This is a genomic window from Pseudomonas sp. Sample_16, from assembly GCF_004307665.1.
In the GTDB taxonomy this organism is placed as follows: domain Bacteria; phylum Pseudomonadota; class Gammaproteobacteria; order Pseudomonadales; family Pseudomonadaceae; genus Aquipseudomonas.
In genome coordinates, this window is the sequence record NZ_RCOB01000015.1 from 1 (window position 1) to 44148 (window position 44148).

At 59.6% G+C, this 44148-nt stretch carries 38 protein-coding genes; 16 read left to right on the forward strand and 22 right to left on the reverse strand.

Features of this window, described 5'->3' with window-relative positions:
* The 4 genes from D8U69_RS01660 to D8U69_RS01675 all read right to left on the reverse strand — a co-directional run.
* On the reverse strand, positions 1 to 1309 hold a 1309-nt coding region (locus D8U69_RS01660), incomplete at its 3' end, for an MFS transporter (RefSeq protein WP_130906552.1).
* A 302-nt stretch (positions 1310 to 1611) separates the two neighbouring features.
* Positions 1612 to 2937 (reverse strand): sigma-54 dependent transcriptional regulator, encoded by a 1326-nt coding sequence (locus D8U69_RS01665; RefSeq protein ID WP_130906553.1) that lies wholly within the window; start codon positions 2935 to 2937, stop codon positions 1612 to 1614.
* Positions 2937 to 4697, reverse strand: a complete 1761-nt coding sequence (locus tag D8U69_RS01670) for an ATP-binding protein (protein WP_130906554.1) — start codon at positions 4695 to 4697, stop codon at positions 2937 to 2939. The genes D8U69_RS01665 and D8U69_RS01670 overlap by 1 nt, the downstream gene beginning before the upstream one ends.
* A 235-nt stretch (positions 4698 to 4932) precedes the next feature.
* On the reverse strand, positions 4933 to 6456 hold the full coding sequence (locus D8U69_RS01675) for a fumarate hydratase (protein ID WP_008061943.1): 1524 nt from the start codon (positions 6454 to 6456) through the stop codon (positions 4933 to 4935).
* Between the two features lie 335 nt (positions 6457 to 6791).
* On the opposite strand from D8U69_RS01675, the gene D8U69_RS01680 reads away from it, so the two are divergent.
* Together D8U69_RS01680 and D8U69_RS01685 are read left to right on the forward strand one after the other, a co-directional pair.
* Positions 6792 to 7898, forward strand: a complete 1107-nt coding sequence (locus D8U69_RS01680; protein WP_130905916.1) for a GGDEF domain-containing protein — start codon at positions 6792 to 6794, stop codon at positions 7896 to 7898.
* Positions 7891 to 8826 carry an iron-sulfur-binding ferredoxin reductase gene (locus D8U69_RS01685; RefSeq protein WP_130906555.1) on the forward strand — a complete coding sequence of 312 codons (936 nt, stop codon included), beginning with the start codon at positions 7891 to 7893 and terminating at the stop codon, positions 8824 to 8826. Before D8U69_RS01680 ends, D8U69_RS01685 begins: the two co-directional genes overlap by 8 nt.
* A gap of 153 nt (positions 8827 to 8979) precedes the next feature.
* Here D8U69_RS01685 and pyk read toward each other — a convergent pair whose 3' ends face one another.
* A complete protein-coding gene (gene pyk / locus D8U69_RS01690; protein ID WP_056852693.1) occupies positions 8980 to 10431 on the reverse strand; it encodes a pyruvate kinase in 1452 nt (483 codons plus the stop codon).
* Positions 10432 to 10603: 172 nt separating this feature from the next.
* Here pyk and D8U69_RS01695 point away from each other — a divergent pair, with 172 nt between their 5' ends.
* The gene (locus tag D8U69_RS01695; RefSeq protein ID WP_130905914.1) at positions 10604 to 10987 is read left to right on the forward strand and encodes a tetratricopeptide repeat protein; all 384 of its coding nucleotides are present in this window, start codon (positions 10604 to 10606) and stop codon (positions 10985 to 10987) included.
* Between the two features lie 244 nt (positions 10988 to 11231).
* Entirely contained in the window at positions 11232 to 11591 is a 360-nt protein-coding gene (locus tag D8U69_RS01700) for a PilZ domain-containing protein (protein ID WP_056852691.1), read from the forward strand.
* 35 nt (positions 11592 to 11626) lie between these two features.
* Here D8U69_RS01700 and D8U69_RS01705 read toward each other — a convergent pair whose 3' ends face one another.
* From D8U69_RS01705 to D8U69_RS01730, 6 genes are read right to left on the reverse strand one after another with little or no spacing between them, the layout of a single operon-like run.
* Complete coding sequence (locus tag D8U69_RS01705; RefSeq protein ID WP_130906556.1) at positions 11627 to 12958, reverse strand: DUF58 domain-containing protein; 1332 nt, start codon at positions 12956 to 12958, stop codon at positions 11627 to 11629.
* Positions 12955 to 13956, reverse strand: coding sequence for a MoxR family ATPase (locus tag D8U69_RS01710; protein WP_056852689.1), 1002 nt, complete (start codon positions 13954 to 13956; stop codon positions 12955 to 12957). The genes D8U69_RS01705 and D8U69_RS01710 overlap by 4 nt, the downstream gene beginning before the upstream one ends.
* Complete coding sequence (locus tag D8U69_RS01715) at positions 13953 to 15122, reverse strand: DUF4350 domain-containing protein (protein ID WP_130906557.1); 1170 nt, start codon at positions 15120 to 15122, stop codon at positions 13953 to 13955. The genes D8U69_RS01710 and D8U69_RS01715 overlap by 4 nt, the downstream gene beginning before the upstream one ends.
* Positions 15119 to 16663 (reverse strand): DUF4129 domain-containing protein, encoded by a 1545-nt coding sequence (locus D8U69_RS01720; protein ID WP_130906558.1) that lies wholly within the window; start codon positions 16661 to 16663, stop codon positions 15119 to 15121. Before D8U69_RS01720 ends, D8U69_RS01715 begins: the two co-directional genes overlap by 4 nt.
* Complete coding sequence (locus tag D8U69_RS01725; RefSeq protein ID WP_130906559.1) at positions 16650 to 17627, reverse strand: stage II sporulation protein M; 978 nt, start codon at positions 17625 to 17627, stop codon at positions 16650 to 16652. Before D8U69_RS01725 ends, D8U69_RS01720 begins: the two co-directional genes overlap by 14 nt.
* A complete protein-coding gene (locus D8U69_RS01730; RefSeq protein WP_056852686.1) occupies positions 17624 to 18349 on the reverse strand; it encodes an RDD family protein in 726 nt (241 codons plus the stop codon). The genes D8U69_RS01725 and D8U69_RS01730 overlap by 4 nt, the downstream gene beginning before the upstream one ends.
* 185 nt (positions 18350 to 18534) lie before the next feature.
* Between D8U69_RS01730 and sbcB the strand changes: the two genes are divergently transcribed.
* Entirely contained in the window at positions 18535 to 19965 is a 1431-nt protein-coding gene (sbcB, locus tag D8U69_RS01735; protein WP_130906560.1) for an exodeoxyribonuclease I, read from the forward strand.
* A gap of 90 nt (positions 19966 to 20055) precedes the next feature.
* On the opposite strand, the gene mvaT is transcribed toward sbcB, so the two are convergent.
* Positions 20056 to 20433, reverse strand: a complete 378-nt coding sequence (gene mvaT / locus D8U69_RS01740) for a histone-like nucleoid-structuring protein MvaT (protein WP_007933316.1) — start codon at positions 20431 to 20433, stop codon at positions 20056 to 20058.
* Between the two features lie 337 nt (positions 20434 to 20770).
* On the opposite strand from mvaT, the gene purU reads away from it, so the two are divergent.
* Positions 20771 to 21619, forward strand: a complete 849-nt coding sequence (purU, locus tag D8U69_RS01750) for a formyltetrahydrofolate deformylase (RefSeq protein WP_056852683.1) — start codon at positions 20771 to 20773, stop codon at positions 21617 to 21619.
* An 86-nt stretch (positions 21620 to 21705) separates the two neighbouring features.
* Positions 21706 to 21882, forward strand: coding sequence for a hypothetical protein (locus tag D8U69_RS29395; RefSeq protein WP_177434541.1), 177 nt, complete (start codon positions 21706 to 21708; stop codon positions 21880 to 21882).
* Here D8U69_RS29395 and D8U69_RS01755 read toward each other — a convergent pair.
* From D8U69_RS01755 to D8U69_RS01770, 4 genes are all read right to left on the reverse strand, one after another.
* A complete protein-coding gene (locus D8U69_RS01755) occupies positions 21869 to 22864 on the reverse strand; it encodes a lysylphosphatidylglycerol synthase transmembrane domain-containing protein (protein ID WP_056852682.1) in 996 nt (331 codons plus the stop codon). The genes D8U69_RS29395 and D8U69_RS01755 overlap by 14 nt on opposite strands.
* The gene (locus D8U69_RS01760; RefSeq protein ID WP_130906561.1) at positions 22861 to 23637 is read right to left on the reverse strand and encodes a polysaccharide deacetylase family protein; all 777 of its coding nucleotides are present in this window, start codon (positions 23635 to 23637) and stop codon (positions 22861 to 22863) included. Before D8U69_RS01760 ends, D8U69_RS01755 begins: the two co-directional genes overlap by 4 nt.
* The gene (locus D8U69_RS01765) at positions 23630 to 24751 is read right to left on the reverse strand and encodes a glycosyltransferase family 1 protein (protein WP_130906562.1); all 1122 of its coding nucleotides are present in this window, start codon (positions 24749 to 24751) and stop codon (positions 23630 to 23632) included. The genes D8U69_RS01760 and D8U69_RS01765 overlap by 8 nt, the downstream gene beginning before the upstream one ends.
* Before the next feature lie 219 nt (positions 24752 to 24970).
* Positions 24971 to 26860 carry a methyl-accepting chemotaxis protein gene (locus D8U69_RS01770; protein ID WP_130905903.1) on the reverse strand — a complete coding sequence of 630 codons (1890 nt, stop codon included), beginning with the start codon at positions 26858 to 26860 and terminating at the stop codon, positions 24971 to 24973.
* Positions 26861 to 27048: 188 nt separating this feature from the next.
* Here D8U69_RS01770 and D8U69_RS01775 point away from each other — a divergent pair, with 188 nt between their 5' ends.
* Entirely contained in the window at positions 27049 to 28536 is a 1488-nt protein-coding gene (locus tag D8U69_RS01775; protein ID WP_130906566.1) for a helicase HerA-like domain-containing protein, read from the forward strand.
* Positions 28537 to 28641: 105 nt separating this feature from the next.
* Here the strand turns inward: D8U69_RS01775 and D8U69_RS01785 are convergent, their stop codons facing one another.
* Positions 28642 to 29097: a DciA family protein gene (locus D8U69_RS01785; protein WP_056852678.1), complete on the reverse strand. Its 456-nt coding sequence runs from the start codon at positions 29095 to 29097 to the stop codon at positions 28642 to 28644.
* 307 nt (positions 29098 to 29404) lie between these two features.
* Here D8U69_RS01785 and secA point away from each other — a divergent pair, with 307 nt between their 5' ends.
* The 4 genes from secA (at position 29405) to D8U69_RS01805 (ending at position 35152) form a co-directional block, all read left to right on the forward strand.
* Positions 29405 to 32140, forward strand: coding sequence for a preprotein translocase subunit SecA (gene secA / locus D8U69_RS01790; protein ID WP_056852677.1), 2736 nt, complete (start codon positions 29405 to 29407; stop codon positions 32138 to 32140).
* A gap of 122 nt (positions 32141 to 32262) precedes the next feature.
* Complete coding sequence (gene argJ, locus D8U69_RS01795; RefSeq protein ID WP_130905901.1) at positions 32263 to 33480, forward strand: bifunctional glutamate N-acetyltransferase/amino-acid acetyltransferase ArgJ; 1218 nt, start codon at positions 32263 to 32265, stop codon at positions 33478 to 33480.
* A 92-nt stretch (positions 33481 to 33572) separates the two neighbouring features.
* A complete protein-coding gene (locus D8U69_RS01800) occupies positions 33573 to 34205 on the forward strand; it encodes a glutathione S-transferase family protein (protein WP_130906563.1) in 633 nt (210 codons plus the stop codon).
* Positions 34202 to 35152 (forward strand): Nudix family hydrolase, encoded by a 951-nt coding sequence (locus tag D8U69_RS01805; protein WP_130906564.1) that lies wholly within the window; start codon positions 34202 to 34204, stop codon positions 35150 to 35152. The genes D8U69_RS01800 and D8U69_RS01805 overlap by 4 nt, the downstream gene beginning before the upstream one ends.
* A 95-nt stretch (positions 35153 to 35247) precedes the next feature.
* Here the strand turns inward: D8U69_RS01805 and D8U69_RS01810 are convergent, their stop codons facing one another.
* Genes D8U69_RS01810 through D8U69_RS01820 form a run of 3 tightly spaced genes read right to left on the reverse strand, consistent with a single transcriptional unit; the run spans position 35248 to position 38831 of the window.
* A complete protein-coding gene (locus tag D8U69_RS01810) occupies positions 35248 to 35829 on the reverse strand; it encodes a cob(I)yrinic acid a,c-diamide adenosyltransferase (protein WP_130905898.1) in 582 nt (193 codons plus the stop codon).
* 2 nt (positions 35830 to 35831) lie between these two features.
* The gene (locus D8U69_RS01815) at positions 35832 to 37868 is read right to left on the reverse strand and encodes a HAMP domain-containing sensor histidine kinase (RefSeq protein ID WP_130905897.1); all 2037 of its coding nucleotides are present in this window, start codon (positions 37866 to 37868) and stop codon (positions 35832 to 35834) included.
* Between the two features lie 45 nt (positions 37869 to 37913).
* Positions 37914 to 38831 (reverse strand): putative 2-dehydropantoate 2-reductase, encoded by a 918-nt coding sequence (locus D8U69_RS01820; protein ID WP_130906565.1) that lies wholly within the window; start codon positions 38829 to 38831, stop codon positions 37914 to 37916.
* 142 nt (positions 38832 to 38973) lie between these two features.
* Here D8U69_RS01820 and D8U69_RS01825 point away from each other — a divergent pair, with 142 nt between their 5' ends.
* On the forward strand, positions 38974 to 39459 hold the full coding sequence (locus tag D8U69_RS01825) for a YajQ family cyclic di-GMP-binding protein (protein ID WP_007977344.1): 486 nt from the start codon (positions 38974 to 38976) through the stop codon (positions 39457 to 39459).
* Positions 39460 to 39594: 135 nt separating this feature from the next.
* Complete coding sequence (locus tag D8U69_RS01830; RefSeq protein ID WP_130905895.1) at positions 39595 to 40437, forward strand: mechanosensitive ion channel family protein; 843 nt, start codon at positions 39595 to 39597, stop codon at positions 40435 to 40437.
* A gap of 209 nt (positions 40438 to 40646) precedes the next feature.
* Here the strand turns inward: D8U69_RS01830 and D8U69_RS01835 are convergent, their stop codons facing one another.
* A complete protein-coding gene (locus D8U69_RS01835; protein ID WP_130905894.1) occupies positions 40647 to 41975 on the reverse strand; it encodes an OprD family porin in 1329 nt (442 codons plus the stop codon).
* Positions 41976 to 42885: 910 nt separating this feature from the next.
* Between D8U69_RS01835 and D8U69_RS01840 the strand changes: the two genes are divergently transcribed.
* Positions 42886 to 43311, forward strand: coding sequence for an HIT domain-containing protein (locus D8U69_RS01840; protein ID WP_056852668.1), 426 nt, complete (start codon positions 42886 to 42888; stop codon positions 43309 to 43311).
* Positions 43312 to 43314: 3 nt separating this feature from the next.
* Positions 43315 to 43521, forward strand: coding sequence for a SlyX family protein (locus D8U69_RS01845; protein WP_056852667.1), 207 nt, complete (start codon positions 43315 to 43317; stop codon positions 43519 to 43521).
* Positions 43522 to 43581: 60 nt separating this feature from the next.
* Here D8U69_RS01845 and D8U69_RS29920 read toward each other — a convergent pair.
* A partial coding sequence (locus D8U69_RS29920) for a cold-shock protein (RefSeq protein WP_277751134.1) occupies positions 43582 to 44148 on the reverse strand: 567 nt, incomplete at its 5' end.

Consider the following 44148-nt stretch of genomic DNA (forward strand, 5'->3'; position numbering starts at 1 on the left):
CGATCCGCGAATGCTTGCGGGTGTCTTTCATGGTGATGTACACCAGCAACGACACGGCGATGCACGCGGTGACATACCAGTAGTAACCGGTTTCCATGCCGATGCTCTTGAACCACAGTGCGATGTATTCAGCGGTACCGCCGAAGATCGATACGGTCAGTGCGTACGGCAGGCCCACGCCCAGGGCGCGGATTTCGGTAGGGAACAGTTCGGCCTTTACCACGGCGTTGATCGAGGTGTAGCCGCTGACAATGATCAGTGCCGCCATGATCAGGAAGAACGCGCCCCACCAGGTGGTGATGGTGTGCAGGGTAGTGAGGATCGGCACGGTGAACAGCGTTCCCAGAATGCCGAAGGCAATCAGGATCGGCCGACGACCGATTTTATCCGACAGCCCGCCGATGACCGGTTGCAGGCACATGAACAGGAACAGCGTGGCGGCGGAAATGGTGGTGGAGTCGGAGATGCTCATGCCGACGGTGTTCACCAGGTACTTCTGCATGTAGGTGGTGTAGGTGTAGAACGCCAGCGTACCGCCCATGGTCAGGCCGACCACGGTCATCAGTTCCTTCGGATGGCGCATCAAGGTGCGCATGGCGCTTTCCTTGGCCTTTTCTTTCTTGGTGAACGATTCGGTTTCTTCCATGCCGCGACGCAGGTAGAGCGCGACCACTGCGCACAGCGCACCGATGGCGAACGGAATGCGCCAGCCCCAGGCGTACAACTCTTCGGTGGTCAGCAGGTTCTGCAGCACGATCAACACGCCCAGTGCTATGAGCTGACCGGAAATCAGGGTCACGTACTGGAAGCTGGAGAAGAAGCCACGACGCTCCTTGGTTGCCATCTCGCTGAGGTAAGTGGCGGAGGTGCCGTATTCGCCACCCACCGACAGGCCCTGCAGCAACCGGGCGAACACCAGCAGGATCGGCGCACCGATACCGATGGTTTCATAGCCAGGGCTCAGGGCGATCAGCAGCGAGCCGAAGCACATCAGGTAGACGGAGGCCATCAGGGCCTTTTTGCGTCCGACCTTGTCGGCGTACAGGCCCATCAGCCAGCCGCCGATCGGGCGCATCAGGAAGCCCACGGCGAAGATCGCCGCGGTGTTCAGCAATTGTGCAGTGGTGTCGCCTTTGGGGAAGAAGGTCTTGGCGAAGTACAGGGAGAAAGCGGCGTAGACGTACCAGTCATACCATTCGACCATGTTGCCGACGGAGCCACTGAAGATCGATTTGATACGGCTGGAGGTGGTGCGTTGTTTTGTCGACACGGCAGCCGACCCACGGGGCAGGGAACTGGAGTTATCCATTGAAGGATCCTTCGTTTAATTATTTTATGAAGCGCGCGTAAACGCAGGCTGCCGGGGCTATAGCAGGAGCTGTGCCAACGGCGAGAGAGCCGGTTTAGAAGGGGTAGGCAGGTTTTATGAGCGGAAATCCGCTTATGGCGTGCAGGGCGAGAAGCGGATTTCCGCCGAAACAGATCGTTCCTGCGCTCCGCGTGGGAATGCAGCCCGGGACGCTCCGCGTCCCAAAAGCCGAACGCGGAGCGTCCGTTGAGGCATTCCCACGCGGAGCGTGGGAACGATCAAAAATGAGGTCCGTCCAGACGCTACAGGAACATCTCTCGGGTCAACCCGTGCCGCTGCATCTTTTCATTGAAGGTCCGGCGCGGCAGTTGCAGTTCTTCAAGCACCGATTTCACATCGCCTTTGTGCCGCATCAGCGCCGCGCGCAGGCACTGCGCTTCAAAAGCCTCCTGTTGAGCTGCCAGTGACTGCCCGGGTTCGACGGCCAACAGCTCCGGCTCATCAAGGCCCAGGACCTGGCGCTCGGCGACGTTGGCCAGTTCGCGCACGTTGCCCGGCCAGTCATGACTCAGCAGATGGCTCAGCTGCGCGCCGCTCAACGGTGGAAATTTGCGTCCCAGGCGTTCGGCAGCGTTCTGCGCGAAGGATTCGAACAGCAACGGTATGTCTTCACGGCGTTCGCGCAAGGGCGGCAGACGCAATTGAGCGACGTTCAACCGATAGGCCAGATCTTCGCGAAAACGACCGGCCCGCGCTTCATCAAGCAGGTCCGGTTTGGTCGCGGCGATGATGCGCAGGTCTACCCGGATACTCTGGTTCGAGCCCAATCGCTCCAGCTTTTGTTCCTGCAACACCCGCAGCAGTTTCACCTGCTGCGCCAGCGGCATGCTTTCGATTTCATCGAGGAACAGCGTGCCGCCGTCGGCGTATTCGAGCTTACCGATACGCTTTCCTTGTGCCCCGGTGAACGCACCGCTTTCGTGGCCGAACAGTTCGGCTTCGAACAGCTGCTCAGGGATTGCCGCGCAGTTGAGCGCGACAAAGGGTTTGTCGGCCCGTGGGCCGAAGTCGTGCAGGCAGCGGGCAACCAATTCCTTGCCGCTACCGGTTTCACCGCGGATCAACACATTGACCGGCAACGACGCCAGATCCAGTACCTGTCGACGCAAAGTCTGCAAGCCACGGGACACACCGAGCAGTGTGGCATCGAGCTTGGCGCGGTTGTCCGCCTGCTCATGCAGGGCGCGGTTTTCCAGTACCAGGCGACGCTTGTCCAGCGCCCGGCGCAGGCTGCCGAGCAAGGTTTCCGGGCTGAAAGGTTTCTCGAGAAAGTCATAGGCGCCATCGCGCATGGCGTCGACGGCCATCGGTACATCGCCGTGACCGGTCAGCAGTATCACCGGCAGGTCAGCGTCGCGGCGTTGCACTTCGGCCAGCAGTTCCAGGCCGCTCATTCCGGGCATGCGCACGTCACTGAGAATCACCCCGGCATAATGCCTGGGCAGCTGCGCCAGGCACTCTTCGGCGCGGCTGAACAATTGCACGTCAAAACCGGACAGGCTCAGCCATTGCTCGACGGCGTTGCGAATGCTGCTTTCGTCGTCGACCACCATCACAGAATTGAGCATCAGCCTTGGGCCTCCAGGTCGATCGGCAAGGTCAGGGTGAACACTGCGCCATTACCGTGATTATCCGCGGTCAATCGCCCGCCCGCTTCGTGAACGATGGCGAATGAAACGGCCAGGCCGATGCCCAGCCCGTCGCCCACGGGTTTGGTGGTGAAAAACGGATCGAACACCTTGGGCAGATTTTCTTCTGCGATACCGCTGCCATTGTCGATGACGCTCAGTCGCCACAATTGTTCATCAGCCTGGAGACGGATTTCCAGGCGTTTGCAGGGTTTATCCTGCATCGCATCGAGGGCGTTGCGCAGCAGATTGATCAACACCTGCTCCAGGCGAATCGCATCCCCGCGCACCCATGCCGGACGCGTCATATGCAGCACGGTGCTGACTTGCTCGTCGCGCAAGCGAGTGTCGAGCAATTGCAATGACTGGTCGACCACCGCCGCCAGGTCCAGGCGTTCGCGCAAGCCGCTGGGGCTTTTGCGGGCGAAGGTTTTCAAGTGCCCGGTGAGGGCGGCCATGCGGGTCAGCATGTCGTCCAGCGGTTTGAGCGCCTGGTACGCTTCATCGACGCGGCCATGATCGAGCAGCAGACGCAAAGTAGCCAGTTGCATGCGCTGGGCCGTCAGTGGCTGATTGATTTCATGGGCCAGTGCCGCCGACATCTGACCGAGGGCGGCGAGCTTGGCTGATTGCACCAGGCCTTCCTGGGCGGTGCGCAAATCGCGGGTGCGCTCCTCCACCAGTTGTTCAAGTTCTTCGCGGCTGCGTTGGCGTATCTTCGCCAGGCGCCAGCGCTGGTGGAGAAACAGCAGCAGAAACACCACCGTCAGCCACAACCCGGCAGCGGCAAGCGCGGCGTTGCGGCTGTCCTCGAAGGCCACCTGCGGACGGCGCAGCAAGTGCAACGTCCAGCCTTCGGCGGCGAGCGGCAGCGATTCCCACAGGTAATCGGCACGGCCGTCCGGGCCATTGACCCGTGTCAGCGCACTGTTGTCGTCGAAGTGGCGCAGCACTTGGTAGTCCAGCGGCATCAGCGGTTGCTTGTCGTATTGGCGGGTCGCCTTGAGCTCGGCGTGATCGCTGGCACTGAGTGGCTGTAAATGGCGATAGCGCCATCCCGGTTGATTGGCAATGAAGATGACCCCGCGGGCGTCGCTGACCAGCAATGTGTCGCTGCCCTGGCGCCACTCGCGTTCCAGTTCCGGAAACTCCAGTTTCACCACCATGGCGCCGAGAAACTGGCCGTCGTCGTTGGTGACGGCGCTCGACAGGAAGTAACCGGGAATGCCACTGGTCACGCCCACGGCATAAAAACGCCCGGTGCCTTGGGTGCGGGTCTGGCTGAAATAGGGCCGAAAACCATAGTTGTGGCCGACATAACTGCTGGGCAAACGCCAGTTGCTTGCCGCCACGGCCAGCCCCGTACGGTCGAGCAATTCCAGGGTCGAAGAGTCGGCCGCACCGTTGATTCTTTCGAGTTTACGGTTCAGCACATCCTGCTGCTCGGGGCTCACCGGGCCTTTGAGGGCGTCGCGCAATTGCGGGTCCAGCGCCAGCACCGAGGGCAGGGCGCGGTAACGTTCGATCAGCGTATGCAACGATGTGGCATACAGCGCCAATTGCTGATTGGCCCGTGCCGCGTCTTCGATCATTGATTGGCGCACGGTATGGCGCATGGCCAACGTGGCAACGAGGGCGGCGCCGGCGATGATGACGACGGTATAGACCGTCAGGCGCAAGGGGCGAGAAAACTCGAACATGCTGCATTACACACGGGGGAACGGAGGGGGCGCACCATAACATGGCCACGCGATCCCCTGTAGAAGCGAGCCTGCTCGCGATGGACGTCAACGATGACGCGGGCTGCCTGAATGAGCGCGGTGCCTTTGCGTCCATCGCGAGCAGGCTCGTTCCTGCTGGGGGGATGTGCGGGCAATAAAAAAGGCGACAGGAGCACAGCTCCGGTCGCCTTTTCCTGCGGGGCAGTCTAAGCGCTTACTGCACTTCCACCGCCAGGCTTTCACTGATCTTTTGCTGCCAGATGGCAGGACCGGTGATGTGTACCGACTCGCCCTTGCTGTCGACCGCAACGGTCACAGGCATGTCTTTTACGTCGAACTCGTAGATCGCTTCCATGCCCAGTTCGGCGAAAGCCACTACGCGGGATTTCTTGATCGCTTGCGCCACCAGGTAAGCCGCGCCGCCGACTGCCATCAGGTAAACGGCTTTGTGGTCCTTGATCGCGTCGATGGCGGTCGGGCCGCGCTCGGATTTGCCGATCATGCCCAGCAGGCCGGTTTGCTCGAGGATCTGACGGGTGAACTTGTCCATCCGCGTTGCGGTGGTCGGGCCAGCCGGGCCAACCACTTCTTCGCGCACCGGATCAACCGGGCCGACGTAATAGATGAAGCGACCTTTCAGATCGACCGGCAGGGTTTCACCTTTGTTCAGCATCTCGACCATGCGCTTGTGCGCAGCATCGCGGCCGGTGAGCATCTTGCCGTTGAGCAGGACGGTTTCGCCCGGCTTCCAGCTCTGCACTTCTTCCGGGGTCAGGGTGTCGAGATTGACGCGACGGGCCGACGGGCCTGCTTCCCAGACGATTTCCGGGTAGGCATCCAGCGGTGGCGCTTCCAGCGAGGCCGGGCCGGAACCGTCGAGCACGAAGTGCGCGTGACGGGTAGCGGCGCAGTTCGGGATCATGCACACCGGCAAGGACGCGGCGTGGGTCGGGTAATCCATGATCTTCACGTCGAGCACGGTGGTCAGGCCACCAAGGCCCTGGGCACCGATGCCCAACTGGTTGACCTTCTCGAACAGCTCCAGGCGCATTTCTTCGATGCGGTTCTGTGGACCACGGGCCTTGAGTTCGTGAATGTCGATGGACTCCATCAACACTTCCTTGGCCATGACGGCGGCTTTCTCGGCGGTGCCGCCGATGCCGATGCCGAGCATGCCTGGTGGGCACCAGCCGGCGCCCATGGTCGGAACGGTCTTGAGCACCCAGTCGACGATCGAGTCGGACGGGTTGAGCATGGCCATCTTCGACTTGTTTTCGGAACCGCCGCCCTTGGCCGCCACGTCCACTTCCACGGTGTTACCCGGAACGATGGAGTAGTGGATCACGGCCGGGGTGTTGTCCTTGGTGTTTTTACGAGCGCCCGCCGGGTCGGCGAGGATCGAGGCACGCAGGACGTTTTCCGGCAGGTTGTAGGCACGACGCACGCCTTCGTTGATCATGTCGTCCAGGCCCATGGTCGCGCCATCCCAGCGCACGTCCATGCCCACGCGGACAAACACGGTAACGATGCCGGTGTCCTGGCAGATCGGACGGTGGCCGGTGGCGCACATGCGCGAGTTGATCAGGATCTGCGCCATCGAATCACGGGCCGCTGGCGATTCTTCGCGCAGGTAGGCTTCGTGCATCGCCTGGATGAAATCCACGGGGTGGTAATAGGAAATGAACTGCAGGGCGTCGGCAACGCTCTGAATCAGGTCGTCTTGCTTGATCACGGTCATGAGTCGCGCTCCTCTAAAAGACGGGAACATTCAATAAGGTGCTTGCAGCTTGGGTGCATCGGTCGGTTGCAAGCACCTTTCAAGGCACGCCGGGCATGCTGGCGCGACGCTAAAAAGGCGCGGCAGTATAACGCGCCTCGTCCAAGGGCACACGCGCCGGTAGTCAAACGTTGGTCGCATAGGCGGCCGCGTGAATCCAGGTGATTTTTCAGCCATGGATTTGACGCCATTTATCCGACCGAAAATTGAATGGTCATTTATCGGCCGCCCCACTAAAGTGACACTCGGTCTGTAGAGTAGGACGCTCTGTCAGCCTTCATTCGGTGAGTCAACGATTGACCCATAACGCCATCCAGCGACTGTTGCTCAAACGTTTTGCCCTGGCAGCCGGCACGTATGCCCTGGCTTTGCTGTTGCTGTGGCTGGCGTTTTTTACCGGTCACTATCAGCAATCCCTGGCCAGCGTGGCCATTGGCAGCGCACTGGTGGTGATCAGCCAGGGCACGTTGTTCGCCCTGTTCTATAGCGGCTGCAACCTGCGCTTCGCCGACCCCAGCCTCACGGAAGCTCAAGTGCTGATGGGGCTGGGCTGGCAAACCTGGTTGATCGCCCATCTGGACGACGCGCGCGGGGCGTTCCTGGTCTTTTATGTGCTGATCCTGCTGTTCGGGCTGTTTCATCTGTCCCGTCGCGCGTTTTTACGCTGCGCGATGCTGGTGTTCTTCAGTTTCAGCGCCATTACGCTGTGGGAGGGCTATCACTTTCAGCTGGCCGACCCGGCGCTGGCGGCGTTGCAGGTGTGCGTGCTGTTGATCGTGCTGATCTGGCTGGTGCTGTATGCCGGTTACGTCCAGGCTTCGCGACACCGTATGCGGCAGCGGCGCTTTGCGTTGCAGGCGCATCAGGACACGCTGCGCGGGATGATGCGCCAGCTCGAAGACCTGGTCGCCACCGACGAACTGACCGGCCTGTTCAATCGGCGGCACTTCCTGCGCCTGGCCTCCCGTGAACTCAACGCCATGGACGCCGGCGTCAGGCATGGCCTGGCGCTGATCGACCTCGATCACTTCAAGCGGATCAACGATCTGCACGGTCATGCCGCGGGCGATCAAGTGCTGCAAGCCTTTGCCGGCGTGGCCACTGCATGCCTGCGTGATGGCGACGTTCTGGCCCGCTACGGTGGCGAAGAGTTTGTGGTGTTGTTGCCCGATTGCGATGCCGACAGTCTGACCGCCTGCTGTGAGCGACTGCGGGTTGCATTTACCGATGTCGAGTTGCTCGGCCTGAATGTCGGCAGCCTCAGTCTGTCGGCGGGCATGACGTTGCTGGAACTGGGCGATGACCTCGACGACGCCTTGCAGCGAGCCGATCAGGCGCTCTATCGCGCCAAGCGTGACGGTCGTAACCGTTGCGCGGCGGCGTGGGAAAACGTCGATGCCTGAATTACGTGTCGGTGATCGCCAGTGGTCGGTGGCGGCGGGCAGTAATCTGCTTGATGCACTGAATCAGAACGGCGCGGCGGTGCCCTATAGCTGTCGCGCCGGCAGTTGCCATGCGTGCCTGGTGCAGTGCGTGCAAGGCTTGCCGAGCGATAGCCGCCCCGATGCCTTGAGCGCGCAGCAACGCCAGCAAGGTTGGCGTCTGGCGTGCCAGTGCCAGGTGGTCGAGGACTTGCAGGTGCACACCTTCGACCCGCAGCAGGATGGGCGCCCGGCCGAGGTCGCGGCGCTCGACTGGTTGAGCCCCAACGTACTGCGCTTGCGCCTGATCCCGCAGCGGCCATTGCGTTATAGCGCCGGGCAGCACCTGGTTTTGTGGGCGGGTAATGTGGCGCGGCCATACTCCCTCGCCAGCCTGCCCGAGGATGACCGGTTTCTCGAATTTCACCTCGATTGCCGCCTGCCGGGTGAGTTCAGCGATGCAGCACGTCAGTTGAAAATCGGCGATCCGCTGCGCCTCGGCGAATTGCGCGGCGGGGCGCTGCATTATGACCCCGATTGGCACACGCGACCGCTGTGGCTGATGGCCGCCGGCACTGGTTTGGGACCGTTGTTTGGTGTGCTGCGCGAAGCTCTGCGTCAGGATCACCAAGGCGAAATCCGCGTCATTCATCTGGCCCATGACGCCGACGAGCATTATCTGGCCAAGCCTCTGCAGGCCATGGCGGCCAGCCGCCCGAACCTGAGCATCGAGCTCTGGACCCCGGTCGGGTTACCCGCGGCGCTGGCGCAACTGCGGCTTGTTTCGCGGCAAACCCTGGCCCTGCTCTGCGGAGCGCCGGACAGCGTCGACGCCTTTGCCCGGCGCTTGTACCTGGCGGGATTGCCGCGCAATCAACTGCTGGCCGATGTGTTCCTGCCACGTGGTTGAGCCGCAGGCGTTGACCGGATTTATCAAGCGGCACTAAACCTTCGCTGACAGTACCGGCTCCATCGCCAGCCCTGACAACTCAACCTTTGGATCAGCAAACAAAAAGCCCCGCCATTCTCATGGCGGGGCTTTTGTTTTTCAGCGCTCGGTCACTCAGACCATCGGGTCGCCAACGTGCAGGATCTTCATGCCGTTGGTGCCACCGGTGGTGTGGTAGCTGTCGCCCTTGGTCAGGATGACCCAGTCGCCTTTTTCCACGACGCCGCGTTTGACCAGCTCGTCGATCGCCTTCTGGCTGACTTCGTTCGGTGCCAGCGAAGCCGGATCGAACGGGATGGTGTACACGCCACGGAACATCGCCGCGCGGGCCTGGGCTTCGCGGTGCGGGGTGAACGCGTAGATCGGCACCGAGGAACGGATGCGCGACATGATCAGCGGGGTATAACCACTTTCGGTCAATGCGATGATCGCCTTCACGCCCGGGAAGTGGTTGGCGGTGTACATGGTCGCCAGCGCAATGCTTTCGTCGCAGCGGGTGAATTCCTTGCCGATGCGGTGGCTGGAGGTCTTGCTGGTCGGATGCTTTTCAGCGCCGACACAGATGCGCGCCATCGCTTGTACCGCTTCGAGCGGATACAGGCCGGCAGCACTTTCAGCCGACAACATTACGGCGTCGGTGTAGTCCAGCACGGCGTTGGCTACGTCGGACACTTCGGCGCGGGTCGGCATCGGGTTCTGGATCATCGACTCCATCATCTGGGTCGCGACGATCACGGCCTTGTTGTGGCGGCGTGCGTGCAGAATGATTTTCTTCTGAATGCCCACCAGCTCGGCGTCGCCGATTTCCACGCCCAGGTCACCACGGGCCACCATCACGGCGTCGGATGCCTTGATCAGGCCATCAAGGGTTTCGTCGTCGGCCACGGCTTCGGCGCGTTCGATCTTCGCCACCAGCCAGGCGGTGCCGCCAGCTTCGTCGCGCAGTTGACGGGCGTATTCCATGTCGGCGGCGTCACGCGGGAAGGACACCGCGAGGTAGTCGACTTGCATTTCCGCAGCGAGCTTGATGTCAGCCTTGTCTTTTTCCGTCAGGGCCGGGGCAGTCAGGCCGCCACCGCGACGGTTGATGCCTTTGTGATCGGACAGCGGGCCGCCGATGGTCACGGTGCAGTTCAGTTCGGTGGCCGTGGCGGTATCGACGCGCATCACCACGCGACCGTCATCGAGCAGCAGCTCGTCGCCCACGCCACAGTCCTTGACCAGGTCCGGGTAGTCGATGCCGACCACTTGCTGGTTGCCTTCGGTAAGAGGATGGCTGGTGGAGAAGGTGAATTGATCACCGATCTTCAGCTCGATCTTCTTGTTGGCGAATTTGGCGATACGGATTTTCGGGCCTTGCAGGTCACCCAGCAGGGCGACGAAGCGACCGTGCTTGGCTGCCAGGTCACGCACCAGCTTGGCGCGAGCCTTATGCTCGTCGGGGGTGCCGTGGGAGAAGTTCAGACGGGCGACGTCCAGGCCAGCCAGAATCAGCTGTTCGAGAACTTCCGGCGAGTTACTGGCCGGGCCAAGGGTAGCGACGATTTTGGTACGACGGACGGACATGCAAAGACTCCTGAGTTCAAGCGCTGGGTGAGGCTACTATGCTGCGAAGTTGTAGTCATTGTTCGTTTGCACTACTTATCGCTTTCTTTATTGAACCGGACAACTTTGCGCCTGGCAGCCTGAAGATTTCCGCTCACGGGTCGATACAGCGTTCAAGACAGGAGATCCCCCCATGCGATTCGTGCTCATTGCCGCCCTTGCCATCAGTGTCCTCAGTGTCACGGGCTGCACCCGTTTCTCGATGAACCATCATTTGAATCTTGCCTACAGTGCCTATGAGCGGGGCAATTGCGAGCAAGTCATGCTCGAATTGTCCAAAGTCGAGCGCGCCAGCCGGGCGCGGCCTTATGTATGGCCGGAAGTGTCGATGATGCGCGGCCAGTGCCTGGAACGGCAAAAGATGTTTATCGATGCGGCCCAGACTTACCAATTCATCATCGCCTCGTATCCGCAAAGCGAATACGCCTATCGCGCCCGCGCCCGCCTGGAAACCTTGCAGAGCCTGGGCCATTACCCGACCCGCAGTGCCGCGGCGGTACGCCCGACGCAGTTCTGATGCAGGTTGTCATTCAATAGCTGGCCGACCGGCGGTGGTGAGCTATAGTCGAATAGACCGGTTTAGAGCGTTCTCTCTAAACCATCGTGACACCTGTGATTGGCAGGAGTAAGCGATAGCGGTTTATTGACTGTCGCACCAGGATCGGGGAGAGCGGGCCGTCTTGCCACTTCAGTTCCACCGGCAGGTCCGTTCCGAAGCATTAGTGCGGCTCTGCTTAAGGGCCTTGCGTAGCGAATTCAGCATGTTTACTGACCGCCGGATCGAGCGGCATCAACTGCCGTATTTCCTGAAAGTGTTCAACAGCATTACGGACAAGCCCATCGGTTTTCTGGGCAATGTCTCCGAAGATGGACTGATGCTCATCAGTCAGTTGCCGATGATGATCGGTGCTGACTTTGAACTGCGCCTTAAAATCCCCGCCAGCGGCGGCATCCAGCAGGTCATTGACTTGCGGGCGTGTTGCTTGTGGTGCCACGAAGACGCGACGCCTCACCACTATGACGCCGGGTTCAGTCTGCAGCGGGCACCGCCTGAATATGGGCAACTGGTGGAGGCGTTAAGGCAGTATTTCAGTTTTCTGCCGCTGCCGGCCTCGGCCTGATAAAGCAAAAGATCGCTGACGGCGGTCTTTTGCGCCTAGGTGCTGCCGCCACGCTTCCAGCTCAAATATTGCGTCACCAATTGCGTCCCCAATTGCCCCGGCCGCGTATCCAGCACTGGCACGCCATGAGCGCTCAACCGTTCGTGAAGTTCAGCCCGTGCATTCAAATAGTTCACCGTGCCGCAATAAGCCAGGGCTTCGGGCAAGGTCTGCACCGGTGTTTCGCGCAGGTTATCGAGCAGGTCTTCGCGCAAACTGGCGATCAGCACGCGATGCTGTTGGCCCAGGCGTTTGACGGCCGTCAGCAGCTCTTCATCGTCCTCATCGCGCAGATTGGTCAGCAGCACCACCAGCGCGCGGCGTTTTTGCCGCGCCAGCAATTGCGTGGCGGCGGCTTGATAGTCGGCACTGCGTTGGCTGCTGTTCAGGTCATACACGCTGTTGAGCAACGTGTTGAGTTGCCCGGTGCCTTTGACCGGTGCGAGGTAGCGCGGTGTGTCGCTGGCGAACGTACTGAGACCGACCGCATCACCCTGGCGCAATGCGACATAACTGAGCAGCAGGCAGGCGTTGAGCGCGTGATCGAAGTGCGACAACTCATCATCCTGACTGCGCATGCGGCGGCCGCAGTCGAGCATGAAGATGATTTGTTGGTCGCGCTCGTCCTGGTATTCCCGGGCAATCGGGGTGCGCTGCCGGGCGGTGGCTTTCCAGTCGATCTGGCGCAGGCTGTCGCCCTCGCGAAATTCGCGCAACTGATGAAACTCCAGACCCAGCCCCCGGCGTTGTCGCTGGCGCACGCCGAGTTGGCTCAGCCAGTTATCCACCGCCAACAGTTGACCGCCGTAGAGGCGGGCGAAGTCGGGATAGACACGGGTGTGATCGGTCAGCTTCAGCAGGCGTTTGTCTGACCACAGGCCCAGGGGGCTAGGCAGGTTGACTTCGCAGCGTTCGAAACTGAAGTGGCCGCGGCTGACCGGACGCAGACGATAAGCCATAACACTTTGCAGGCCGGGTTGCAGCGCCACCGCCAGTGGCAGGTTTTCGAAGCACAGGCCTGGCGGCACGTGGTCGAACAGGCGTATGTCCAGCGGCTGGGCGAAGTCGTGTTCGACCGTCAGTCGCACTTCGCTCCAGCGACCGAGTGCCAGGCTGCCGGGCATCTGTCGTGTGATCCGTGGGGAGGGCAGTCGCTTGAGGCGAATGGCATCGAGCAACGCCAGGGCCAGTAGCGCCAGCAGCAGGCCCCAGTTGATTCGCGACACAGATGCCGGCAACGCAACATCCAGCGCCTGCAACGCGCCCAGCACGATGCCGATGGCCAGCAGCACACCCAGCCATAGCAACAGCAGGCGACTTGGTTTCACAGGCGCGGCGCCGGAACTTGGTCGAGTAATTGTCGCAACACCTGATCGACCTCCAGACCCTCGATATCCAGCTCCGGGGCGATGCGCACGCGATGGCGCAGCACCGCCAGGGCACAACCTTTTATGTCATCCGGAATCACGAATTCGCCGCCGCGCAACAAGGCCCGCGCCCTGGCGCAGCGCACCAGCGCGATGGAAGCCCGAGGCCCGGCGCCAAGGGTCAGGCCCGGCCAGCTGCGGCTGGTGCGGGCCACGCGGACGGCGTAGTCGAGCACCTGGTCGTCCAGTGGCAAGTCGCTGGCGATGCGTTGCAGCGCCAGCACGTCCTTGGCTTGCAGCACCGTGCGCAGCGGTTGCACATCGAGCATGTCGGCGCGGGTCGAACGGCTGACCTGACGCACCATGTTCAACTCCTGTTCGGCGTCGGGGTAGTCCATGCGCACCTTGAGCATGAAGCGATCCAGCTCGGCTTCCGGTAACGGGTAAGTGCCTTCCTGTTCGATGGGGTTTTGCGTGGCAAGCACCATGAACGGTTGCGCGATCGGCAGGGCGCGGCCTTCAAGCGTGACTTGCCGCTCCTGCATGGCCTCAAGCAGTGCGGCCTGGGTTTTCGCCGGGGCACGATTGATCTCGTCGGCCAGCAGCAGGTTGGTGAACAGCGGCCCTTTGCGCAGTTTGAACTGCTCGGTCTGAAGGTCGTACACCGCATGGCCGGTGACGTCGCTGGGCATCAAGTCAGGGGTAAACTGAATACGCGCGAATTCCCCACCGAAACAGCGTGCCAGCGCCCGCACCAGCAACGTCTTGCCCAGCCCCGGCACGCCTTCGAGCAACACGTGGCCACCGGCAATCAGCGCCGTGAGCACATCGTCAATAACGCTGTCCTGGCCGATTACGGCTTTTTGCAGTTCGACGCGTATCGCCTGAGCCAACTGGCTGGCGCGCTGTCGTTGTTGAGCGGCATGGCTGGGTGCGTCGGGCTCGATCGGTTCACTCATAACGCGTTCCTCAAGGTTTGCAGATGGGCGACCTGGCGGCTGAATTCTGCACTGGAAAGTCGCTGCTTCTTCCGTGGGCTCATGGCCTGGCTGATAGCACGTGTGGGCTGGCCGGTCAGGCGTGAGAGCAGCAGCCATTGTTCGGCAACGCCGAGTTGGTCATAGCCGGGATGGCGTCGTCGGACCCGGCGCAGAATGTCTTGTTGCAGCGTTTGCAGCAGGCTCTGCTGACCGTTGCGTCGCAACATGAAATCGGCACTGGCACGCAGGTGCTCGAGCAATTGTCGGCGTGCTTTCGGTGTCGGTTCCTGCAATGGCCCGTGGCGCACTCCGACATGCCAGAGCCCCAGGGCAATCAGCGCAAGCAAGGCAACCAGCGCCTGGGGGAAATAACGCAGCAACAACGTCCATAAACTGTCGTGATCGGTGTTGAACAACAGGGTCACATCGGTATCCGCGGTCAGGTACCACAACAGCCAGGCGTTGTCGTACTGATCGATTGCCGGGGTTTTCCACAAGTCGGCGTCGGTCACCACAATGATCGAGCCGAGCCCGTGGTTGAGTTGCATCATGTGCGTGGCCTTGCCGCTGTTGGCCCAGGCCTGGGCGAGATTCTTCGGGTCTTCGAGATGGAAGGCCGTGTCGAAGCCGGCATACGCCGGGGCGTCTTCGTTTTCCAGGTAGAGCTTGGTCAGTTGCGGATAAGGATCTTTTTCGCCATCGGCCGGCGGCGGGTCCTTGAGGTCCTTGCTCAGGGACTGATGCAGTTGTACCCGGTCGAGCAACAAATCATTGCTTTGCCCGGCCTTTTCATCCCACAGCGACTGGGCGACGAACAACAGGCGCCCTCCGGCCCGGGTCCAGTTCATCAATTGATCAATCTGCCGTGGCGTCATGTTGTAGCGATCGCCCAGTAACAGCAGGCTGTGTTGATGCGGCTCCAGGCTCGGCAGAACGTCGAGGCTATTGGCATGGCCGACGACCAGGCCTTGTTTGCGCAGAAAGTGCTCGGCGGCCAGATAAGGATTGGCCTGTGCCTCGGGCGATGGACCATGATCGATTTCTGCCGGATAGGGCGTGGCCTTGAAATACAGGTACACGCTCAGCGCGACCAACAGCACCGCGACGACTATGCCGAACGTGATCAGCCACCCGCGCCGGTTCAATGCGCGGCTCCAGGGCCGAACAATGCTCGCCAGCCATCACACAATTCATGCTGCAAATGCGCGGCGGGCAAGCGATGCCCGTAAGCCATGTTCTGCCAATGCCCGGTCAGTTTTTTGCTGAAGGCCAACAACGCCGGTTGTTGCAGTTGTTCGATGCGTTCCAGCACCTGGCCTTCGGTGTCGGCAGCTTTCAGCGCGATGTCGTAATCGTGCAGCAGGTGGCTGAGGAGGGCGCGGTAGAGCAATCCCAGCGCTTCTCGGGGATGGCTCTGCCAGAGGTTTTCGGCACTGGTGGCGACGTCGGCGGGCAAGGTGTCACGGCCAAGATCCAGGCCGAACGCCTGTTGCGGTGTCGGTCGCGTGGTTTTTTTGCCTAGGCTCGGACGGCGGCTGACAAACGCCTGCAACAGGTCGCGGTAATGCCAGATCAACAAGCCAATGGCGGCGGCCACGATGCCCCACAGCAAGGCTTCGATCAGCGTGGCCAGTGCGCCGAAATGCTGACTGTCAAACAACCCGAACAGTGCCTTCAACCAGGCTGGCGTGTTGTTGTCAGCCGGTTTTTCGGCACTGTCGATGTCGTCGCCAAAGCGATAACGGATCACCGTTTCCTTGTTCTTGAACGGCGGCTGCTCAAGGATCGCCTTGATGCTGTCGCGGGACGCCTGACTGGTCAGCGGTTGTTCCAGCAAGCGCGGACTGTCAGGCGTTGCCACCGAAGCGTCGGCCCAGGCATCGTGTCCAGTTGGGAGCAACAGGATCACTGCCAGCAAAACCGCGATGGCAGCGCCGTTCAAGCGCTGGCGCATACGGCGGAACACCAGTTCGATATCCCAGGCTTCCAATACAGTACGGCGGTTGAGGTAGAGGCTGAAGCCGCAAGCTACATAGATCGGTTCCCACACCACCAGCACCAGGGCGTAGAAGGCATTGGTCAGATGCTCCAGCCAGCGCCAGTCCTGGGTGGCGGCGGCGATCAGCGATTGCCAGCTCCAGTCGAGTGCGACCTGTTGCGGCAGCAGCAGATAGAACAGCACCATAAGGCCGATCCACAGTGCAGTTTCCAAATGCACGCCAATCAGCGTCAGCCACCGTGCCGCACCGGCATCGCGCTGCAACAGCACCTGAATGCGCTGCTGTCTCGCTTCGGCGCTCAGGCCTTCGAGTTGCACCACCGGTAACAGAAAGCTGCGGCTCATGCCAAAGCGTCGCCAGGTCAGGCTGGCCAGCAATTGCGGCTTGAGCAGCCGCGGCCATTGGCAAAGGGCTTGTTTGAGGGTGGGTGTTTCGCCAAATATGGCTTTGGACAGGATGTATAGCGGCAGGCGTTCGAAAGCCGGCTTCAGCCACCAGAAAATGAACACGGCAAGGGATGGCGACTCCCACAGCAAGCCGCTCAGCAGGGCAAAAACCGGCAAGGTGATGATCGCCCAACTGATCATCAGCAGACGTCGATGGCGCTGGCTCAACAGCACGCCCAGGTCCATGGCTTCCCAGGTCGGGCGCGGGCGGATCACCACACTGGCGTCACTCAGGCGCATGGCGGACCCGTCCGGCAAACAGCAGATAAACCGTGACCGACAGCCAGAGCAGCGCGCCCACCAGGTATTTGGTCATGGGCGTTGCTGCCGTCATCGACGACCAATAAGCCTCGATGAACGCCGCAATCAGCAGGAACAGCATCACCCCGCAAATCAGCAACACGCTCTTGCGTGCCGCCAGGCGCAAGGCTTCCGAGCGGGGCAGGCGCCCCGGCGCAATCAATGCCCAGCCCAGTTGCAGGCCGGCCGCCCCGGCGAGGGCGATGGCGGTCAATTCGAAAGCGCCGTGGCCAATCACGAAGGACCAGAACGTTTGCCCGTAGCCGATGTGCGTCAGATGTCCGGCCACCGCGCCGATCATCAAGCCGTTGAAGAGCAGGAAGAACGCGCTGCCCAGGCCAAACAGCAAACCACTGGCGAAGGTCTGAAAGGCAATGCCGATGTTATGCATGATGTAGTAGCCGAACATCACCCAGTCTTCACTGGCCGCGCGTTCCGCCGAACGCCCGAGATGACCGGCTTCGGGGTCGTACATGTTTTGCATTTCGCTGACCTGCTCGGCCGGGATCAGGTTGTAGATCAGGTCCGGGAACAGGTACACCAGCAGCGCAATGCCGATCAGGCTGCCGAAAAACAGCAGGCTGGCGGCAAGCACGAAGCGCCATTGCTCACGGACCAGGCGGGGGAATCCGGCGAGGATGAATGCCAGTACATTGGCCCCCAGGTGGCTGCGATGGCGATACAGTTGTTGGTGTCCGCGCAGGACCTGTTGTTGCAACGAATCGATCAGGAAACTGCTGTAGCCGCGCTCCCGAGCCAGCGCCAGGTGTTGGCAGAGACGACGATAGTCAGCCGGGAAATCGCCGACTCCGTCGGCCTTCCTGTCCTGTTCCAGACGTTGCAGCGTGAGGGAAAACTGCTCCCATTCGGCCATGTGCCGATGTTCGAAAAGGCTTTGCTTCATGCCGGGCCCAACAAACCGCGAGCGATGCCGTTGAGTTCAGCCACGGCTTGTGGCGCTGGAACCTGCAACGGTTGCGCCAGGATCGCGGCGAGCTCATTGACCCTCGCAGGCGAGAGTTCGGCCTGGCGTTCGGCGAATCCGAGGATGGCGCGTTGTTCGCTCAGGCTCAGGGTTATTGCCGGGCGGCGCGGTTGGGCTGGCGGTAGCTGGGGACGTGTGAGCGGCTGTTCACGGTAGATCACCAACGTGCCGGCCGCCACATCGCCGAGGCGTTTGAAGCCGGGATGCTGCAGGCAACTGATTGCCCCGAGGAAGTAGCCGAAAGGCAACAAATCGACAAACCGCAGCAAGTTGCGCAACAGCGACGCGGACCAGCCAATCGGTGTGCCATCGTCCTGCACCACGCGCACTCCCATCCATTGCTTGCCCGGTGAGCGGCCCTGGTTAAGGACCTCGAACAGCACCATGTACCACCAGCTCACGCCAAAGATCAGCAGCGAGCCCAGGCCGGCGCCGAGTTTTCCGAGCATCGCCAGGACAATGAACAGCACGCCGAGGATCACGCCGCGCAGTGCCAGGTCGATGGCGAACGCCAGCGCACGCACCATCAGCCCGGCGGGTCGCAGAGGCAAGTCGATGCCTTCAGGCGTTTCAACTTGATATCGCGTATCCAGTGGCGGGGACAGCGTCGCTTTCCTTGGCAGTGCTGTGGTCTCGAGCATGGGCAACCTGATGATGTGGCCTGATCGGGATTGTCTCGTTCCCCGATGCTAGCAGCCTCACTGGGGAAAACGACATAACTATGTATTGCGGTTTGAGTAACCAGGAGTGTTTGAATCACAAGATTACTGGCCGGGGCGGGACGTGAACGCCTAGACTTCGTCGATCTTCAGTTCGGGAAACGCCTGTGACCTCTATCTTCTGGTACGACTATGAAACGACGGGCATCAACCCCCGTTGCGACCGCCCCCTTCAAATGGCGGGGCTGCGTACTGACTTCGATCTCAATGAAATAGACGAGCCGGTCAATCTCTATTGCCAGCCCAGCGACGACATCCTGCCGCACCCGGCAGCCTGCGCGATCACCGGCATTACGCCTGGAAACCTGGCCACGCTGGGGTTGAGCGAAGCCGACTTCATGACCCGCGTGCACGCCCAGTTGGCTGCGCCGGGCACGTGTGGAGCCGGGTACAACACCTTGCGCTTCGACGACGAAATGACCCGCTACAGCCTGTACCGCAATTTTTTCGACCCGTACGCACGGGAGTGGCAGGGCGGCAACAGTCGCTGGGATTTGATCGATGTGGTGCGCGCAGCATATGCCTTGCGTCCCGACGGTATCGTTTGGCCAACAGACGATGAGGGGCGGGTGACACTCAAGCTTGAGCGTCTGACCGCCGCCAACGGCATCGATCACGGCAATGCCCACGAAGCGCTGTCGGATGTACGCGCGACGATCGCTTTGGCGCGGTTGATCCGGGAAAAACAGCCGAAGCTCTATGAATGGCTGTTCAAGTTGCGCAGCAAACAAAAGGTGCTGGACCAGATTCGCCTGTTGCAACCGATGGTGCACATTTCCGGGCGCTTTTCAGCGGCACGCAACTTTGTGGGGGTGGTGTTACCGCTGGCCTGGCATCCACGCAACAAGAATGCGCTGATAGTCTGCGACCTGCATCTTGATCCCCAGGGTTTGCTCGATCTGGATGCCGACACGTTGCGCCAGCGCCTCTATACCCGCCGCGATGATCTGGCCGAGGGCGAGTTGCCGGTTCCGCTCAAGCTCATTCACATCAATAAATGCCCGGTAGTGGCGCCGTTGTCGGTACTTCGTCCTGAAGATCAGCAACGTCTTGGCCTGGATATGCCGCTGTATCAGCAGCGTACGGTGCGACTAAGTGACGCGCAGCAAGTCTGGCTGGATAAAGTTGCGGCAATTTATGCCCGTGAGGATTTTTCTGTCAGCCTGGACCCTGAACAACAGTTATACGATGGTTTTATCGGTGACCGTGATCGGCGTCTATGTGAACAAGTACGTTCTGCCGACCCGGCTCAATTAGCACAAGCTCAATGGCCTTTCGATGATGAACGTTTGCCTGAATTATTGTTTCGATATCGCGCACGCAACTTTCCGCAAACGCTGAATCTTGAAGAGCAAGAGCGCTGGAGACTATTTTGTCAGAAGCGCTTGTCGGACCCTGAGTGGGGCGCCCCCAATACCCTGGATAGTTTCTCCGAGGCCGCAGCCCAAATGGCTGTTACTGCGACAGCGTTTCAGCAACAGGTACTCGGCGAATGGCAGCAACATGTTCTCGGGTTACGCTCACGTTTGAATCTTTGAAATCGAAAACACCCGGAGCCTGAACTCCAGGCATAAAAAAACGCCAGCGATTGGCTGGCGTTATTTTTTGTCGCAGACGGGTCTGGCGGCTTAGCCCAGCAGGGTAGCCCAGCCTTCAACCACGTCACCGCCCCACTTGGCTTTCCACTCTTTCAGAGTCTTGTGGTTGCCACCTTTGGTTTCGATGACTTCGCCGTTGTGCGGGTTTTTGTATTGTTTAACTTTGCGAGCACGCTTGGTGCCGGTAGTTTTCACAGCGCCGCCACGTGGAGCCTTGGTTTTGGATTCCGGGTCCAGCAAAGCAATGATGTCACGCAGGGACTTGGAGTATTCGCCCATCAGGGTGCGCAGTTTGCCTTCAAATTCCAGCTCGGTTTGCAGTTTGTCGTCTTGGGACAGATTCTTCAAACGGGCTTGCAGCTCTTTGATAGCTTCTTCGGTGGCGCGATATTCGTTGATCAAGGACATGATTACTACCTTATGTGTGGCGCAGGATGGCAGGGGGACAGTGCCGCAATAATAGTCAGGGTGTTTCATCAAGTAAACATTAAAGCAGGTTTATTTAATTAAATTGTCCGCAATTCGCTGCACATTTTCGATGCAGTTAAATAGTTTGAAGCTCGGCTACAGATATTTACAAAGGAGTGCTTGTGGAAGGCTTACTGCACTGTCGTTTGACGAACGAGGTGCACGGGCAGGCCCAGCGTCGGTTGCCATCTGACAGCACGGCACGTCATCAATACTGCAGTTTTGCTGCGCAATCGCTAGAATGGCCGCCTTTGCGAAGTTCTGGAGTTTCCCCCCCATGCGCACTTTTCGGCTGGTGATTTCCTGCCCCGACCGCGTCGGCATCGTTGCTAAAGTCAGTAACTTTCTGGCGTCACATAACGGCTGGATCACTGAAGCGAGCCACCACTCGGACAATCTCAGTGGCTGGTTCTTCATGCGTCACGAGATTCGTGCCGACTCGCTGCCTTTCGGTATCGAAGCCTTGCGCGAAGCGTTTGCGCCGATTGCCGAAGAATTCTCGATGGACTGGCGTATCACCGATACCGCACAAAAGAAACGCGTGGTACTGATGGCCAGCCGCGAATCCCACTGCCTCGCCGACCTGCTCCATCGCTGGCACAGCGATGAACTGGACTGCGAAATCGCTTGTGTGATTTCCAACCACGATGACTTGCGCAGCATGGTTGAGTGGCACGGCATTCCTTACTACCACGTGCCGGTCAACCCGCAGGACAAGGAGCCGGCTTTCGCCGAGGTTTCGCGTCTGGTGAAACATCACGATGCCGAAGTGGTGGTCCTTGCCCGTTACATGCAAATCCTGCCGCCCGAGTTGTGCAGTGAATATGCGCACAAGGTCATCAACATTCACCACAGCTTCCTGCCGTCGTTCGTCGGTGCCAAGCCGTATCACCAGGCTTCGATGCGCGGCGTGAAACTGATCGGCGCGACCTGCCACTACGTGACGGAAGAGCTGGACGCCGGCCCGATCATCGAGCAGGACGTGGTGCGTGTCAGCCACAGCGACAGCATTGAAGACATGGTGCGTTTCGGCCGTGACGTCGAGAAGATGGTACTGGCCCGCGGTCTGCGTTATCACCTGGAAGACCGGGTGTTGGTGCACGGCAATAAAACCGTCGTGTTCTGATTCACCGCACGACCCGGTTGAAATTCGAAGGGCCTGGGCGTTCAATCGCTTCAGGCCCTTCGCCGTTTCTGCATGAGGACATGATCATGGCCGATCCATTGGACAAAGCCACTTCCAAGGCGCCCGCCACCCTGGGCGAAGGTTGTTTGAGCCGTTACGACCCGGACGACCTGAGCCCGGAGGATGGAACGGAGTTTCCAGGCGCTGCCGAGTTGTGGGAGCAGTTGCAGCAAGAGCCCGACAACGCGCCTAAGCCTGCTTGAGTTTCATCAACTTCTTGAGCAGCGGCCGCCCCAGCATCAGCAAGAACACCGGCCCACCGACCAGCAGATAGAAGTAATAGGTCACTGCCCGCCAGATCAGAATCGCCGCCGCTGCGGTGGATTTCCCCACCATGGGCGCCAGCAGCGCCGCCGACGTCAGTTCCGCCGCGCCGGCCCCGCCCGGCAACAGGCTGAATTGACCTGCACTGAGCGAAAGCATCTGGATCAAAAAGCTCCAGGCCCATTGCAAGTCTGCACCGAGCCCGCGCAGCGCCAGATACAGCACGCTGTAGCGTAAAATCCAGTGCAGGCACGTCAGGGCAAACACAGTGATCAATGTCTGGAAAGGCAGCTTCAGTGTGTCAGTAAACGCCGCCAGAAAACTCAGGAGCTTTCGCGCCCAACGCATCCGGGTGGTGGGCTGCACGTTGAGGCGGGCCAGCAACCGGCCGCTCAGGCGAATCAGCAAGCGGTGATACCGCGCCACAAGCACACAACTGATCAATCCGCCGAACATCGACACGGCACTGACGATCAACAGCCATTCCATGCGCTGGCTCAGGTGTTGAAACAGCGCATAAATCAGAATCCCGCTGAGTGCGCAGAGGAAAAACAACAAATCGCTCAACTGGTCCATGGCGAACACGGCACTGCTTCTGGCCGGACGCACACCGTTGCGTCCCAGCAGCGCCATGATAGTCAGCGGGCCGCCGCTGCCGCCAGGCGTGGCGCAATAAGCGAATTCGGCAGCCATGACCACGCCAAGGCTTTTAACGGGGCTGACCTTATGGCGCTGATCGCCCAATAAAAGGCGCAATCGCAGGGTGTTTACCACCCAGCACAGCAGGATCATGCCGAACATGACCAATAATCCGCTCAGCGGAAAAGCACTCAATCGTGACCAGGTTTCGCTTCCACCCAAAAGCCACGGGATCAGCACCGCAGCGAGCAGGCCGATCACCAGCAGGATCCCGCGACTCATGCGGCGCGCTCCCTGTTCTGGCTTTGCAGGGCCAGCCAGTTTGCCTTGGTCATGGGCAATCGTCCGTCTGCCAGCAGGCGCTTGAGGGTTTGCAGCCAGTAGGTGCGCGAGAATTCATGGCGCATGTCGACCGGGTGCAGGCCCAGGCGAATCACCGGTGCCTGGCGCCAGCGTTGTTCGCGCTGATCGCTGACGAGCTTGGACAAACCGCGACGCCAGGCACTGCGTGCGCTCCAGACCAACCCGGGCGCGTCGACCGTGGTGAAATCCGGTAGTCGATAAAGGTGTTGAGGGTCGCTGGTATAACTCAAAGGCAGTTGTCGCAAGGCTTGCCGCGTGCCTTCACTCATCAGCCAGGCCGGCGCGACAAAACCGTGCAGCGGCCAATGGTATCGATCAAACATCGCAATGCCTTCATGCAAACGGGCGAGGGCGGCCTCCCGGGGCAAGCTGTAGAACTCGCCTTCGTGGGTATAGACCCGGCGCATGAACCAGTCTCGCGCAGAGTTCAGCGGCGATCCGTCATCGCAATGAAAATAGCCGTGCAGCACCAATTCATCGCCGCGTTCGAGTCGTTCGGCAAGCCGCTGGCGAAAGTCCGGATGGGCGTGCAGATCGTTGTGTCTGTGGTAGTTCGGCACCACCAGCCAGGTGATGGGTACGTTGCCCAGTGCGTCCACGGCTTCGACAAAGGGTTGGTAGTCGGCCCAGGTTTGTGGCGCCACATCGTGCAAGACCAGTAACAGGCTGGGCGTATTCATGGGCTCAACCATTGGCCGCGCGTGGCCATTGACTGCCGAGTACGGCGTGATAGTGCCCCAGCAAACTGTTGACCACCGTGTCCCAGGCGTAATGTCGCTCGGCATGAAGTCGCGCTTGTCGGCCGAGGGCCGCACTGTTTTGGGTGAACAGTTCGCGCACGGCGTTGGCCATCGCCTGCGGATCGTTCGGTGCACATAACAGGCCGCATTGATCAGTGACAATTTCCTGAAAAGCCCCTGCCGCCACCGCCACCACCGGAATGCCGCTGGCCATGGCTTCGAGAATGACCAGGCCGAAGGTTTCCTGATCGCCTGCATGCAGCAACGCGTCAGCACTGGCCATCAGGCGCGCGACCTGCGCGGCGGGACAGAATTCATCAATGACGGTGACATTGCCTGGCACCGTGCTCGGCATCGACGAACCGACCAGCAGCAAGTGGTAACGCCTGCCCAGGCGTTTCATGCACTGGAGCAGCACCGGCAGGTTTTTTTCCTTGGAACCGCGACCGGCAAAAATCAGCAGGTGGGTGTTATCGTCCAGTCCCAATTCGGCCCGCAGGCCCGGATCGCGTTTTTCGGGATGGAAAGTCTGCAAATCGACGCCCAAGGGTTGGACAAAAACGTTTCGAACCCCAAGACCCGTGAGCTTGTCCGCCATCACCTGACTGGGCGCGAGAACCCGGTCGAAGTTGCCGTAAAGCTTGCTGACGTAGGCTTCGACATTGGTGGTCACCCAGTTGCCCATGCGGTTGCTGACCAGCAATGGCAGGTCCGAGTGATAGAAACCGATCACTGGCACATCCAGTTGCCTGCGTGCGTCCAGGGCTGCCCAGGCAGTGAGATAAGGATCGCCGACCTCGATCAGTTCGGGTTGCAGGTCGTGCAGGACATTGCGCCAGGGGGCCAGGCGCAGCGGGAATCGATAACCCTTGCCGAAAGGCAGGGCAGGAGCCGGAACGGTATAGATACCGTCCTGTTCACTGAAAACTGCGCCAGGGACCAGCAAACTGTGGCGAGTGCCGGGCCTTGTACACAGTCGATGATGTTTTGCATCCAGATAAGTGCGCACGCCACCGCTGGCAGGGGCGTAAAACATGGTGATGTCAGCGATATGCACGATGAACACTCCTCCGGTCCGTTGCTCTCCTTGGGTGGACCTTAATGAAGAATAGATGTTCGGTTGAGGTTTGGAGGGGTGGGCTGTCAGCCAGGGTTATGCGATGTGTTACAGACCGCCTTCGCTGGCGAGCCAGCTCCCACAAGGTTTTGCGTCGTACACAAAAATTGCGTCCGCTGCAGAACTCTGTGGGAGCTGGCTTGCCAGCGATGAGGCCGGTGAGAGCGATTAGATCCGGAAACTGCCTACCAACTGCTTCAACCGCGCCGCCTGCTGTTCCAGATCCGAACACGCGCGCAACGTCGACTGCAGGTTTTCCACACCTTCCTGGTTCAGCGTATTGATTTCGGTGATGTCGACGTTGATCGACTCAACCACTGCCGTCTGTTCCTCGGTGGCGGTCGCCACCGACTGGTTCATGCCGTCGATTTCGCCGATACGCTGGGTCACGCTGCTCAAGCGCTCACCCGCCAGATTGGCGATTTCGACGCTGTCCTGGCTGTGACGCTGGCTGTCGCTCATGGTGCTGACGGACTCGCGGGCACCGACTTGCAGCTCCTCGATCATGGTTTGCACTTGTTGCGCCGATTCCTGGGTGCGGTGCGCCAGATTGCGCACTTCATCGGCCACCACGGCAAACCCGCGCCCGGCTTCACCGGCCCGCGCCGCTTCGATGGCGGCATTGAGCGCCAGCAAGTTGGTCTGTTGGGAAATGCTGGTGATCACTTCGAGAATCTGCCCGATGTTCACGGTTTTGCTGTTCAGCGACTCGATGTTGGTGCTCGACGCGCTGAGCATGCTCGACAACTGGTTCATCGCGGCAATGCTGCGGTCCACAACCTGCTGGCCGTCTTCGGCGAGGCTGCGGGCGTCACTGGCCTGATTCGATGCTTGCGCAGCATTGCGGGCGATCTCCTGGGCGGCGGCGCCGAGCTGGTTGATCGCGGCGGCGACACTGCTGGTGCGCGATGCCTGCTGGTCGGAGTTGAACATCGACGAGTTCGAGGCCGCCACCACACGCAACGCGACTTCGTTGACCTGGCCGGTGGCGGAAGACACTTCGCGGATCGAACCGTGGATACGCTCGACGAAACGGTTGAATGCCGTGCCGAGCGTGCCGAACTCATCGTTGTTGACGATGGTCAGGCGCTTGGTCAGGTCGCCTTCGCCGTCGGCAATGTCGGCCATGGCGCGGGTCATGACGTGCAGCGGCTGAATCAGGATGCGGATCAGCATGCCCAGCAGGGCGATGATGATTGCCACCGCGATGACGGTCGCCACCACCGCTGAAGCGCGGAATTCGCTGAGCATCGAGAAGGCTTTTTCCTTGTCGATGGACAAGCCGATGTACCAGTTGACCGAGGGTAAGCCTTTGATCGGCGTGAAGCTGACGATGCGGGTCTTGCCGTCGACATCGACTTCACTGAAACCGTTGCCGATTCGCGGCGTGTCTTTCGGATACGCCTCGCTCAGGGACTTCATCACCAGCGCTTTGTCCGGGTGAACCAGGATTTTGCCGTCGGCGCTGACCAGAAAGGCGTAGCCCATGCCGTCGAAGTCGCGGGCGCTGAGGGTATCGATCAGCGTTTGCAGGCTCAGGTCACCGCCGATCACGCCGATGCTTTGCCCGGATTTTTTCGAGGCCATGGCCATGGAAATGATGGTTTGACCGGTCGCCGCATCGATATAGGGCTCGGTCAGGGTCGGCGTGCTGCTGTTTTCCGCCCCCTTGTACCAAGGGCGGACCCGTGGATCGAAGCCATCGGGCATCTTCGCGTCGGGTCTGATGGTGAAATGCCCGGTGGCATCGCCCAGGTAGGACGCCATGAACGTCGAGGTCAGCGCTTTCTGTTCAAGCAGGGCGGCTACGTTGGCTTGTTCCGGGTTGATGGCGATGTTTTGCGAAAGGTTTTCGATCAGCAGAATCCGGCCGGTCAACCATGTCTGGATGTTGTTGGCGGTGACATCCCCCATCTCGTTGAGATAGTTGTCCAGGTCTTCGCGGATGGCATTACGCTGTAAATAGTCGTTGTACAGGGTGAATGAGGCGAAAGTGGCAATGACGATGAGGGCGGCGGCAAGCAGGATTTTATGGCTGAAGCGTAGATTTTTATTCATGGCTTGGGGTCCGCTAAGGTCTTATTGCCCAGCGCGTGCTTTTATAAAGGAACGCAAAAGGGGCAGGGTTGAAAGCAAGTGATATTTCCATCGCTCCTTAAGGGAAATGTCCTACCAGATTGTGTCTGTCTGCTTTGTTGCTATTTCTATCGGCCGTGAAGGATCAAAGATTAACCATGGGTGACCAAATGCATGACTCATTGCAACTCGTTATCGGCGCCGATCTTTCCGGGCAGCCGATCGCCCAGGCCATGCGCCTGGCCAACCGTCACGGTTTGATTGCGGGGGCTACCGGGACGGGCAAGACCGTCACCTTGCAACGTATGGCCGAAGCCTTCAGTGATGCCGGAGTCGCGGTATTTGCCGCCGATATCAAGGGCGATCTCTGCGGTCTGGGTGCAGCCGGTAATCCCCAGGGCAAGATTGCCGAGCGAATCGCCGGGATGCCCTGGCTGAACCACAAGCCTCAGGCTTATCCGGTGACCTTGTGGGACATTCACGGGCAGTCCGGTCATCCACTGCGCACAACCTTGAGCGAAATGGGCCCGTTATTGTTGGGTAGCCTGTTGGAGCTGACGGACAGTCAGCAATCGGCGCTGTATGCCGCGTTCAAGGTCGCCGACCGCGAAGGCTTGTTGCTGCTGGACCTCAAAGACCTGAAGGCATTGCTCAATCACCTCAAGGATCATCCACAGCTGCTCGGCGATGATGCGGCGCTGATGACCACCGGTTCCAGCCAAGCCCTGCTGCGGCGTCTGGCAACGCTCGAACAACAGGGGGCGGAGGCGCTGTTCGGTGAGCCGGCGCTGCAACTCGAAGACATTCTGCAACCGACAGTCGACGGTCGTGGTCGCATTCATTTGCTCGATGCCAGTCGGCTGGTGCACGAAGCGCCGAAGGTCTACGCGACGTTTCTGTTGTGGTTGCTGGCCGAATTGTTCGAGCAATTGCCGGAGCGCGGTGATTCGGACAAACCGCTGTTGGCGTTGTTTTTCGACGAGGCGCATCTGTTGTTTGCCGGGACCCCCAAGGCGTTGCAGGATCGCCTGGAACAAGTGGTGCGGCTGATACGTTCGAAAGGAGTGGGGGTGTATTTCGTCACCCAATCGCCGGGCGACCTGCCGGACGATGTGCTGGCGCAACTGGGTTTGCGCGTCCAGCACGGCTTGCGTGCGTTCACCGCCAAGGAGCAGAAATCCCTGCGGGCGGTGGCTGACGGTTTCCGGCCTAACCCGGCATTCGATGCGCTGTCGGTGCTGACTGAGTTGGGGATTGGAGAGGCGTTGGTCGGCACTTTGCAGGAAAAGGGCACGCCGGAAATGGTCCAACGGGTTCTGGTGGCACCGCCACAGTCGCGGATCGGGCCGCTGAGCGAGACGGAGCGTACGCTGCTGATCGCCGGTTCGCCGTGCAAGGGCCGGTACGACAAGCCGATTGATCGCGAGTCGGCTTATGAAGTGCTGATGGGCCGCAAAGGACTGGCGCCTGAACCCGAGGCTGCACCGGACAAATCCGCCAAGCAAGAGCCAAGCTTCACCGAACAGGCCGGGGAGTTCCTCGGCACGGCGGCGGGGAAGGCGCTGAAGTCAGCGATGCAACAGGCGGCGAATCAGATCGGCCGACAATTGGTGCGCGGTTTGATGGGCTCTTTATTGGGCGGCAACAAACGCCGCTGAAACCTGTAGGAGTGAGCCTGCTCGCGATGGCGGCGTATCAGTCAACTTATGCGTTGAATGTTACATCGCTATCGCGAGCAGGCTCGCTCCTACATGGGTTCATTATCAGGTTTTGGGCCTGGCGTGCGCCGCCAACCGCTCCAGCGCGGCCCGAAGGTTTGGATCACTGATGCCGTCGGCCGTCGCCTGAATGGTCGCCGCCGCATCATTGGACAAATCCATGGTATGACCGGCCGCACCTTGTTGAACGGTAGGTGGCTGAACCTTGAACAGAATTCGCGTGAGGCTGGCGAATTCATCGAACATCTGCAATTGCCGCTGCAGGCGTTTTTGCTGGTAGCGCAGGCGAGTGGCCCAATGCCCATCAGTGACGATCAGCAGCAAGCTGCCTTCACGCCAGGACGCCACGTGGCAATGCTCGCGAGCGGCGGGTTGCAGTTGGCTTTCCAGCAGGCGTTGCAGATGACCCAGGCGTTGAGCGTGGCCGAGAATGGCTTTGAGCGGCTTGGCTTCGCGAAGGAGAACGGCGGGTGCTCTGGCCGTAAGAGGGCGAAATGCCATGATCAGACACCTGAAGTAACAGAGCCGCCATGGTAGCAGAAAGCGCCGAATGCACTCGCCCATTGCTTTTGTGGATGCTTTACTCATTAAATCAACGACTAACTTCTTCCCTGAATGGGTTGAAGTTGAACAAAACGCCCTTATTTTAAGTGAGCCCCGTCAAAGCGCAGTGCCAGCATCGTGGAACATCGCCACTTTCCTCACCACCGTTTCCGGGTAGAATGCTCGTTCGCATGCGGCCATGAGGGCTGCACGGGCGACTCACGGGGCCGCCCTCCATCCCTTTAGTGTGGAAGATCCTGCCGATATGTTTGCGCCTTTGTTAAAGAAACTTTTTGGAAGCAAGAACGAGCGTGAAGTCAAACGCATGCTCAAGACGGTGCAACTCGTCAATGCCTTCGAAGAGCAAATGGTGGCCCTTTCGGACGATCAATTGCGTGCCAAGACAGACGAGTTCAAGGCCCGCATCGCCAAAGGGGAAACCCTCGATAAATTGCTGCCAGAAGCCTTTGCGGTCGCCCGCGAAGCCGGTAAGCGTGTCATGGGCATGCGTCACTTCGACGTCCAGCTGATCGGCGGCATGACCTTGCATGAAGGCAAGATCGCCGAAATGCGTACCGGTGAAGGCAAGACCCTGGTGGCAACACTGGGCGTTTACCTCAATGCATTGTCCGGCAAGGGCGTGCACGTTGTGACGGTGAACGACTACCTGGCCCGTCGAGACGCCAACTGGATGCGCCCGCTGTATGAATTCCTCGGCCTGACGGTCGGCGTTGTCACGCCGTTCCAGCCGCCGGAAGAGAAGCGCGCCGCCTACGCTGCCGACATCACCTACGGTACCAACAACGAATTCGGTTTCGATTACCTGCGCGACAACATGGCGTTCAGCATGGAAGAAAAATTCCAGCGCGAACTCAATTTTGCCGTGATCGACGAAGTCGACTCCATTCTCATCGACGAAGCCCGTACCCCGCTGATCATCTCCGGTCAGGCCGAGGACAGCTCCAAGCTGTACATCGAGATCAACAAACTGATCCCGCAGCTGGAATTGCACGTTGAAGAAGTCGAAGGCGAAGTCACCAAGCCCGGCCACTACACCGTCGATGAGAAGACCCGCCAGGTCGAGCTCAACGAAGCCGGTCACCAATTCGTCGAAGAAACGCTGACCCGCATCGGCCTGCTGGCTGAAGGCGAGAGCCTGTACTCGGCGCACAACCTGAGCCTGCTGACTCACGTTTACGCCGGTCTGCGTGCGCACAAACTGTTCCACCGCAACATCGAGTACATCGTGCAGGACGGTCAGGTGGTTCTGGTCGACGAACACACCGGGCGCACCATGCCGGGCCGTCGTTTGTCCGAAGGCCTGCACCAGGCCATCGAAGCCAAGGAAAACCTGAACATCCAGGCCGAAAGCCAGACACTGGCGTCGACCACGTTCCAGAACTACTTCCGTCTGTACAACAAACTGTCCGGGATGACCGGTACGGCCGACACCGAAGCGTTCGAGTTCCACCAGATCTATGGCCTGCAGGTCATGGTCATCCCGCCAAACAAGCCGCTGGCCCGTAAAGACTACAACGACCTGGTGTTCCTGACCGCCGACGAGAAATACGCCGCGATCGTTGCCGACATCAAGGAAAGCATGGCCGCCGGTCGTCCGGTACTGGTCGGCACCGCAACCATCGAAACGTCCGAGCACATGTCCAGCCTGCTCGTGAAGGAAGGCATCGAACACAAGGTCCTCAACGCCAAGTTCCACGAAAAAGAAGCCGAGATCATTGCCCAGGCCGGTCGTCCAGGCGCATTGACCATCGCCACCAACATGGCCGGTCGTGGTACCGACATCCTGTTGGGCGGCAACTGGGAAGTGGAAGTGGCCTCGCTGGAAAACCCGACGCCTGAGCAGATTGCCCAGATCAAGGCCGACTGGCAGAAGCGTCACCAGCAAGTGCTCGAGTCGGGTGGCTTGCAGGTGATCGCCTCCGAACGTCACGAATCGCGCCGTATCGACAACCAGCTGCGTGGTCGTGCCGGTCGTCAGGGCGACGCCGGTTCCAGCCGTTTCTATCTGTCGCTGGAAGACAGCCTGATGCGCATCTTTGCCTCTGACCGGGTGAAGAACTTCATGAAAGCCCTGGGCATGCAGCCTGGCGAAGCGATTGAGCACCGCATGGTGACCAACGCCATCGAAAAGGCTCAGCGCAAGGTTGAAGGTCGTAACTTCGACATTCGCAAGCAACTGCTTGAGTTCGACGACGTCAACAACGAACAGCGTAAAGTGATCTATCACATGCGTAACACGTTGCTGGCTGCCAACAACATCGGTGAAACCATTGCCGATTTCCGTCAGGACGTCCTCAACGCCACCGTCAGCGCCCACATCCCTCCGCAATCGCTGCCAGAGCAGTGGGACGTGGCGGGGCTGGAAGCTACGTTGCAGAGCGATTTCGGTGTAGCACTGCCGATCCAGCAGTGGCTCGACGAAGACGATCACCTGTACGAAGAAACCCTGCGCGAAAAACTCATGCAGGAACTGATCGCCGCCTACAACGAGAAAGAAGACCAGGCGGGCGCCGAAGCGCTGCGCAGCTTCGAGAAACAAATCGTTCTGCGCGTGCTGGACGACCTGTGGAAAGACCACCTGTCGACCATGGACCACCTGCGTCATGGTATCCACCTGCGTGGCTATGCCCAGAAGAACCCGAAGCAGGAGTACAAGCGCGAGTCGTTCACGCTGTTCTCCGAGCTGCTGGATTCGATCAAACGCGACTCGATCCGCGTGCTGTCGCACGTTCAGGTTCGCCGCGAAGATCCGATCGAAGAAGAGCAGCGCCTGCGTCAGGAAGCCGAGGCACTGGCCGCCCGCATGCAGTTCCTGCATGAAGAAGCCCCAGGTCTGGAGCAACCGGAGCAACTGGGTGAAGAGGTCGATGTGGCTCTCGCCACCGCACCGGTTCGCAACGAGCAGAAGCTGGGCCGCAACGAGCTGTGCTACTGCGGTTCGGGCAAGAAGTTCAAGCATTGCCACGGGCAGATCCAGTAAAACCCGTTTCAATCGCTGAAATACCCGCGCCGCGACCGGCTTCTGCCGTCGCGGCGTTTTACCATTTCGAACCACCGTTTTTCCTGAAACGGTGCTGACATCATTTATAAAGGAGCGCATTCATGGCTGTTGGTCTTGGTCCTTTGCCAACGTTGCACCCGGTTGCCGGTTTTGAACTCGGTATCGCCTCGGCCGGTATCAAGCGCCCGGGGCGCAAGGATGTCGTCGTCATGCGCTGTGCCGAAGGCTCGACGGTGGCAGGCGTGTTCACCCTGAACGCTTTTTGCGCAGCGCCGGTGATCCTCGCCAAGCAACGCGTGCAAGGCCCGGTGCGTTACCTGCTGACCAACACTGGCAATGCCAACGCCGGTACCGGCGAGCCAGGCCTGGCCGCCGCCGAGCGCACTTGCGCGAAACTGGCCGAGCTGACCGGCGTCGATGCCAGCCAGGTGCTGCCTTACTCCACCGGTGTGATCGGCGAGCCATTGCCGGTCGAGAAAATCGAAGGCGCACTGCAAGCGGCCCTCGACGATCTGTCGGTCAACAATTGGGAAGCCGCCGCCACCGGCATCATGACCACCGACACGTTGCCAAAAGGCGCCAGCCGTCAGTTCCAGCACGACGGCGTGACCATCACCGTGACCGGCATCAGCAAAGGTGCGGGCATGATTCGACCAAACATGGCGACCATGCTCGGCTACATCGCCACCGACGCCAAAGTCTCCCGCGACGTGCTGCAAAACCTGATGCTGGACGGCGCTAACAAGTCGTTCAACCGCATTACCATCGACGGCGACACCTCGACCAACGATTGCTGCATGCTGATTGCCACCGGTCAGGCTGCGCTGCCGGAGATCACCCGTGCCGAAGGCGAGCTGTTCGCCAAGTTAAAGCAAGCGGTGTTCGAAGTGTGCATGGACGTGGCGCAGGCCATCGTGCGTGACGGCGAAGGTGCGACCAAGTTCGTCACCGTTGAAGTCAACGGCGGCGGTAATCATCAGGAGTGCCTGGACGTCGGTTACACCGTGGCCCACTCGCCGCTGATCAAGACCGCGCTGTTCGCTTCCGACCCGAACTGGGGCCGCATCCTGGCTGCCGTCGGCCGCGCCGGCGTACCGAATCTGGACGTGAGCAAGATCGACGTGTTCCTCGGTGACGTTTGCATCGCCAGCCGTGGCGCGCGCGCCGCGACCTACACTGAAGCCCAGGGCGCGGCAGTGATGCAGCAGGAAGAAATCACCATCCGTATCGAATTGGGCCGCGGCGATTGCAGCGAAACCATCTGGACCACCGACCTGTCCCACGAGTACGTGAAGATCAACGCCGAGTATCGTACTTAAGAGCGGGTCGCCCCTAATCGCGGGCAAGCCCGCGATTAGGGGCGACCAGATGCTAGAGATTTGGCCTGTCCCCTTCATCAAAGGTCCCGAACATGAGCCTTCACCTGATCATCGGCGACAAACTGCTTTCCTCCTGGTCCCTGCGCGGCGCCCTGGCGCTTGATCTGACCGGCGCCTCCTACACCGAAGAACTGATCAAACTGAACCAGCCCGACACCCGCGAGCGTGTGCTCAAGCATTCGCCGACCGGCAAAGTCCCGCTGCTGAAAACCGAGCACGGCACCATCGCCGATTCCCTGGCGATTGCTGAATACCTGGCCGAACAATTCCCTGAAGCCAAGCTGTGGCCAACAGACACTGCGGCCCGTGCCCAGGCGCGTTCGGCGTGTGCGCAAATGCACAGCGGCTTCTTCGCCATGCGTGGCAACATGCCGTTCGACCTCAGTCATGACGCGCCGCTGTCGCCGCTCCCGGCGGACGTGCAGGCGGATATCGAGCGCATGGCGGCGTTGTGGGCCGAGTGCCGTGCTGCCGCGACCGAAACCGGTCCTTACCTGTTTGGTCGCATTACCTTGGCCGATGCGTTCTTTGCGCCGATCGCCGTACGACTGCGCACCTATCGGGTGAAACTGTCTGCGGTGGACGAAGCCTATGTTGAAACCCTCTACCAATGGCCAGCATTCAAGGCCTGGCAGAAGGCCGGACTGGAGGAAATCGAGCGGTGAAACGAGTTCATGTAGCCGCTGCCGTTATCCGTGATAACAGCGGCAAGATCCTGATTGCCCGCCGTGCCGATACCCAGCACCAGGGCGGATTGTGGGAGTTTCCCGGTGGCAAGGTCGAGGCCGACGAATCGGTGGAAACCGCGCTGGCCCGCGAACTTCATGAGGAACTGGGCATTGTCGTCAGTGCAGCGCGCCCGTTGATCAAGGTTCGCCACGATTATCCGGACAAGCAGGTATTGCTCGACGTCTGGGAGGTTTCGGCGTTCAGCGGTGAGCCACACGGTGCTGAGGGTCAGCCATTGGCCTGGGTCAGCGCCCGTGAGTTGTCGAACTACGAGTTCCCTGAGGCCAACCGGCCGATCGTCGCGGCTGCCCGGTTGCCCGAGCAGTACCTGATCACCCCGGAAGATCTGGAAACCCCGGCCTTGCTGCGCGGAATTCAGAAAGCCATTGCCGGCGGCATCAAGCTGATCCAGTTGCGCGCACCGAACGGTTACGATCCGAAGTATCGCGACCTGGCCGTTGATGCGGTAGGGCTGTGTGCCGGCAAGGCGCAGTTGATGATCAAGGGTCCGTTCGAGTGGCTGGGCGACTTTCCTGCCGCCGGTTGGCACATCACGTCTGCGCAGCTGCGCAAGTATGCGGCTGCCGGCCGGCCATTGCCGGCTTCGCGCTGGCTGGCCGCGTCCTGCCATAACGCCGAAGAACTGGCGTTGGCCGAAGCAATGGGCGTGGACTTCGTGACCTTGTCGCCGGTGCAGCCGACGCTGACGCATCCGGGGGCTGAGCCGCTGGGTTGGGAGCAGGCTTCGACCTTGATCGAAGGCTTCAGCAAACCGGTGTTTTTGCTCGGTGGTGTCGGGCCTGCGCAGGTTCAGCAAGCCTGGGCGGCGGGTGCGCAGGGTGTTGCTGGGATTCGGGCTTTCTGGCCTGATTCTTCGGTGTAGTTGGTGGACCTTCGCGGGCAAGCCTCGCTGCTACAGGTTCACGCGAAATCCTGTAGGAGCAAGGCTTGCCCGCGATGGCGGCCGGCAGGCGCCGCTTAATCCCCAGGCTTCGCCGCCGGTTGCCAAAGAATCTCAGCAACGCCTTGCCTCTTGGCAATCAACCTGGCCACCACAAACAGCAAATCCGACAACCGATTGATGTACGCCAGGCCAACCCCGGCCAACGGCTCAATCGCATTCAACTGCTGACAACGCCGCTCGGCACTGCGTGCCAGGCTGCGGCAGACGTGGGCTTGGGCAATTAACGCCGAACCACCCGGCAGAATGAAGTTCTCCAGCGGTCCCAATTCTTCATTCCATACATCGATCGCCGCTTCAAGGCGTTCGATTTCCGCCACGTTCAATGCCTGGTACGCCGGCATCGCCAACTCGCCGCCAAGGTCGAACAGCCGATGCTGGCAGGGCGCCAACACCTCGATCACTTCGCTCAGCCGCGGATACTCTTCACATTCCGCTGCAAGCCCGGCCAGCAATACGCCGACCTGACTGTTCAACGTGTCGACCTCGCCAATGGCCTCGATCCGTGGATGGTCCTTGGGTACGCGGCGTCCATCGCCCAGGCCGGTTTCGCCTTTGTCGCCGGTGCGGGTGTAAATCTTCGACAAGCGAAAGCCCATGGTTACCTCGTAAGCTGGTTGAATTCCTGGGAGACGAGCGGGGTGCCCGCCAGTGGCAAGCGCAAGGTGAAGCAGGTGCCTTGGCCGAGGGTCGATTGCACTTCCATCTGCCCTTTATGGTTATTGGTGATGATGAAGTACGAAACCGACAACCCGAGACCGGTGCCCTGGCCGATTTCCTTGGTGGTGAAAAACGGTTCGAAGGTACGTTTGCGCACGCTTTCGCTCATGCCGATGCCATTGTCCTCGACCTGAATCTCCGCCCAGGGCGGATTGAGCCGGGTGCGCAGAATGATCCGCCCCGGCTCGCTATCGTCTTCACGCTGGTGAATGGCCTGGGCGGCGTTTTTCAACAGGTTGAGCAACACTTGCTCCAGTTCGTTGGCGGTACCGGGTACCGGGCCGAGCGCGGGGTCGAACTGGCGGATGATGGCCTGGCCCTTGAAGTCGAAACCGATGGCCAGGTCGAAGTCGTTACCGGCGATTTCCACCGCCTGATCGATCAGTGCCGGCAGATCGCACGGGGCCATTTGCCGGGTACTGCGGCGGCTGAAACTGAGCATGTGGGTGACAATTTTCGCCGCGCGGGCGCCGGCCTGCTGAATGCCGTCGAGTAGCTGCGGCACTTCCCGGGCTTGCAGGTATTGATTGACCGTCGACAGCTCAACGCCTATGTGTTCGGCCTGCTCCAGGTTTTTTGGCAGTTCGGGGGACAGGCGGCGGCGAATGTTCTGCACGTTGTGCAGGATCGCACCAAGCGGATTATTGATCTCATGGGCCATGCCAGCGGCGAGGCCACCGACGGAGAGCATTTTTTCCGACTGCACCATCATTTCTTCCAGGGACAGGCGTTGGGTGATGTCGTCGATTCGTATCACCACGCCACGCCCGGCACCGCCCATCAGCGGGTAGAAAGTCAGGGCGTAATGGCGCGGCTCATCGTCTTTGATCCAGGTCACGCGTTCGATTTTGGCTACGGTATGTTGCTCGACCGTTTGCTTGAGTTGCGGCAAAAACGGCTTGAGCGGCTCGAAGGCGAGGAAGATCGGCTGGTTCAAGGCTTCATCCAGGCGAGTGCCGGACAGGGCACTGGCTTCCTGATTCCACTGCGTCACGTAAAGCTGTTCGTCGAGCGCGATCAGCGCCGATGGCATGGAGTCGATGATGCTGTTGAGGTAGTTCTGGAAGCCGGTGAGTTTCTTCTCGATCTTGCTCCGCACCTGGACTTCGAGCTCCAGTTTGCGATTGGTGTGGCGGGTTTCCTCGGCCAGGCCCTGAGCCTGGTCATAGGCCGCCTGCGAGTCGTCCCGTGCGCGTTTGAGCTGCTGCTCCCGCGCTTCAATGCGTGACAGCATGGTATTGAACGCTTCGGCGAGGCTGCCGATTTCATCGTGGTTGCCCCGTGAGGCACGCAGGGCGTAGTTCTCTTCCCGGGTCACCTGGCGGGAAAGCTCTTCGAGTTGATGGATCGGCCGGGTAATCAGGCGTTTGATCTGCCTCGCGATGACCAGCCAAAGCAGGACACTGAAAATCAGGATCCCGAGGCTGGCAGTCAGGGTCCCGGTATAAAACGCCATCGGCAGTTCGCTGCTGGCCACCAACAGCAAGTGACCCGGCGCGGCACCTGGGCGGGGCAGGGTGATGACTTGATTGCTGCGAAATTCGGTGGCCTGCCAGGATTCGATATGCCCGTATTTTTTTGGCAGACTCAGGTGATCGCCATGCTGCAACTGTGCCAGGCGTTCACCCTTGCCGTCATATAGTGCAGCGGCGCGCAAGGGTGAGTAGCTGTTGAGTTCGTCGAGCAGGCGTTGAGCGCTTTGCGGCGAAGTCAGTGCTTCGGAAATCAGGCTCGGATTGGACACCAGGCGTCCGATGGTCTGCAGCGCCTGGGGCGCCATGCTTTCCTGGGAAATGTAATACGCGGCGCTGATAAAGGTCAGGTTGGCGACCAGCAAAACAGTGGTCAACAGCACCAACAGGGCGGCCAGGAGTTTCTGGCCGACCGGCAGGTTTTCAAGGCGCTGGCGCAATGGCATCAGGTTTATCGCTGCAAAGGAACAAGTGGCCAGCGTAGCCGCTGCTCAGTCGCTGGGCAATCCAAGGCTGTGCAGTCGGGTAATCAGGCGCTGTTGCAGTTGATTGAGGTGTGGCAGATTCAATTGATGTCGAGCCGCGATTTTGCAGGCATGGCCCAGCAGGTAGCTGATTTCGGTCCGACGCCGGTGGCTGACATCCTGGTACATCGACGAGTAATTGGCCGCAGTGGCATGAATCACCCGTTCGACTTCCTGTTGCAGGTTTTCCGCTGCTGCCGGTTGACCGCAGCGCTCAAGCAGTTCGGTGAGTTCACCGCAGAGGGTGGCGACTTCACAATGGTGCTCCTGCAAACCACCATTGCGGCAATCGTGCAGCACAGTCAGTGGATTGATGGCGCAATTGAGTGCCAGTTTTCGCCACAACCTGGTGAGTATCTCGGTACTCCATTCATGGGGAATACCGGCGCTGTTCAATTCTTCAAGCCAGGTTGGTGCGGCGGGATGACCGGCATCCCCCAGCCAGGTAAACCCGTGTCCGGCGAACACCACGCGCCAGTCGCCATCGCGAAAAGCGCCTTCGGTGCTGGAGGCATAAATGCAGCGCGCCTGCGGCACTTGTGCGGCTACGGCGTCCTGGCTGCCGAGGCCGTTCTGCAACAGAATCAGTTCGGCGCCGGGAGCCAGGCGTGGCGCCAGTTGCGCTACGGCGTGCTCGGCGTCGTAGGCCTTGCAGGCCACCAGCAATCGATCGATCGGCTCTTTACTATCGGGTGTTTCGGCAGGTACCGGGTAGTGCTGCGCTGCGCCATGCTCGACCAGCGTCAGTCCACCCGCCACTTCATAGGCTTGCAGACGCCGGGCGTCGCGCAGGATCAGCCGCACCGGCAACCCGGCCCGTGCCAGGCGAGTGGCCCATAAAGTACCGAGACTGCCGGCGCCGAGTACATGCCAGGTAGTGGACATCAGAATTTTGCTCTGTTTGACGCGCGCATGGACGGCTCGCAGTGAATGATCGGAAAGACCCGTTATAATCAGCGCGGATTTTTACCGCAAGCCAGGTGTGCTCCTTCTTGATCGAGCGCCCCCTATTTAATGGAGAGATTACATGCCGTCGTTCGACGTGGTATCCGAACTGGACAAACACGAAGTCACCAACGCGGTCGAGAACGCCGTCAAGGAACTCGATCGTCGCTACGACCTGAAAGGCAAGGGCAGCTTCGAGTTCAAGGAAAAGGACCTGACCGTCAATCTGACCGCTGAAGCCGATTTCCAGCTCGAAGCGATGATCGAGATCCTCAAGCTGGCGCTGGTCAAGCGCAAAATCGACGTGCAGTGCCTTGAGGTCAAGGATGCATTTGCTTCGGGCAAGTTGATGAAGCAGGAAGCCGTCCTCAAGGAAGGCATCGACAAAGAGCTGGCGAAGAAAATCGTCGCTCACGTCAAAGACGCCAAGTTGAAAGTGCAGGCCGCCATTCAGGGCGAGCAAGTGCGCATCACCGGCAAGAAGCGTGACGATCTGCAGGAAGCCATCGCCGTACTGCGCGCCAAGGAATTCGGCATGCCGCTGCAGTTCAACAACTTCCGCGACTGATCCGCACGCGGGAACCTCTCGGCGTTTTCGGCGTCCGAGGCCCAAGCAACGGCAGAAACGATTGATCCACACCGGGTCGGTCTTTCTGCCGCTATTTTTTCGCGTGCCGGATAGCCGCAAATCAGGAGAACGTAGATGGACTTGAATGCTGAAGTGGATAACCTGGTCAAGGCATCCCAAGCCTGGATTCCGATGATCATGGAATACGGCAGTCGCGTGCTGTTGGCGGTAATCACACTGGCCATCGGTTGGTGGCTGATCAACAAGGTGACGCAGAAGCTCGGAAGCCTGATTGCATTGCGCAATGCCGATCTGGCGCTGCAAGGCTTCATCAGCAGCCTGGCCAACATCATTCTGAAAATTCTGCTGATCGTCAGCGTGGCGTCGATGATCGGTGTGGAAACCACCTCGTTCGTGGCTGCCATCGGTGCGGCGGGCCTGGCCATCGGTCTGGCCTTGCAGGGTAGCCTGGCGAACTTCGCGGGTGGCGTGTTGATTCTGTTGTTCCGTCCATTCCGTATTGGCGACTGGATCGAAGCACAAGGTGTGGCCGGTACGGTTGATAGCATCCAGATTTTCCACACGGTGCTGCGCACGGGTGATAACAAAACCATCATCGTGCCAAACGGTAACCTGTCGAACGGCATCATCACCAATACCAACCGCCAGCCAACCCGCAAAGTGGTGTTTGATGTGGGGGTTGATTACGAGGCGGACCTGCAGAAAGCCCGTGAAGTGTTACTGGATCTGGCAAAAGACCCGCGCGTATTGACTGATCCGAAGCCTGAGGCCGTTATTTCGACACTGGGTGACAGTGCGATCACTGTTTCCCTGCGTGTATGGGTTAAAACTGCGGATTACTGGGATGTGATGTTCATGTTCAACGAACAATCCCGTGATCGTTTGAAAAAGGCCGGTATCGACATTCCGTTTCCACAGCGGGTTGTTCGTGTGGTTCAGGAAGCAGCAGTACAGTAAGCCTGGTTTCATTAGTTGTTACATGAGCCCGAGGGATTAATAGTCTCTCGGGCTTTTTTGTGACTTTTGATCGGTTCATTGAAAAAAGTACTAATGTTATTCGCGGAAGTTGTTTGCTGGCGTGATCAGTGTATGGCAGGCATAAAAAAACGCCCACCTGAAAAGGTGAGCGTTTTTTGATCTACAGTACTTCCGGTTTTACACCCTGATTACAGGATGCTCAGCGGGTACTCGATGATCAGACGGGTGTCGTAGACGTCAGGCGAGTAACCGCTGTACGCGCCGTTCGAACGGTAGTTGGCGAAACGTGCACGGAAGGACAGGTCTTTAGCTGGACCTTCCTGAACGACGTACTTGGACTCGATGTTCCACTCGTTTTCCTTACCTTCACCCAGACCGTTGGTCTTGATGTTGTCACCCATCACGTAACGGGTCATGAAGCTCAGACCTGGGACGCCATAGGAAGCCATGTTCAGATCATAGCGAGCTTGGTAGGATTTCTCCTCGCGGCCCACGAAGTCAGAGATCTGGATGGAGTTGGATACGAAGATGGTGCTGTTACCGTCAACGCCGTAGTAGTAAGCGTTGTCGCCGCTGGACTGCTGATAGGCCAGGGTGAATTTGTGAGCGCCGAGGCTATAGGCAGCAGCCAGGGACCACAGGTTGTTGTCCACACCCAAGGTGCCGTCGCCGATGGCGTCGACCAGGTCACCGCGCTTGTCACCTTTGGTCTTGTAACCGTTAAGGTCGAAGTTCAGGGACTGATCGTCAGTGATTGGCAAGGTGTAGTTCAGGTTGACGTAGTACTTCTTGAAGTACTCATCGGCATCCGATGCAGCCACGGCACCGGTGAAGTTGTCGGTGAAGGCGTAGCTGGCACCGAAGATGTTGATGCCGTCGCTCAGGCCTTTGCCGTGGTTTCCGTCTTCGTCAGTCAGGCCGCCGATGCTGTCACGGGCCATACCGGTTTGTTTGCTCAGAGCGGTGAAGCGACCGGCGCTCAGTTCCAGACCTTTGATTTCCTTGGAAGTCAGCAAGGTACCGGTGGCAACTTCTGGCAGCAGACGGCTGTCGTCGGTAGCGAACACTGGGCTGGCTACGAATTGCTGGCCGTACTTCAGAACTGTGTCGGAGAGACGCAGTTTGACTGCACCGCCAACCTTGCCCTGGGATTTTTCCGGGTTGCCATCGCTGTCGTTGGCGAACAGGCCGTTGCCACGCTTGCCCGAACCACCGTCCAGTTTGACCGAGCCCATTGCCATGGCGTCCAGACCGAAACCAACAGTGCCTTGAGTGAAGCCCGACTCGTAAGTGAGCAACTGGCTCAGACCGGAGTCCTGACGATAGCCGGCGGTGCCGCTGGATGGGTTGCTGACACCGTTTTTATAGTCGCGGTTCATGTATTCGAAACGGGTTTTCAGTTTCAGGCTCTGGTCACCGAAGAAACCCTTGGATTCTTCCTGGGAAGACGCCACTGCGAACTGCGAGGTACCAGCTGCAACAGCCAGTGCGATCATGCTCCACTTCATCACGCGCATCGTGATTTGCTCCTTTGGTTTTTAGAAGAGTACTGCCGCTCCACCTGTTTTATTATCTGGGCGGCTCTTTCTTTTTGTGTCGGCGCAAACTTATATCACGCCGACAATGTTGGCGATACTTGCGCATCTAACCTTTCAGCTTCTTTACGACCCTGTCGCTAACAGCTTGCTAGATGTCGCAAATTTACAGCCCCGATGCAACCGGAGACACAACTTTAACGCTGTTTTGTTGGGGTTGAGCATCGGTAAAAAGAGTCCCTGGTGAAACGTTTGAATCTCCATCGGGCTACCCTGCCGCTGTTTTATTTAGTCTCAAGGTTCCCGCTTCCAGCTGAGCCTTATAGACGATGTGGGTGTGAATGCAACAAGCGTGCACAAATCAGAATTCCATGGATATTTTTTTCTGCATTGCTGGCCGATGCCGTAAAACCTCATGAATCCGGGGGTCTCATCCTGCTGTAGGTGAGGCTTGACGCCATCCATCGCATGGTGTTGACCATACTGTTACCGCCGCGTGACAACCAAAAATGTTACCGGTTCACCCCGCCGTTGAGTAATTGGCGGATATGCGAAGTAGTCAGCGTAGACACACTGTGCGGTTTCGGTGCAAAAATTTTTATTTGCTGTACTGAATCCATACAGCATCGCGGCCTGTCACCCAGCAGCTGATGAGGCTTTTCGGTCATTTCAGCGCATTTTGCGGGGCTGCCGGTTCGGTACTGGTGCGTTTCGCCAGCAAGTGTTTCATCTCGGAGCGTAGGAGCGTCCATATCAGGACCTCGAGAGTTTGCATCAGGGTTCGTCGTGAAGCCTGCGACGTTCGCAGGTATGCTGCCGTCCAGTCGCTTGGTGCAACATCTCTCGGGATGGGCGCTAAGCTGAAATTGATGACCTGACGGGAGTGCGCGCTGTGTTCGCTTTAGATCCAATACTTCAACAGGACACGCTACCGATCGGTGATTTCCCGCTTTGCCGGCTGCTGCTGTCCAACGATTCGAACTATCCCTGGTTCATCCTGGTGCCTCGCCGTGACGATATCAGCGAGATATTTCAGTTGGATGTCGCCGATCAGCAGCAGTTGTGGCAGGAAACGACCGCGCTGGCCGAGTTGCTCAAGGATTCATTCGACGCCGATAAACTCAACGTCGCGGCGTTGGGCAATGTCGTCAGTCAGTTGCATATGCATGTGATCGTGCGCAAGCGGGATGACGCCGCCTGGCCCGCGCCGATCTGGGGTAAACACCCGGCCAGGCCTTACAATGCAGAGCAGGTCGAGGCCATTCGTGAGCGTCTGCGTCTGGTGCTGACCGACGATTTCACCTTCGTGGAGGGTTGAATCATGAGCCTGGAAAATCGTGTTACCGATCTGGAGAGTCAATTGGCGTTTCAGGATGACACCATCCAGTCGTTGAACGACGTGCTGGCAGCGCAGCAGCGCGCAGTCGAGCGTCTGCAGTTGCAGATGGCCGCATTGCTCAAGCGCCAGGAAGAAATGGCCGGTCAGTTCGAGTCTTTCGAGGAAGAGGCGCCGCCGCCGCATTACTGAGTGGCAGGCAATAAAAAACCGCGAGCAGCCAGGCTGTTCGCGGTTTTTTTACGCCTTGTATCAGCGGCGAGGCAGAGCGGCGATCACATCTTCGGCTTGCAGGCCCTTGTCACGATTCATGACAGAGAACTCCACGCGCTGGCCTTCGACCAGGACGCGATGGCCTTCACCGCGAATGGCCCGGAAGTGCACGAAAATATCGTCACCGGAGTCGCGGGAGATAAAGCCGAAGCCTTTGGAGGTGTTGAACCACTTGACGGTTCCGGTATCGCGGTTGCTCATGTCGTAGCTTGGCGAAGCGGCAGCCGGTGACGATTTGTAGAAGCTGATAGCCAGGTGCAGAAAAACCGCAACCAGAGCGGCGACCAGGCTGAACAGAACGGCAGGTTGACCGGCGATGACAGGCATCGGCGCGATCAGCGTCAGGGTTTGCAGAACGACAGCCAGTACCAGCAGGGCGCTGACCAGGTTTTGCAGTTGATGACGCGGGCCTTTGTTCCAGTAGGGGATGACAGGCGCGAGGGTGAGGTTAAGCAGGCCGAAAAAGGCCAGGTACAGAGCATCGGGTTGTTGCAGGTAAGGTACGGCTTCGGATCGCAGGCTAGGGATGAAGGACAGCAGCAAGGC

Coding starts and splice junctions, on each gene's coding strand:
- D8U69_RS01665 (WP_130906553.1), bottom strand. CDS start 2,937: ATGCTCAATTCTGTGATGGTGGTCGACGACGAAAGCAGCATTCGCAAC.
- D8U69_RS01670 (WP_130906554.1), bottom strand. CDS start 4,697: ATGTTCGAGTTTTCTCGCCCCTTGCGCCTGACGGTCTATACCGTCGTC.
- D8U69_RS01675 (WP_008061943.1), bottom strand. CDS start 6,456: ATGACCGTGATCAAGCAAGACGACCTGATTCAGAGCGTTGCCGACGCC.
- D8U69_RS01685 (WP_130906555.1), top strand. CDS start 7,891: ATGCCTGAATTACGTGTCGGTGATCGCCAGTGGTCGGTGGCGGCGGGC.
- pyk (WP_056852693.1), bottom strand. CDS start 10,431: ATGTCCGTCCGTCGTACCAAAATCGTCGCTACCCTTGGCCCGGCCAGT.
- D8U69_RS01695 (WP_130905914.1), top strand. CDS start 10,604: ATGCGATTCGTGCTCATTGCCGCCCTTGCCATCAGTGTCCTCAGTGTC.
- D8U69_RS01700 (WP_056852691.1), top strand. CDS start 11,232: ATGTTTACTGACCGCCGGATCGAGCGGCATCAACTGCCGTATTTCCTG.
- D8U69_RS01710 (WP_056852689.1), bottom strand. CDS start 13,956: ATGAGTGAACCGATCGAGCCCGACGCACCCAGCCATGCCGCTCAACAA.
- D8U69_RS01720 (WP_130906558.1), bottom strand. CDS start 16,663: ATGCGCCTGAGTGACGCCAGTGTGGTGATCCGCCCGCGCCCGACCTGG.
- D8U69_RS01725 (WP_130906559.1), bottom strand. CDS start 17,627: ATGAAGCAAAGCCTTTTCGAACATCGGCACATGGCCGAATGGGAGCAG.
- D8U69_RS01730 (WP_056852686.1), bottom strand. CDS start 18,349: ATGCTCGAGACCACAGCACTGCCAAGGAAAGCGACGCTGTCCCCGCCA.
- mvaT (WP_007933316.1), bottom strand. CDS start 20,433: ATGTCCTTGATCAACGAATATCGCGCCACCGAAGAAGCTATCAAAGAG.
- purU (WP_056852683.1), top strand. CDS start 20,771: ATGCGCACTTTTCGGCTGGTGATTTCCTGCCCCGACCGCGTCGGCATC.
- D8U69_RS29395 (WP_177434541.1), top strand. CDS start 21,706: ATGGCCGATCCATTGGACAAAGCCACTTCCAAGGCGCCCGCCACCCTG.
- D8U69_RS01755 (WP_056852682.1), bottom strand. CDS start 22,864: ATGAGTCGCGGGATCCTGCTGGTGATCGGCCTGCTCGCTGCGGTGCTG.
- D8U69_RS01760 (WP_130906561.1), bottom strand. CDS start 23,637: ATGGTTGAGCCCATGAATACGCCCAGCCTGTTACTGGTCTTGCACGAT.
- D8U69_RS01770 (WP_130905903.1), bottom strand. CDS start 26,860: ATGAATAAAAATCTACGCTTCAGCCATAAAATCCTGCTTGCCGCCGCC.
- D8U69_RS01775 (WP_130906566.1), top strand. CDS start 27,049: ATGCATGACTCATTGCAACTCGTTATCGGCGCCGATCTTTCCGGGCAG.
- D8U69_RS01785 (WP_056852678.1), bottom strand. CDS start 29,097: ATGGCATTTCGCCCTCTTACGGCCAGAGCACCCGCCGTTCTCCTTCGC.
- secA (WP_056852677.1), top strand. CDS start 29,405: ATGTTTGCGCCTTTGTTAAAGAAACTTTTTGGAAGCAAGAACGAGCGT.
- argJ (WP_130905901.1), top strand. CDS start 32,263: ATGGCTGTTGGTCTTGGTCCTTTGCCAACGTTGCACCCGGTTGCCGGT.
- D8U69_RS01800 (WP_130906563.1), top strand. CDS start 33,573: ATGAGCCTTCACCTGATCATCGGCGACAAACTGCTTTCCTCCTGGTCC.
- D8U69_RS01810 (WP_130905898.1), bottom strand. CDS start 35,829: ATGGGCTTTCGCTTGTCGAAGATTTACACCCGCACCGGCGACAAAGGC.
- D8U69_RS01815 (WP_130905897.1), bottom strand. CDS start 37,868: ATGCCATTGCGCCAGCGCCTTGAAAACCTGCCGGTCGGCCAGAAACTC.
- D8U69_RS01820 (WP_130906565.1), bottom strand. CDS start 38,831: ATGTCCACTACCTGGCATGTACTCGGCGCCGGCAGTCTCGGTACTTTA.
- D8U69_RS01825 (WP_007977344.1), top strand. CDS start 38,974: ATGCCGTCGTTCGACGTGGTATCCGAACTGGACAAACACGAAGTCACC.
- D8U69_RS01830 (WP_130905895.1), top strand. CDS start 39,595: ATGGACTTGAATGCTGAAGTGGATAACCTGGTCAAGGCATCCCAAGCC.
- D8U69_RS01835 (WP_130905894.1), bottom strand. CDS start 41,975: ATGCGCGTGATGAAGTGGAGCATGATCGCACTGGCTGTTGCAGCTGGT.
- D8U69_RS01845 (WP_056852667.1), top strand. CDS start 43,315: ATGAGCCTGGAAAATCGTGTTACCGATCTGGAGAGTCAATTGGCGTTT.